The organism is Aeromonas sp. R4-1 (assembly GCF_040908325.1).
Lineage (GTDB): Bacteria > Pseudomonadota > Gammaproteobacteria > Enterobacterales > Aeromonadaceae > Aeromonas > Aeromonas veronii.
On record NZ_JBFODM010000062.1, the window covers coordinates 1 to 46,390 of the forward strand.

Annotated in this window: 43 protein-coding genes, 2 tRNA genes and 1 pseudogene; 20 read left to right on the forward strand and 26 right to left on the reverse strand. The window is 60.9% G+C overall.

The window, feature by feature from the left end:
* Positions 1-347, reverse strand: a 347-nt coding sequence (locus AB5Y90_RS10685; RefSeq protein ID WP_368166451.1) for a pyruvate kinase, incomplete at its 3' end; no start/stop codon positions are given.
* Between the two features lie 308 nt (positions 348-655).
* Here AB5Y90_RS10685 and AB5Y90_RS10690 point away from each other — a divergent pair.
* Both AB5Y90_RS10690 and AB5Y90_RS10695 read left to right on the forward strand, forming a co-directional pair.
* Positions 656-898: a hypothetical protein gene (locus AB5Y90_RS10690; RefSeq protein ID WP_201990818.1), complete on the forward strand. Its 243-nt coding sequence runs from the start codon at positions 656-658 to the stop codon at positions 896-898.
* A 166-nt stretch (positions 899-1,064) separates the two neighbouring features.
* The gene (locus AB5Y90_RS10695; protein ID WP_201990819.1) at positions 1,065-1,829 is read left to right on the forward strand and encodes a class III extradiol ring-cleavage dioxygenase; all 765 of its coding nucleotides are present in this window, start codon (positions 1,065-1,067) and stop codon (positions 1,827-1,829) included.
* Positions 1,830-1,922: 93 nt separating this feature from the next.
* Here AB5Y90_RS10695 and AB5Y90_RS10700 read toward each other — a convergent pair whose 3' ends face one another.
* The 3 genes from AB5Y90_RS10700 to AB5Y90_RS10710 form a co-directional block, all read right to left on the reverse strand.
* Positions 1,923-5,675, reverse strand: a complete 3,753-nt coding sequence (locus AB5Y90_RS10700; RefSeq protein ID WP_368166865.1) for an AAA family ATPase — start codon at positions 5,673-5,675, stop codon at positions 1,923-1,925.
* Positions 5,672-6,898 carry an exonuclease SbcCD subunit D C-terminal domain-containing protein gene (locus tag AB5Y90_RS10705; protein WP_368166866.1) on the reverse strand — a complete coding sequence of 409 codons (1,227 nt, stop codon included), beginning with the start codon at positions 6,896-6,898 and terminating at the stop codon, positions 5,672-5,674. The genes AB5Y90_RS10700 and AB5Y90_RS10705 overlap by 4 nt, the downstream gene beginning before the upstream one ends.
* A 103-nt stretch (positions 6,899-7,001) precedes the next feature.
* Positions 7,002-7,430, reverse strand: a complete 429-nt coding sequence (locus AB5Y90_RS10710; protein WP_005338252.1) for a GNAT family N-acetyltransferase — start codon at positions 7,428-7,430, stop codon at positions 7,002-7,004.
* A gap of 177 nt (positions 7,431-7,607) precedes the next feature.
* On the opposite strand from AB5Y90_RS10710, the gene rdgC reads away from it, so the two are divergent.
* Together rdgC and AB5Y90_RS10720 are read left to right on the forward strand one after the other, a co-directional pair.
* Complete coding sequence (gene rdgC / locus AB5Y90_RS10715) at positions 7,608-8,519, forward strand: recombination-associated protein RdgC (protein ID WP_368166867.1); 912 nt, start codon at positions 7,608-7,610, stop codon at positions 8,517-8,519.
* 191 nt (positions 8,520-8,710) lie between these two features.
* Positions 8,711-10,480, forward strand: coding sequence for a gamma-glutamyltransferase family protein (locus tag AB5Y90_RS10720; protein WP_368166868.1), 1,770 nt, complete (start codon positions 8,711-8,713; stop codon positions 10,478-10,480).
* A 134-nt stretch (positions 10,481-10,614) separates the two neighbouring features.
* Here the strand turns inward: AB5Y90_RS10720 and AB5Y90_RS10725 are convergent, their stop codons facing one another.
* From AB5Y90_RS10725 to AB5Y90_RS10755, 7 genes are all read right to left on the reverse strand, one after another.
* Positions 10,615-11,085: an FKBP-type peptidyl-prolyl cis-trans isomerase gene (locus tag AB5Y90_RS10725; protein ID WP_005347462.1), complete on the reverse strand. Its 471-nt coding sequence runs from the start codon at positions 11,083-11,085 to the stop codon at positions 10,615-10,617.
* Between the two features lie 174 nt (positions 11,086-11,259).
* Positions 11,260-12,408 (reverse strand): Na/Pi cotransporter family protein, encoded by a 1,149-nt coding sequence (locus AB5Y90_RS10730; protein WP_368166869.1) that lies wholly within the window; start codon positions 12,406-12,408, stop codon positions 11,260-11,262.
* 307 nt (positions 12,409-12,715) lie between these two features.
* On the reverse strand, positions 12,716-14,062 hold the full coding sequence (locus tag AB5Y90_RS10735; protein ID WP_021230506.1) for an APC family permease: 1,347 nt from the start codon (positions 14,060-14,062) through the stop codon (positions 12,716-12,718).
* Positions 14,062-14,328 carry a hypothetical protein gene (locus AB5Y90_RS10740; protein WP_021230505.1) on the reverse strand — a complete coding sequence of 89 codons (267 nt, stop codon included), beginning with the start codon at positions 14,326-14,328 and terminating at the stop codon, positions 14,062-14,064. The genes AB5Y90_RS10735 and AB5Y90_RS10740 overlap by 1 nt, the downstream gene beginning before the upstream one ends.
* A 538-nt stretch (positions 14,329-14,866) precedes the next feature.
* Entirely contained in the window at positions 14,867-16,216 is a 1,350-nt protein-coding gene (locus AB5Y90_RS10745; RefSeq protein ID WP_368166870.1) for an APC family permease, read from the reverse strand.
* Between the two features lie 366 nt (positions 16,217-16,582).
* Entirely contained in the window at positions 16,583-17,872 is a 1,290-nt protein-coding gene (gene gabT, locus AB5Y90_RS10750; protein ID WP_047440593.1) for a 4-aminobutyrate--2-oxoglutarate transaminase, read from the reverse strand.
* Positions 17,873-17,996: 124 nt separating this feature from the next.
* A complete protein-coding gene (locus AB5Y90_RS10755; RefSeq protein ID WP_368166871.1) occupies positions 17,997-19,460 on the reverse strand; it encodes an NAD-dependent succinate-semialdehyde dehydrogenase in 1,464 nt (487 codons plus the stop codon).
* Between the two features lie 413 nt (positions 19,461-19,873).
* On the opposite strand from AB5Y90_RS10755, the gene puuR reads away from it, so the two are divergent.
* Both puuR and AB5Y90_RS10765 read left to right on the forward strand, forming a co-directional pair.
* Positions 19,874-20,476, forward strand: coding sequence for an HTH-type transcriptional regulator PuuR (puuR, locus tag AB5Y90_RS10760; RefSeq protein WP_323906269.1), 603 nt, complete (start codon positions 19,874-19,876; stop codon positions 20,474-20,476).
* Between the two features lie 45 nt (positions 20,477-20,521).
* The gene (locus AB5Y90_RS10765; protein WP_064336976.1) at positions 20,522-21,799 is read left to right on the forward strand and encodes an FAD-binding oxidoreductase; all 1,278 of its coding nucleotides are present in this window, start codon (positions 20,522-20,524) and stop codon (positions 21,797-21,799) included.
* 127 nt (positions 21,800-21,926) lie between these two features.
* Here the strand turns inward: AB5Y90_RS10765 and AB5Y90_RS10770 are convergent, their stop codons facing one another.
* The 6 genes and pseudogenes from AB5Y90_RS10770 to AB5Y90_RS10795 form a co-directional block, all read right to left on the reverse strand.
* Complete coding sequence (locus AB5Y90_RS10770; protein ID WP_005338226.1) at positions 21,927-22,175, reverse strand: DUF3297 family protein; 249 nt, start codon at positions 22,173-22,175, stop codon at positions 21,927-21,929.
* 112 nt (positions 22,176-22,287) lie between these two features.
* A pseudogene (locus tag AB5Y90_RS10775) lies at positions 22,288-22,506 on the reverse strand (GNAT family N-acetyltransferase); the annotation flags it as partial.
* A gap of 15 nt (positions 22,507-22,521) precedes the next feature.
* Entirely contained in the window at positions 22,522-22,716 is a 195-nt protein-coding gene (locus AB5Y90_RS10780) for a hypothetical protein (protein ID WP_270804048.1), read from the reverse strand.
* Between the two features lie 85 nt (positions 22,717-22,801).
* Positions 22,802-23,290 carry a TIGR00645 family protein gene (locus AB5Y90_RS10785; protein WP_042009950.1) on the reverse strand — a complete coding sequence of 163 codons (489 nt, stop codon included), beginning with the start codon at positions 23,288-23,290 and terminating at the stop codon, positions 22,802-22,804.
* Between the two features lie 183 nt (positions 23,291-23,473).
* A complete protein-coding gene (locus tag AB5Y90_RS10790) occupies positions 23,474-24,859 on the reverse strand; it encodes an ATP-binding protein (protein WP_005338217.1) in 1,386 nt (461 codons plus the stop codon).
* A complete protein-coding gene (locus AB5Y90_RS10795) occupies positions 24,859-25,533 on the reverse strand; it encodes a response regulator transcription factor (protein WP_041201856.1) in 675 nt (224 codons plus the stop codon). Before AB5Y90_RS10795 ends, AB5Y90_RS10790 begins: the two co-directional genes overlap by 1 nt.
* 199 nt (positions 25,534-25,732) lie before the next feature.
* Here AB5Y90_RS10795 and AB5Y90_RS10800 point away from each other — a divergent pair, with 199 nt between their 5' ends.
* The gene (locus AB5Y90_RS10800; protein WP_270804049.1) at positions 25,733-26,413 is read left to right on the forward strand and encodes a polymer-forming cytoskeletal protein; all 681 of its coding nucleotides are present in this window, start codon (positions 25,733-25,735) and stop codon (positions 26,411-26,413) included.
* A 76-nt stretch (positions 26,414-26,489) separates the two neighbouring features.
* Here AB5Y90_RS10800 and AB5Y90_RS10805 read toward each other — a convergent pair whose 3' ends face one another.
* Positions 26,490-27,038 (reverse strand): cytochrome b, encoded by a 549-nt coding sequence (locus tag AB5Y90_RS10805; protein WP_270804050.1) that lies wholly within the window; start codon positions 27,036-27,038, stop codon positions 26,490-26,492.
* Between the two features lie 287 nt (positions 27,039-27,325).
* A complete protein-coding gene (gene tsaA / locus AB5Y90_RS10810) occupies positions 27,326-28,030 on the reverse strand; it encodes a tRNA (N6-threonylcarbamoyladenosine(37)-N6)-methyltransferase TrmO (protein ID WP_201948000.1) in 705 nt (234 codons plus the stop codon).
* Positions 28,031-28,243: 213 nt separating this feature from the next.
* Here tsaA and AB5Y90_RS10815 point away from each other — a divergent pair, with 213 nt between their 5' ends.
* A complete protein-coding gene (locus tag AB5Y90_RS10815) occupies positions 28,244-29,239 on the forward strand; it encodes an NAD-dependent epimerase/dehydratase family protein (protein ID WP_368166872.1) in 996 nt (331 codons plus the stop codon).
* A gap of 160 nt (positions 29,240-29,399) precedes the next feature.
* On the opposite strand, the gene AB5Y90_RS10820 is transcribed toward AB5Y90_RS10815, so the two are convergent.
* From AB5Y90_RS10820 to cydD, 4 genes are all read right to left on the reverse strand, one after another.
* Positions 29,400-29,786 (reverse strand): DUF488 domain-containing protein, encoded by a 387-nt coding sequence (locus tag AB5Y90_RS10820; protein ID WP_043818769.1) that lies wholly within the window; start codon positions 29,784-29,786, stop codon positions 29,400-29,402.
* Positions 29,787-29,795: 9 nt separating this feature from the next.
* Positions 29,796-30,167 (reverse strand): Rcs stress response system protein RcsF, encoded by a 372-nt coding sequence (rcsF, locus tag AB5Y90_RS10825; RefSeq protein ID WP_013723982.1) that lies wholly within the window; start codon positions 30,165-30,167, stop codon positions 29,796-29,798.
* 173 nt (positions 30,168-30,340) lie between these two features.
* A complete protein-coding gene (gene cydC / locus AB5Y90_RS10830) occupies positions 30,341-32,071 on the reverse strand; it encodes a cysteine/glutathione ABC transporter ATP-binding protein/permease CydC (RefSeq protein ID WP_368166873.1) in 1,731 nt (576 codons plus the stop codon).
* Positions 32,064-33,833 carry a cysteine/glutathione ABC transporter permease/ATP-binding protein CydD gene (gene cydD / locus AB5Y90_RS10835; protein ID WP_368166874.1) on the reverse strand — a complete coding sequence of 590 codons (1,770 nt, stop codon included), beginning with the start codon at positions 33,831-33,833 and terminating at the stop codon, positions 32,064-32,066. The genes cydC and cydD overlap by 8 nt, the downstream gene beginning before the upstream one ends.
* 201 nt (positions 33,834-34,034) lie before the next feature.
* Between cydD and AB5Y90_RS10840 the strand changes: the two genes are divergently transcribed.
* A tRNA-Gly gene (locus AB5Y90_RS10840) sits at positions 34,035-34,108 on the forward strand.
* A 15-nt stretch (positions 34,109-34,123) separates the two neighbouring features.
* A tRNA-Gly gene (locus tag AB5Y90_RS10845) sits at positions 34,124-34,198 on the forward strand.
* Between the two features lie 162 nt (positions 34,199-34,360).
* Here the strand turns inward: AB5Y90_RS10845 and arcA are convergent.
* Positions 34,361-35,080, reverse strand: a complete 720-nt coding sequence (gene arcA / locus AB5Y90_RS10850) for a two-component system response regulator ArcA (RefSeq protein WP_005338193.1) — start codon at positions 35,078-35,080, stop codon at positions 34,361-34,363.
* 396 nt (positions 35,081-35,476) lie between these two features.
* Between arcA and AB5Y90_RS10855 the strand changes: the two genes are divergently transcribed.
* Positions 35,477-35,884 carry a DUF3293 domain-containing protein gene (locus tag AB5Y90_RS10855; RefSeq protein WP_368166875.1) on the forward strand — a complete coding sequence of 136 codons (408 nt, stop codon included), beginning with the start codon at positions 35,477-35,479 and terminating at the stop codon, positions 35,882-35,884.
* A gap of 42 nt (positions 35,885-35,926) precedes the next feature.
* Positions 35,927-36,406, forward strand: coding sequence for a putative 4-hydroxy-4-methyl-2-oxoglutarate aldolase (locus AB5Y90_RS10860; protein ID WP_043818759.1), 480 nt, complete (start codon positions 35,927-35,929; stop codon positions 36,404-36,406).
* A gap of 1 nt (position 36,407) precedes the next feature.
* On the opposite strand, the gene AB5Y90_RS10865 is transcribed toward AB5Y90_RS10860, so the two are convergent.
* On the reverse strand, positions 36,408-36,887 hold the full coding sequence (locus AB5Y90_RS10865; protein ID WP_139441891.1) for a hypothetical protein: 480 nt from the start codon (positions 36,885-36,887) through the stop codon (positions 36,408-36,410).
* 157 nt (positions 36,888-37,044) lie between these two features.
* Between AB5Y90_RS10865 and AB5Y90_RS10870 the strand changes: the two genes are divergently transcribed.
* The 7 genes from AB5Y90_RS10870 to AB5Y90_RS10900 all read left to right on the forward strand — a co-directional run bounded on the left by AB5Y90_RS10870 (position 37,045) and on the right by AB5Y90_RS10900 (position 43,458).
* Entirely contained in the window at positions 37,045-37,443 is a 399-nt protein-coding gene (locus tag AB5Y90_RS10870; protein ID WP_005359119.1) for an META domain-containing protein, read from the forward strand.
* 240 nt (positions 37,444-37,683) lie between these two features.
* Positions 37,684-38,052, forward strand: a complete 369-nt coding sequence (locus AB5Y90_RS10875) for a helix-turn-helix transcriptional regulator (protein ID WP_005338181.1) — start codon at positions 37,684-37,686, stop codon at positions 38,050-38,052.
* A gap of 4 nt (positions 38,053-38,056) precedes the next feature.
* Positions 38,057-38,425, forward strand: a complete 369-nt coding sequence (gene arsD, locus AB5Y90_RS10880) for an arsenite efflux transporter metallochaperone ArsD (protein ID WP_236290052.1) — start codon at positions 38,057-38,059, stop codon at positions 38,423-38,425.
* 27 nt (positions 38,426-38,452) lie between these two features.
* Positions 38,453-40,216, forward strand: a complete 1,764-nt coding sequence (gene arsA / locus AB5Y90_RS10885) for an arsenical pump-driving ATPase (protein WP_368166876.1) — start codon at positions 38,453-38,455, stop codon at positions 40,214-40,216.
* A gap of 109 nt (positions 40,217-40,325) precedes the next feature.
* On the forward strand, positions 40,326-41,390 hold the full coding sequence (gene arsB, locus AB5Y90_RS10890) for an ACR3 family arsenite efflux transporter (protein ID WP_267529011.1): 1,065 nt from the start codon (positions 40,326-40,328) through the stop codon (positions 41,388-41,390).
* Between the two features lie 75 nt (positions 41,391-41,465).
* Positions 41,466-41,891, forward strand: a complete 426-nt coding sequence (gene arsC, locus AB5Y90_RS10895) for a glutaredoxin-dependent arsenate reductase (RefSeq protein WP_368166877.1) — start codon at positions 41,466-41,468, stop codon at positions 41,889-41,891.
* A gap of 358 nt (positions 41,892-42,249) precedes the next feature.
* On the forward strand, positions 42,250-43,458 hold the full coding sequence (locus AB5Y90_RS10900) for a NupC/NupG family nucleoside CNT transporter (RefSeq protein WP_127008029.1): 1,209 nt from the start codon (positions 42,250-42,252) through the stop codon (positions 43,456-43,458).
* A gap of 77 nt (positions 43,459-43,535) precedes the next feature.
* On the opposite strand, the gene AB5Y90_RS10905 is transcribed toward AB5Y90_RS10900, so the two are convergent.
* Positions 43,536-45,635, reverse strand: a complete 2,100-nt coding sequence (locus tag AB5Y90_RS10905; RefSeq protein WP_368166878.1) for a hypothetical protein — start codon at positions 45,633-45,635, stop codon at positions 43,536-43,538.
* Between the two features lie 444 nt (positions 45,636-46,079).
* Between AB5Y90_RS10905 and AB5Y90_RS10910 the strand changes: the two genes are divergently transcribed.
* The gene (locus AB5Y90_RS10910; protein WP_005338159.1) at positions 46,080-46,229 is read left to right on the forward strand and encodes a hypothetical protein; all 150 of its coding nucleotides are present in this window, start codon (positions 46,080-46,082) and stop codon (positions 46,227-46,229) included.
* The last annotated feature ends 161 nt before the right edge of the window (positions 46,230-46,390 follow it).

Consider the following 46,390-nt stretch of genomic DNA (forward strand, 5'->3'; position numbering starts at 1 on the left):
TCGTTGGCGAAACCTGCATAGGTCACGGCCACTTTGTCTTTGTTGCCAACCACGGTCTGGTCGGTGGTGAAGGTGAAAGTCTGGCCAGCGACCAGTGCGACGTCGTTGCCGCCTTCCAGCTTCATGGTGCGGATTTCCGGACCCTTGGTGTCCAGCAGGATAGCTGCGTGCTTGCCGGTCTCGGCCATTACAGCGCGCAGGTTGCTGATGCGGCTGCCGTGCTCGGCGTAGTCACCGTGGGAGAAGTTCAGGCGCATGACGTTCATGCCGGCGTCCAGCATTTTAGCCAGCATTTCTTTGGATTCGGTCTTCGGACCGATGGTGCAGACAATTTTGGTCTTTTTCATGTCAATCTTCATGGTTAAGGAATTTCCGCCGAGCAATATACACCAGTTTTTGGAATCTTTTTATGATCCAGAAACAACGTTTTGACCAGATAACGTTTTCTTTTCAGGGATAACGTTTTCCTGTGAGTCACATTTTAGAGCATACGGCCACAGGTTCGGGCTGAAGGGATACAAATGTTGCCATCTGTGGTTGTTTGGCCGGGTTGAGGTTCAGATGTTGTAAAATGACCACCCGTCCGCTGTCACCGTCTTGTCACCGGCTTGCGCAAAAATGTTAGTTCATTGGCGCACGGGTGAAGGAGGTCGGGATGAAAAACAGCCATGAAACCGGATGGGCTCTGCTCTTGCTGGGCGCCGCCCTGCTGCTGGTTCAGACGCTGCCAGCCCGCTACTGGCCTGATAATGCGCGACTGCTGGCGATTTTCTCCCTCCCAGTGAAAGGGGAGGCGGCCGCCGAGGGATTGGCGTGGCGAGAGTGGCAGGATCACAGTGCAGAGACCCGGATGGCGCTTCGTGTAGCCCGACCGCTGCCGGATGCTCCTCAGCCTTGATATCTATTGCCGATTACCTGTCGTGAAGGCGTGAAATTATCAACCATTGGTTGATAGTTCTTATCTATCTTGCTGGATTGTTCACCTTTAATGGCTGGGGGATAATCGATTCCAACAGCGATATCCCCTCCGGTATCGCCCCTGATACTTTGTTGGAGTCTGCTTTATGTCCCTCGCCCCCGTCTGGTTTATCTCGCACGGCGCACCGGATCTGGTGCTGCGTGAGCAACCCGCCACCCGCTTTTTGCGAACCCTGCGTCTGGGTGAGCTCAAGGGGCTGGTGGTCATCTCCGCCCACTGGTTCAGCCGCGAGCTACAGATCAACGTCGAGCCCAAACCGGCCTTGATGTACGACTTTTACGGTTTTCCCGAGCCCCTCTACCGGATGCGCTGGCCTGCCAGCAGCCCCGAGTGGCTGCAACAAGGGGTGAGCGACCAGCTGGCACTGGCCGGACTGACCGCCACCCAGGTGCGGCGCGAGCTGGATCACGGGGTCTGGTCGCCGCTCTCCCTGATCGACCCAAACAGCGAGATCCCGCTGGTGCAGATCTCCATTCCCGCGAGCTTCACCCCGGCCCAGTTGTGGCAACTGGGAGAGGTATTGGGGGCGCTGCGCAGTCAGGGGATTGGCATCCTCGCCTCCGGCGCCATCACCCACAACCTGCGGGCGCTGGCACCGGAAGGCTCGCCAGTGCCGGAGTGGGCCAGCCAGTTTGTCGACTGGCTGGAGCAGAAGATGGCCGACGAGGATCGGCTGGCGCTGCTCGACTATCGCCAGCAGGCCCCCGGAGCGGTGGAGTCTCATCCCCACGATGATCATCTGCGCCCGCTCTTTGTTGCGTTGGGGTCGGCCGATGGTGTGGCGCCCACCCGGCTGCACGAAAGCTGGGATGGCGGCAGCCTCTATATGGGCGCCTACCGCTTCGGCTGATAGCCTCTCAACAAGACCCCGCCAATTGGCGGGGTCTTGTTATGTACGGTGTAGTGATTTAGCCGATGGTACTGGTGATTGAGCCGAAGGCTCTCAGGGAATCACTACCCGGCTCTCGCCGCCGCCGAGGGCTTCGACCCTGATCTGCACGCCAATACGCTCTACCAGGGTCTGGACGTGGGAGATGACCCCGATCTGGCGACCGGCGGCTTGGAGGGAGTCGAGGCTGGCGAGCGCCAGATCCAGACTGTCCGGATCCAGGGTGCCAAACCCTTCGTCAATAAAAAGCGACTCGACCTGGGTCTGCCGTGACGAGAGGCTGGAGAGGGCCAGCGCCAGCGCCAGCGACACCAGAAAACTCTCGCCACCGGAGAGGGAGTCCACCGAACGCACCTCGTCCCCCATGTCGAGATCCACCACTTGCAGCGCCAGATCGGTGCCGGGTACCCGCTCCAGCCGGTAGCGCGGCGACAGCTCGGCGAGCTGGGCGTTGGCCTCCAGCAGCAGACGCTCGAGGGTGAGGCTCTGGGCGAAGGTGCGGAACTTGGCGCCGTTGGCCTGCCCGATCAGATCGCACAGCTGCTGCCAGTGGTCGGCCACTGCCTGCTGGGCGGCCAGCTCCTGTTGCAGGCTGCCCGCCTTGAGGGCGGCGGCTTCGGCCTGTGCCAGCTTGCTCTTGCACTCGAACAGCTGCTCTTCAAGGGCGCGACAGCGGGCATCGAGTGCCGCCAGTTGATCGCTCAACTCTGCATCCGGCAGGGCAGCCAGCTCGGGGTGATGTTCCCGATAGCGATCCCGCTTGTTCTCCTCCAGCGCCAGCGCCCGTTGCCGCTCGGCAAGGCGGGTGCGCGCCTCACCAAGGGCATCTTCCAATCCTTGCAGGGCCGTGCGGCGAGCCTTGAGCTCATCGGGGCTGATGGCGAGCAGACGGCGCAGGTCGTACTCGGCGATGCCGAGGGTACTGGCGTGGGCAGCCCAGCGCCCCAGCACCTCCCGCTTGCGGCGGCTGCTGGTCTGCTTTTCCTGCTCCACATGAGTGAGGCGGGTCTTGAGTTCGGTCTGCCGCTCCCGCAGAGCGCGGGCGCCGCTTTGCATCAGCTCCAGTTCGCTGGCGAGTTGTTGCAGCCGCTGTTGCCAGCGGCTCTCGACCAGCGGGATCTCCTCGCCACCGAGACAACCGCTGCGGCTGGTGAGCAGCCCCTGCCGTTGCTGTTCGTGCTCCTTGTAGTCCCGCTCGAGTTTGTGCAGCAGCTCGCGCTGGGTCTGCAGGCGTGCCTCCTGCGCGCTCAGGGCGGGGGTGAGGCTGGCGATCTCGCTGGCCAGCCGCTCCCACTCGCTCTGGCCGTGCAGCCAGGCTTCGCAGGCTCGCTGCCACTCGTGCCACTGCTGGCTGCCGAGCCACTGGCGCCACGGTTGGCCGCCCATCTGCTCGTCGAGGCGGTGGGCGCCTTGCTCAAGGCGCTGGCGCAGGGTCGCCTCCTGCTCGCCCATCCCCTTCACTTCCCCTTCCAGCGCGATGCGCTGGCGATCGGCCTCCTGCCACTGCTGGTCAAACTGCTGGTGCTGGGCAGCCAGTTGGCTCAGTTGCTGACGCACCCCTTGCAGCTGTTGTTGACCAAGCTGGGCCTGACGCAGCTGCTGCTGGCTCTGGGCCAACCCCTGCTCCAGCGCCTGGCCACGGCCAAGCAGTGTGCTCATCAGCTCGTTCCACTCAATGGGGCTCTGGCGCAGCGGCAGCGGATGACCCAGCAGGGTATCGCCCCCCAGCTGTTGCCAGCGCTGGGTCAGCTGCTCGGCGCGGGCTTCCAGCTCCGGCAGATGTTGCTGACGCACCGCCAGCTGGCGGGCCAGCTCCTGACGCTCGCTCTCGCACTGAATGTACTGATGGTTGAGCCGCTCCCACTCCAGCTCCAGACTGCGGGCCCGCTCCGCCAGCTGACCCAGGATCCCCGCCACCTGTGGCTGGCTCTGGCTGTAGGGGTGCTCCCCGGAACCGCACAGCGGGCAAGGTTCGCCATCGCTCAGGATATGGCGATACTGCTCGAAGCTGGCGATGGCGCGGGACTGCTCCAGCGCGTGGCGCGCCTCATCCCGCTGCAGGGCGAGCCGCTCGCGGGCGGGGGCCAGCTCTTCGCTTAGGGTGGCGAGCTTGCCGAGCGCCTGCTCCAGCTGGGCAATCTCCTGCTGCAGGCGGCCATGCTGTTCGCCGTGGTTGCGGCCATAGTCGGCCAGCTCCAGCAACTGGCGCAGCTGACCCAGCTGTTCGGTTTGCTGCTGCCACTGCTCCTGCGCCTTGGCGAGGCGGCTCTCCCACTGCTGCTCCTGCAGCTCGTTCTGTTGCTGTTGCAGCCGAGCTTGTTCATGTTGCCAGTAGTCGCGCTCCTGCTGGCCTTGCTCCAGCTGGCGCTGCAACTGTTGCAGGGCGCGCAGCTTGTGATCGCGCAGGGTGAGCAGTTGCTGCAGCTTGTCGGCATCCTCGGCCCAATCCTGCATGGCGGTGAGCAGGGGCTGCCACTGGCGGGCAACCGGTGCCAGCTCCTTGTGCTCTTCGAGCCAAAGGCCCCACTGCTGGTGCTGCTGCTTGAGCAGCTCCACCTGTCTGCTCTGCTCGCGCCAGCCCTGCTCGAGGGTGAGCTGCACTTCTCGCTCCTGCGCCCCCTCCTGCTGGATCTTCTGCAACTGCTGCACTTTTTCCCGGATGCGGGTATCGAGCTCCTGCGCCCGCTTGAGTTCGGGTTGCAGGGCACCCCATTCCCGCTCGGCGGCGATCTTCTCCGCCAGCAGTTGCTGCTCGGTCAGCGCGCTCTGCTGGGTCTGCTCCTCGAGTTTGGCCAGCTCTGGTACCAGCTCGGCGATCACCTTCTCCTGCTGCTGTACCTCAAGGGTGAGGCGGGCCAGCTCGTCGTGATCGGCGCGGGCCACCTGGGTCTGTTCGGCACGGGCAAACTCCTCGCGCTCGGGGGCCGCGGCGCCGTGGGCCTGCAGGGCGGCATCGAGCGCCGCCTGCCCCTCGGCGCAGCCCTGCAGCTGGGCGGCAATGCGGCTGTTGAGGTCGCGCAAGTCCTGCATCAGCTGCTGCTGTTGCTGCTCGTGCTTGAGGGTGGTGGAGAGGCTTATCTGCTGGCTTACCCACTGTTCGCGGGTCGCTTCATCCATCAGTGCCACGTCGCCGAGGCGCTGGGCGATGGTGGCCAGCTTCTGCTGCTCTTCCCGCGCCCGTTCATAGGTCTGGATGGAGATGGCGGAGTAGAGCTCGGTGCCGGTCATCCGTTCGAGCAGGGCGGAGCGCTCGTTGGCATCCGATTTGAGAAAGGCGGCAAATTCCCCCTGCGGCAGGATCACCGCGCGGCGGAACTGCTCCCAGGAGAGACCCACCAGCTCGTCGATGCGATCCTGCAGCTCCCGCTTGCTGCCGGAGAAAACTTGCCCGGACTCCACATCGGTCAGGGTTCGCTCCTGCGCCTGAAAGCGCCCCTCCGAGCGGTTGCGTGCCCGGCGCACCGCCCAGCGGGCCAGCCAGATGCGGCCATCGCAGCCACGAAACTGCACCTCGGCAAAGCCGCTGGCGTGGCCGCGACTGAGGATGCCGCGCACGTCGTTGGCCTTGAGCTTCTCTTCATCATCCATGCGGCCCACTTCGGCCACGTTCTTGCGATTGGCGATAAAGCGCGGCATCTCGTCGTAGAGGGCCAGACAAATGGCGTCGAGCAATGTGCTCTTGCCCGCGCCAGTGTTGCCGGTGATGGCAAACAGACCCGCGGCGCCGAGCGCACCCCTGGTAAAGTCGATGGTGAAGGGGCCGGTCAGACTGGCCAGATTCTCACCTGACAGAGACAAGATTTTCATTGGTTTGACTCCTTCACCTGCTCCAGGATCTCTTCAAACGAGGCGACCAGCCCAGCCTCGGGCTCCCCTTCAAACTGGCGCTGATAGCAGAGGCGAAACACCTCGGTGGGGGAGAGCTCATCCAGCCTGCGCCGCTCGCGACCATCGGCCAGTCCTTCGCCCGAGCCCTGATACTGGGTGCTGATGCGGGCCAGACGCACCGGTTTGTCTGCGATGGCCGCCAGAATGCGCTCGCGGATGCGGGCCTCGGGCTTGGGCAGCAGCAGCCGCACTTCGAGGAAGGGTTGTGCCTCTTGTGGACAAGCAGGCAGCTCGAGCGATGCGATGGCGTTCAGCGCGTCGTCGAGGGTGCTCTGGGGCAGGCGGATCATCTCCACCGCGCGGGGCACCGGGATCCGCTCCAACCCGGCCAGTTTCCCCTCTGCAAAGGTCACTTCCAGCACCTGATGGTTGTAGTTGGCTTCGGCAAGCGAGAGCGGCAGCGGCGAGCCGCTGTAGTGCACCCCCTCGGCCGGACTCTGGGCCAGATGGAGGTGACCGAGCGCCGTGTAGTCGGCACCGGCAAAGAGTTCGGCAGGCAGGGCGTGCTGGTTGCCGCCGAGCACCCGCCGCTCCGACAGCTCGGAGAGCTGGCCCGCCGCCAGATAGGCGTGGCCCATGGCGATGAGTGGCAGATCCTCCCCGCAGCGGGCGCGCCCTTCGGCCAGCACTTCTGCGTAGACCTGCCCTACCCCTTCGATCAGTCTGTCCTGCCCCTCTGCCAACTGCTCCACCCGCAGATCGCTGCTGCGCAGGAACGGCACGGCGGCGCACCAGGCGGCAATGTTGCCCTCCCGGTCTTGCAGCGGTACCAGCAGACGGTCGGTCTCGAGCTTGCCCTCACTGTCGCGGCTGATGCTGCCCACCAGATGCAGATCAAAGGCGCGCAGCAGCTCGTGGGGAGCATCGAGCTTGGAGGGGGAGTCGTGGTTGCCGCCGATCAGCACCATGTTGAGGTGGGGCATCTCGGCGCGCAGCCGCGCCAGAAAACGGTAGAGCTGTTGCCAGGCGCTGGCGGGGGGATTGGCGGTATCAAACAGATCGCCCGCCACCAGCAGGGCGTCGATCTCGCGCGCTTTGAGGGTGTCACTCAGCCAGTCGAGAAAGGCATCGTGTTCAAAACGGCGGTCATGGCCATGAAGTTGATGGCCAAGGTGCCAGTCGGCGGTATGGAGGATTTTCATTGGAAAGCAGCCCGGTTGCAGGGATGGTGCCGGTGGCACCCGATGGAGACAAGATGAGGATGCCCCTTGCTTTTTTCAAGTAAAACAGGGGGCTGGCATCGATTCAGGCAGGTTCGCAGCACATCCGGTATTGGGGGTGGCCGGTGAGGGGATCGGACTCTTCGGCCTCGATGACGAAGCCGTGGCGGCGATAGAAACGCACCGCCTGATCGTTCTCGACAAAGACCCGGGCGTGGAGCGACGCCCCCTGACGCTTGGCCTCCTGCAGCAGGGCGTGGCCGACACCGCGCCCCTGACGGTCGGGGCGCACGAACAGGGCGGCGAGATAGTTGTCCACCAGTGCCATGAAACCGAGCAGATCGCCGCGCTCCTCGAACACCCAGATGGCTGCGCGATCGAGATAGCGGGTACGCAGATCCTCCTGGGCCTGCCACCAGCAGGAGGCATCGACGAAATCGTGGGCCTGCAGGGAGGCCAGCAACCAGATTTCGACGATCTCTTCCATGTCTTCCGGGCGACTGGGCCGCAACATACCTTCATCCTTATTAACAATTTACTTTCGCAGTCTAGGAGAACTTGATGAACAAACAGGTGACATAAATGAGACCCTGTGAGGTCGATCGCCCTTTATTTAGCGAGAATGATTGGCTGATCACAAAGCGCCTCTCTAGTACAATGCCCGCCGGACAATCTAGAGACCGAGGACGCCATGTGGTTTAAAAACCTGCAGATTTATCGCTTTACCCGCCCCTTTGACCTGACCGTGGATCAGCTGGAAACCCAGCTGGAAGCCTGTGCCTTCACCCCTTGCGGCAGTCAGGACATCTCCCGTTTCGGGTGGGTCAAGCCCCTTGGCAAATTCGGCTCAACCCTGACTCACTCTGCCTCCGGTCACATCCTCATCTGCGCCCGCAAAGAGGAGAAGATGCTGCCCGGTACCGTGGTCAAGGAGATGCTGGCCGAGAAGGTAGAGGCGATCGAGTTCGAACAGGGACGCGCCCTCAAAAAGAAAGAGAAGGAAGCGCTCAAAGAGGAGATCCTCCACACTCTGCTGCCCCGTGCCTTCAGTCGTACCAGCCAGACCTTCGCCTGGATCAATCCGGCCGACAATTTGATGGTGGTGGACGCAGGTTCTGCCAAGAAGGCGGATGATCTGCTGGCACTGTTGCGCAAATCCATCGGCTCCCTGCCGGTGGTGCCGGTGGCCCTCAAGAACCCGCCCGAGATCACCATGACCGAGTGGCTGAACGAGGGCAACCTGCCTGCCTCCTTCACGCTGGAAGATGAAGCCGAGCTGCGCAGTGCCATGGAGCACGGCGGTATCATCCGCTGCAAGCAGCAGGATCTGATGACGGATGAAATCAAGAACCACCTGGCCAATGACAAGCTGGTGACCAAGCTGGCCCTCAACTGGGGCGAGACCGTCAGCTTCGTGCTGGGGGATGATCTCGCCATCAAGCGTCTGAAATTCAGCGAAGAGCTGCGCGAGCAGAACGACGACGTCACCAGCGAAGATCCGGCTGCCCGTCTGGATGCCGACTTCGCGCTGGTCACCGCCGAGCTGTCCCAGTTTATCCCGGCGCTGTTTGCCGCCCTGGGTGGCGAAGAGCAGTCCATCTAACCGGACATGCGCCTTTTTGGCCTCTGCCATCCCATCGTAAAAGCCGCCTTCGGGCGGTTTTTTTATACCTATTGCGGATAGCCATTATTGATAGATGAGTAAGATATTGATCTTGCTCAATAACTTGAGCTACCAGCGCCAATCGTGACATAGTCCCTCTTCATGGTCATAAAACAGACAAGGAGAGTGTCATGTTGCGCAAACCTCTGGGGCTCGCTATCGCCCTTGCCCTGCTGGCCGGTTGTGCCAGTGACAACGGCTTTCACTACACCCCGCCAGCCCAGACCCTGATCGCGCCGGAAGCCGCCAGTGGCTGGACCGACAAGCAGGGTTGGCAGGGCCATGACTTCATGGTGGCGGCCGCCAACCCGCTGGCGGTGGATGCGGGCTACCAGATCATCAAGGCCGGTGGCAGTGCCGTCGATGCCGCCATTGCGGTGCAGCTGGTGTTGACGCTGGTGGAGCCGCAATCCTCCGGGATCGGTGGCGGAACGCTGCTGCTGGTGTGGGATGGCCGCAAGGTGAGTGCGGTGGATGGCCGCGAGACAGCGCCAGCCGCCGCCACCGACCAGCTGTTTATGCAAGATGGCAAGCCGCTGGCGTTTTATGACGGGGTAGTGGGGGGCCGCTCGGTCGGCGTTCCCGGCACCCTGCGCGCTCTGGCACTGGCCCATCAGCGTTATGGCAAGCTGCCCTGGGCTGTGCTGTTCGAGCCCGCCATCACGCTGGCAGAGCAAGGATTTGTGATAAGTCCTCGGCTGGCCACATTGCTGGCCAAGGATCACTATCTGGCACGGGATCCGCAGGCGCGAGCCTACTTCTATCAGGCGGATGGCAGCCCCAAAATGGCAGGCACCCGGCTGACCAACCCGGCGCTGGCCAAGGTGCTGCGCACTCTGGCCACAGAGGGGGCGGATGCCTTTTATCAGGGGCCGCTGGCGGATGCCATGGTGGCCAAGGTTCGCCAGCATCCCACCAATCCCGGGGTTCTGGCGGCCAGCTATCAGGCCAAACTGCGGGATGGCCTCTGCTTTGACTATCGCCAGAGCAAGATCTGCGGCTTTCCCACTCCCTCGTCCGGCACCTTGGCGCTCGGCCAGATCTTCGGCATGCTGGAGAGCCGCGATATGGCGGCCCTCAAGCCGATCACCACGAAGGAGGGGGGACTGGCTGCTTCCAGCGAGGCTATCCACCTCTACAGCGAAGCGGCGCGTCTGGCCTTCGCCGATCGCAACCAGTACATCGCCGACAGCGATTTTGTCAGCGTGCCGGTACAGGGGTTGCTGGACAAAGGCTATCTGGCCGAACGCGGCAAGCTTGTCGGTCAGCACTCCATGGGGATTGCCAATCCCGGTTCGCCGCCACTGGCGCTGGCGCGGGGCAAGGATGCGACCCCGGAACTCCCCTCCACCAGCCATGTCTCGATCGTCGACAAGGCAGGGATGGCCATCTCCATGACCAGCTCCATCGAGGATGGTTTCGGATCGCGTCAGATGGTCAACGGCTACCTGCTCAACAACCAGCTCACCGATTTCTCCTTCACCTCGGTAGATGCTGCCGGTCTGCCGGTGGCAAACCGGGTGGAGCCGGGCAAGCGGCCCCGCTCCTCCATGTCACCCCTGCTGGTGTTTGACAAGCCAAGTGGCGAGCTGACCATGACGCTGGGCTCGCCGGGGGGCTCCGCCATCATCAACTACGTGGGTAAGACCCTGCTCGGCACTCAGGATTGGGGCCTGAACCTGCAACAGGCCATCAACCTGCCCAACTTTGGCAGCCGCAACGGCCCCACCGAGCTGGAAGCGGGACGCACCCCCATGTCGGTGGTCGAGGGGTTGAAGGCGAGGGGACACGAAGTTGTGCTAAATGAACAAACTTCCGGCCTGCAGGGGGTTGAGCGCAACGCTGGCGGCTGGTTTGGCGCAGCGGATCCGCGCCGGGAAGGGATCGCCAAGGGGGAGTAAGGTTCCCATAATAACAAGGCCAGCATGATGCTGGCCTTGTTACTGATGGTGCGCTTACTGGATGCCCAGCAGCTTCATATCAAAGATCAGTACGGGCGCTCAGTGGGATATTGCCACTGGAGCATCCTGCGCGGTTACTGGATACCCAGCAGCTCCACGTCAAAGATCAGGACTGATCCCGGCGGGATTTTGCCTGCTGCACGGTCGCCGTAGGCGAGGTTGGCGGGGATGTAGAAACGGGTCTTCTCACCTTCCACCATCAGCTGCACCCCTTCGGTCCAGCCAGCGATCACCTGATTGAGGCCAAACTCGATGGGCTCGCCACGGGCGACCGAGCTGTCAAAGACTGTGCCATCCAGCAGTTTGCCCTCGTAGTGCACCTTCACCTTGCTGGTGGCGGTGGGGTGAACGGTGCCGGTGCCCGGGGTCAGCACTTCGTACTGCAGGCCGGAGGCGGTGGTGGTCACCAGCGGCTTCTCCTTGTTGCTGGCGAGGAACTCGGCGCCAATCCGCACGTTGTCGGCCGCCAGCTTCTTGTTGTTGCTGCTGGAGTAGAAGTAGTAGGCCACACCGGCGATGAGCAGCGCGATCAGTATGAATTTCATCGGTTTTTCCTGTTCCATGAAATGTAAAAAGTGCAATGAGGGCGCCATCTTATCGCGCACGGCCCCTGATGGCGAGCCACAGGGCGGGAGGATGTGAGCGGGCAGGCAAAGCTCGGAGACGCAGACGCAAAAAGGGGCGAGTCGGTGACTCGCCCCTTGTCATGGCGGCGGCGCTTACTTGGCGGCCACCATCATCAGGGCGGGCAGGGCGAAGAAGAGACCCGTCACATAACCCAGAGCCAGCAGCTTGTTCTCGCTGCCTACCCGGGCCAGCCCCTCGGCGGCGCGCACCGGCAGGTCGCGCAGGAAGGGGATGCCATAGATGATGACCACGGCAAAGAGGTTGAACAGCACGTGGACCAGCGCGATGGTCAGGGCCAGCTGGGCACCGGCTCCACTGATGGCGGTGGCAGCCAGCAGGGCGGTGATGGTGGTACCGATATTGGCCCCCAGGGTGAATGGGTAGAGCTGACGGGTGCTGAACACGCCGCCGCCGGCCAGCGGGATCATCAGGCTGGTGGTGGTGGAGGAGGACTGCACCATGATGGTCACCAGCGCACCGGAGGTGATGCCGGTCAGAGGGCCACGGCCCAGCGCGTTGTGCAGCACCTCTTTGGCACGGCCAACCAGTACCTGTTGCAGCACTTTGCCCAGATACGTGACACAGGCGAGGATCAGCAGGATACCGATGATGATGGTCGCGATGGCGGCACCCTTGCCCGGCAGGAAGGCAACGGCGCTGTCAATCAGCTGCTGGGCCGGTGCGGTCAGCGGCTTCATGAAATCCATGCCCTTCATCGACATGTTGGCGGAGCCTACCAGCAGGTTGGCCAGCCACTCGGCGCTGTGTTGCAGCAGGCCGAACATCAGCTCCAGCGGCAGGAAGATGAACACCGCCAGCAGGTTGAAGAAGTCGTGCACGGTAGCGGCGGCGAAGGCGCGGCGGAACTCGGCGCGATCCCGCACATGGCCCATGGAGACGATGGTGTTGGTGATGGTGGTGCCGAGGTTGGCACCCATGACCATGGGGATGGCCATGCTGATGGGCAGGCCGCCAGCTACCAGACCAACGATCACCGAGGTGACGGTGCTGGAGGATTGCACCAGCGCGGTAGCGAGAATACCCAGCAGCAGGGCGACAAAGGGGTTGTTGGCAAAGGCGAAGATCTGGGCTGCGCCCTCGGCGCCGCCGGAGAAATCTTTGAAGCCGTGGGAGATGGCGCCCACGGCAACCAGGATCAGGTAGACCAGTACGATGACACTCATCCAGTTGAACAGGGCGCGGGTCGCGGGCGGCTGTGACAAGGAGTGATGGTGTTGCATAAAGCCTCTTGAGACGGTCGTTCCGTCTTGGGTTGTTGATGACCCGCGCATTTAATCAGTGGTTAATGACAGAAATATGACAAGGTGACACTTTTATGATGGTTTTATGACTTGCTTTGGTGGTTTGCTCGTCAATAGATGATGGGGATGGCGAGAAATATGGCTGGTGGCGCCATCCACCCTGTCTGTTCCTTGCCGACCAAGCAAGTGCGGGAGAGTGGCAATAGTCGAGCCCCATATTCAGCCCGTCAAATAGCAAGAAGGGGAGCCATGGCTCCCCTTCTGTCTATCCGTTATCCCCAAAGGATCAGGCGTCAGCTGCTTCTTCGTACTGACGGAACGGGATGCGGAACACCGCCAGACGCAGGAACAGATAGGTTGCGCCGAGGCCAGCCCAGATCAGGCCCAGCTCCAGCGAGCTCTGCTCCAGGTTGATCCACAGAGCACCGATGGTGGCGGCGCCGAGCAACGGCATCAACAGGTAGATGACGTGATCCTTGAGGGTCTTGTTGCGTTTCTCGCGCACCCAGAACTGACCGATCACCGACAGGTTGACGAAGCTGAACGCCACCAGTGCGCCGAAGTTGACCAGCGCCAGTGCGGTATCCAGATCAAACGACACGGCGGAGAGGGCCAGACCGCCTACCATCAGCACGTTGATGGCCGGAGTACGGTATTTCGGGTGGATGTAGCCAAACACCCGCTCCGGGATCATGCGGTCACGCCCCATCACGTAGAGGATGCGCGACACACCGGCGTGAGCCGCCATGCCGGAGGCCAGTACCGCGACCGTGGTGCAGACCAGAACTACGGACTGGAAGAAGGTGCCGCCAACGTAGAGGGCGATCTCCGGCAGTACCGCATCCGGATGCTGGAAGCGGGCGAGGCTCGGGAAGTAGAGCTGCAGGCAGTAAGAGACCACCACGAAGATGATGCCGCCGATAAGGGCAGTCAGCACGATCGCCTTGGGGATCACCTTGCCAGCGTTCGGAGTCTCTTCGGAGAGGGAGCTCAGACCGTCAAAGCCCAGGAACGAGAAGCAGAGGATGGTCGCACCGGTAAAGAGCGGTACCAGCTGTGCTGACTCGAAGTGGAACGGACGGCTGCTCATCAGGGTGCCAGCCCCTTCGCCGTGGTAGATGCCCCACGCCATCAGGCCGATAAAGAGGGTGATGATGGCCAGCTGGATCACCACGATCAGACCATTGAAGTTGGCCACCAGATTGATGCCGCGCAGGTTCAGGAAGGTCATCACGGTCACCAGACCGAAGATGAACACCCAGGGCTCGACGCCCGGGAACATGGCGGTCAGGTAGATCTTGGCCAGCAGGATGTTGATCATCGGCATGAACATGTAGTCGAGCAGGGATGACCAGCCGACCATGAAACCGACGTAGGGGTTGAACACTTTCTGGGCATAGGTATAGGCAGAGCCCGCAGAGGGGAACTTGCGTACCAGATGTCCGTAGCTGAAAGCGGTGAGCAGGATGCCACCCAGAGCCAGCAGATAGGCGGTGGCGACCCGGCCATCGGTGATATCACCGACGATGGCGAAGGTGTCGAAGACAGCCATGGGGGTCAGATAGGCCAGACCCATCACAATCACTTGTGTCAGGGTAAGGGTCTTGAGCAGCTTGGCGTTTTGCGATGCCATTACGCTTTCTCCTCAATCAGTGCCGCAGCACGTGCTTGCAACGAGCGCAGGGATACGATGGATTCGCAAGCCTGTACATCAAGGGCGCCGGGGAGGCGCATACCGGGCTGTACCGGCAGGAAAGCATTAAAACGCCCCATTGTTATCCTCTCAACGTCGGGAGATTGTTTGGCAATCTCGAATATCACTTCCGGAAACGTTCCGGCCTCTTGTGGTGGGTTTGTACTGCACTTCAAAAATACAAAAACCGATGTCGCAGTGAACATCGGTCCTTTATTGGCGGCGTATTGTGCATTCGGTCAGCCCCCTTGACAAGCAAAAAAGGGCGGATTAACGCATTTTTTTGCATACGCACGGAGCAGGTAAGTGGTCACTCGCCCCCTGCAGCCGTCCCCGAGCCACTCCCCCTTTTTCGGGGGGGAAGAGAACCCTGTCATGGCGTATGAAAAATCGGCAAATCGGGGCTGCAGGGTGCATAGCGCATCAACATTGATCCTGATCATATTTGCCGGCGTTCCCCCGGGCTTGAGTCCTGCGATCTTATCGGCTGGTGGGGGATGGGAGGGGGTGAAGTGGAAAAAGAGTGGCTGCATATCCATTCACATTAATGACTGAGGATAGGGGGCGACGCGGCTCGGGCCATGGCCCGGCGAGCGGTCCGGCTGGGTAGTTATTTGAAATCAGTCACACTTCCTGCAGAAACCGCATTTCTGGCAACCCGTGCAGCTGGCAACCAGAACACCGCAAAAACAACAAGGAGCCCGCAGGCTCCTTGTTCGCTATCGAGGGGAGGGGCGCCAGCGGTTACTGGGCGATCTCCACCTTGTCGGCGGTATGCAGCGGGATGCGGAACACGGTGAGGCGCAGGAACAGGTAGATGGCCCCCAGCGCCGCCCAGATCAGACCCAGCTCGAAGGAAGATGGCTCGAGGTTGAGCCACAGCACCCCGATGCAGGCGGCGCCACAGAGCGGCAGCAGCAGGTACATCAGGTGATCCTTGAGACACTTGTTGCGGCCCAGCTTCACATAGAAGTGGGCAATCACCGCCAGATTGACGAAGGTGAAGGCCACCAGGGCGCCGAAGTTGATCAGCGCCAGCGCCATCTCCAGATCCAGCGACACCGCAGAGAGGGCCAGCAGGCCGACCAGCAGCACGTTGAACGCCGGGGTCTGCCACTTCGGATGGATGTAGCCGAAGAAGCGGGCAGGCAGGGCGCGATCACGACCCATCACGTAGAGCAGGCGCGATACACCGGCGTGGGAGGCGAGCCCCGAGGCCAGCACCGCTACTGTGGTGCAGACCAGCACCACCGCCTGGAACAGCTTTCCGCCGACATAGAGGGTGATCTCCGGCAGTACCGCATCCGGATGCTGGAAGCGGGAGATGTCTGGGAAGTAGAGCTGCAGGAAGTAGGAGGTGGTGACGAATAGCACACCGCCAATCAGCGCCGTCAGCACGATGGCGCGGGGGATCACCCGATCCGCGTCCGGGGTCTCTTCCGACAGGGTACTGATGGCGTCAAAACCGAGGAACGATAGACAGAGGATGGAGGCCCCCATCAGCAGTGGTGACACCTGGATCTGCTCGGAGAAGAAGGGACGGCTGCTGGCCACGGTCCCCAGCCCTTCACCGTTGTGAACACCCCAGGCGATCAGGCCAATGAAGATGGCGATGATGCTGAACTGCATCACCACGATCAGGCTGTTGAAGTTGGCCACCAGCTTGATGCCGCGCAGGTTGAGGGCGGTCATCACCGCCGCCAGACCGAAGATATAGGTCCAGGGCTCTACGTTCGGGAAGAGGGCTTCCAGATAGATCTTGGCCAGCAGCATGTTGATCATCGGCATGAACATGTAGTCGAGCAGGGAGGTCCAACCCACCATAAAGCCGACATAGGGGTGAAACACCTTCTGGGCATAGGTATAGGCAGAGCCGGCTGACGGGAACTTGCGCACCAGATGGCCGTAGCTCAGGGCAGTGAACAGCATGCCGATGAGGGCAAACAGGTAGGCGGTTGGCACATGGCCTTCGGTGATCTCGGTAACGATGCCGAAGGTGTCGAACACTGCCATGGGGGTGAGGTACGCCAGTCCCATAACCACGACCTGCCACAGTTTGAGGGTCTTTTTCAGACCAACCTGCTGGGCCGCCATTATGCATGTTCCTCATGCAGTGCCAGAGTGGCACGGTCCATCAACGAAACCGGGAGAGAGGCCCGGGAATCAAGGGCGCCAGGGCGGCGCACACCGGCCATGGCCGGTTGGAAAGCATTGAGATGCCCCATGTTGTTCCTCACTAGACTTGGTGTCGGGAGACTGCTGCCAATCTCGCTATCTTTTCCGGGGGTGATCCGGCCTCGTTTATGGGTGTGTTCACTGTCTAAAAAAGAACCGATGCCATTGTTTTACATCGGTTCTTTCAGTGGCGGCGCATTGTGCATTTGCAGGGCCCCCTTGACAAGAAAAAAAGGGGGCAAAATTGCATTTATTTGCACAGGTAAGTGGTCACTTTCCTGCTGGTCAGGCCAGCACGGCCTCCAGTGATTTTTCAAGGAGTTGCAGCCCCTCGTCAATCACTGCCGCAGGGGCTGTCAGGGGGGCGAGAAAACGGATGACATTTGCGCGCACCCCGCATGAGAGCAGGACCAGACCGCGTTTGCCCGCCTCGGCCACCAGACGTTTGGTGAGGTCGGGATCGGGCTGGCTGGCATCACGGCGTTTCACCAGCTCCATGGCCACCATGGCACCGGGGCCGCGAATTTGACCTATGCAGTCAAAACGCTCGGCTATGCGTTCCAGCCCCGCCTTGATCTGCTCCCCCTGATCCAGCGCTTTCTGGTTGAGTTTCTCCTCGTCGATCACCTGCAAGACCGCCAGCGCGGCGGCGCAGGCGATGGGGGATCCCGCATAGGTGCCACCCAGACCACCCGGTTTGGCCGAGTTCATGATCTCCGCCTTGCCCACCACCGCTGACAGGGGGAAGCCCCCCGCCAGACTCTTGGCCAACGTCATGATGTCCGGCTCGATGCCGGCATACTCGGTGGCGAAGGTCTTGCCGGTGCGGCAAAAACCACTCTGGATCTCGTCGCAGATCAGCAGAATGCCGTGCTGGTCGCAGACGCTGCGCAGCTTCTGCATAAAGCTCGGGGAGGCAGGGTAGAAGCCCCCTTCGCCCTGTACCGGCTCGATAATGATGGCGGCCACCCTGCTCGGCTCGATGTCGGCACTGAAACAGAGCTCGAGGGCGTGCAGGGCATCCTCTTCACTCACCCCCAGATAATCGGCGGGGAAGGGGATGTGGTAGACCTCCCCCGGGAAGGGGCCAAAGCCGGTCTTGTAGGGCACCACCTTGCCGGTGAGCGCCATCCCCATCATGGTGCGGCCGTGAAAGCCCCCCTTGAAGGCGATGGTGCCGCTGCGACCGGTGTGGGCGCGGGCAATCTTGATGGCGTTCTCGACTGCCTCGGCGCCGGTGGAGAGAAACAGGGTGCGCTTCGGGGTCGGGCCGGGCACCAGGGCGTTGAGCTTCTCGGCAAGCTCGATATAGCCCGGGTAGGGAGTGACCTGAAAGCAGGTGTGGCTGAACTTTTCCAGCTGCTCGCGCACCGCTGCCACCACTTTGGGGTGGTTGTGACCGGTGTTGAGCACGGCGATGCCGGAGGCAAAGTCGATGTAGCGGTTGCCCTCCACATCCCACAGCTCGGCATTTTGCGCCCGGTCGATAAAGACCGGCAGCAGGGTGCCAACGCCGTTGACCACGGCCGCTTCGCGGCGCGCTTGCCACGCCTTGTTTGATTCTGACTGACTCATCTTTCCTCCCTGAGGGGCCGCAGCCCCCGATATTCCCTGAAAATGTGGCAGGCGTTTTGGCGCCCATCACCGCCGATCAGCCCATAAGGCCAGATCGGCGGCGCCTTATCTCTCTGTTGCTGCCCTAGCGAATGGCGCCAAAGCAGAGGTATTTGGTCTCGAGATACTCCTCCAGTCCCTCGGCTGCCCCTTCCCGGCCCAGCCCCGACTCCTTGATGCCGCCAAAGGGGGCCAATTCGGTTGAGATGATCCCCTCGTTAATGCCGACCATACCGTATTCCAGCTGCTCGGCGACGCGCCACACCCGGGCGATGTCGCGGCCATAGAAGTAGGCGGCCAGGCCATAAGGGGTGTCGTTGGCAATGGCGATGGCTTCGGCTTCCGTCTCGAAGCACACCAGCGGGGCGACCGGGCCGAAGATCTCCTCCTGCAGGATGGGGTTGGTTTTATCCACCTTGCCCAGAATGGTGGGGCGGTAAAAAAGGGGACCGGCGGGGTGAGCTTCGCCCCCCAGCAGCACTTCGGCACCGGCGGCGACCGATTGCTGCACCAGCTCGGCCACCTTGCTGGCGGCAGCCGGGTTGATGAGCGGGCCGATCTGGGTGCCCTCCGCCATGCCATCTCCCACCTTGAAGGCCTTGACGGCGGCAGTCAGCTTCTCGGCGAAGGCGTCATAGACACTGGCCTGCACCAGAATGCGGTTGGCGCAGACACAGGTCTGCCCGGCGTTGCGGTATTTGGAGGCGAGCGCCCCGGCCACGGCGGCGTCGAGGTCTGCGTCGTCAAAGACGATAAAGGGGGCGTTGCCACCCAGCTCCAGTGACAGCTTCTTCATGGTGTCGGCGCACTGGCGCATCAGCAGCTTGCCGATGCGGGTGGAGCCGGTGAAGGAGAGCTTGCGCACCACCGGATTGCTGCACAGCTCGTTGCCCACCGCGCTCGCCTGATGGCTGGTGACGATATTGATGACACCGGCGGGGATGCCTGCCTGCTCGGCAAGCAGCGCCAGCGCCAGCGCGCAGAGCGGGGTTTCGGCGGCAGGTTTGATGACGATAGTGCAACCGGCGGCCAGCGCCGGGCCTGCCTTGCGGGTGATCATGGCAATGGGGAAGTTCCACGGGGTGATGGCGGCGACGACCCCGACCGGCTGCTTGATGGTGGCCAACCGGCGATCGCCGCTAAAGCCCGGGATGGTGCGGCCATAGGCGCGCTTGCCCTCCTCGGCGAACCACTGGATAAAGCTGGCACCATAGGTCACCTCGCCCCTGGCTTCCGCCAGCGGCTTGCCCTGCTCGCAGGTCATGATACGTGCCAGCTCATCGCTGTGGGCTGTGATGGCGGCAAACCAGGCGTAGAGCTTGTTGCTGCGCTCCTTGGCGGTCAGCGCCGCCCAGGCGGGTTGCGCCGCGTGGGCGGCCGCGATGGCGCGGCGGGTATCCTCGGCATCCATGTCGGGCACCTGGGTAATGACGGCACCGCTGGCGGGGTTGGTGACCTCGAAGGTGCAGCCGCTGGCGGCCTCGCACCACTGTCCATCTATATAGGCGCGGGATGTGATCAAGCTGGAGTGGGATGTTGTTCCTGACATGAGAAGCCTCGAGTGTGGGTCAGAGCAGCTGGTTGCCGGAGTGAGCCGACCCTTCCTGCGCCGCTGCCGTATAAAATAATAAGCACAGGAAGACCATAATTTGAGCTGAAATGTTTTTCAAGTGTTAAATATATTTGAATTGCTGGGGGGCGCCATGCTAGAAAATGGGCTGTGTAGCGCGCTTTCTCCAGTTCGCTTGCAGGCTGTAAGTGGGCAAACGACCGGGGGATGGTAAATCAGGTGTGCAAAATAATGAACGGCTGTGCTGTGTAACATAGTGAACGGCAAGGGAAAGCTGGTCGGCTATTTTAACCAGCAGGGTAAACAGGCTGCGCCTGATCCGATGCGATCACGCGCAAGCAGGAGAGGCTGATGATGCAAGGATGCAGAGATAGCGCAGCAGGGGGCTTGTCATGAGCGGGCCACAGAGCCGGGAGAGCGTGGCTCGACCGTTGGGTGCGGCTGACGCCGGGGCGCGCACCATGGGGGAACGGTTGGCGGCGGTACGCCATCAGCTGGGGCTCTCCCAGCGGCGGGCGGCCGAGTTGAGCGGCCTGACTCATGGCGCCATCTGCATGATCGAGCAGGACAAAGTGAGCCCCTCGGTCGCCTCCCTGCAAAAGCTGCTCACCATCTATGGCCTGCCGCTGTCGCGCTTCTTCGCCGAGGAGGAGAGCCGCACTCCGGAGGTGGTGATCAAGGCGGATCAGTTGATCGAGCTGGGCAGTCAGGGGGTCTCTCTCAAGCTGGTGCACAACGGCAACAACCGCCGCCAGCTCGGCTTTATGCTGGAGACCTATCCCCCCGGCACCGACACCGGCGGTCAGGTGACCCATCAGGGGGAGGAGGTCGGCACCGTGCTGGAGGGGTCGGTGATCCTGACGGTGGCGGGCCAGAGTTATCCGCTGGAGGCGGGCGACAGCTATGTGATCGACACCGGCGAGCCCCACAGCTTCAGCAATCCGTCGGGGGAGACCTGTCGCATCGTCAGCGCCCACACCCCGGCGAGCTTTTAATCCTGACAGTAGTTTGGCAACCGAACCGGTAAGGAAACAGGGATCATGACCGAACATGTAAACAGTTACTACGCAGCCAGCGCTAATAAACACGCGCCCTACCCGACATTGACCGAGCAGCTGGAGTGCGATGTCTGCGTCATCGGGGCGGGCTATACCGGCCTATCCAGCGCCCTGCATCTGGTGGAGAAGGGTTACAAGGTGGTGGTGCTGGAGGCAGCGCGGGTCGGCTTTGGCGCCAGCGGCCGCAACGGCGGCCAGATCGTCAACTCCTACAGCCGCGACATCGACACCATAGAAGCGAACTGCCCGCCGGATCAGGCCAGGCTGCTCGGTTCCATGTTGTTTGAGGGGGGGCAGATCATCCGCGAGCGGATCAAGCGCTACAACATACAGTGCGATCTGCAGGAGGGGGGGGTCTTTGCCGCCGAGACCGAGAAGCAGCTGCACGAGCTCAAATCCCAATACGCCCGCTGGCAGAAGTGGGGTAACGACCAGCTGGAGCTGCTCGATGCCAAGGGGGTGCGCGAGGTGGTCGCGAGCGATCGCTATGTCGGCGCCCTGCTCGACAAGAGCGGCGGTCATATCCACCCCCTCAACCTGGCGTTGGGGGAGGCGGAAGCCATCCGCATCCAGGGTGGGCAGATCTTCGAGCAGTCCGCCGTCACCAGTATCACCCCGGGTCAACCAGCACTGGTCAAGACCGCCAAGGGGGCGGTGAAGGCGCGCTTTGTGGTGGTGGCGGGCAATGCCTACCTCGGCAATCTGGTGCCGGAACTGGCCAGCAAGAGCATGCCCTGCGGCACCCAGGTGATCGCCACCGAAGTGCTGGGGGAGGAGCGGGCCCGTTCACTCTTGCCGCAGAACTACTGTCTGGAGGATTGCAACTACCTGCTCGACTACTACCGTACCTCCGGCGATCACCGGCTTCTCTATGGCGGTGGCGTGGTCTATGGGGCGCGGGATCCGGCGGATATCGAGCGGCTGATCATCCCCAAGATGCTGAAAACCTTCCCGCAGCTGGCCGACGTCAAGGTGGAGTACACCTGGACCGGCAACTTCCTGCTCACCCTGTCGCGGCTGCCGCAGTTTGGCCGCATCGGCCCCAACATCTACTACATGCAGGGCTACAGCGGTCACGGCGTCACCTGCACCCATCTGGCGGGCAAGCTGCTCTCCGAGGTGCTGAGCGGTCAGGCGGAGCGCTTCGATGCCTTTGCCAAACTGCCGCACTACCCCTTCCCGGGTGGCCGCCTGTTCCGCATCCCCTTCACTGCTGCGGGCGCCGCCTGGTACACCCTGCGCGACCGCTTGGGTGTATAAGAGCTGCCCAGCGAGAAATGTGGGCTGGTGGGTGCCGCGTAGATAACGCTGACGCCAGCACCAATACCAGAAACAACAAGGCCACCGTGAGGGTGGCCTTGTTGTTTATCAAGCAGTAGCGCGCTGATTAGCTGTAGAAGGCTTCAACGGTGCCCTTGAGTTTGATCAGGATGGGCTGACCACGGCGATCCAGCGCTTTGGGGGAGGGGATCTTCACCCAACCTTCGCTGATGCAGTACTCCTCGACATCGGTGCGCTCTTTGCCGTTCAGGCGAATACCGATCGGGTGCTCGAAGCAGGCGGCCACATAGTGAGGGCTGCGGGGATTGCAGGAGAGGTGATCTGGCAGAGCCGGTTTGGTGCTGGTATCGCTCATCGATATAACCCGAAATGAATAAAAAGTGGGTCATTGTAGAGAATGCCGCCATGGCATTCAAGGCGGCCACAAAACAGGCAAAGCGTGCTCGCCATCGCTATGGGCGACCCGCTTATCCTCGTTGCCAATGCATCACCAGCTCGGGGCGACCGCTATGCTCGCAGAACTGCTGCTCACCCTCTTTAAAACCGTTGCGGGAATAGAAGCGCCGCGCCTGCTCATTTTCGGCGTAGACCGTCAACTCGAGCCGGTCATATTGGGCTTTGAGGTGTTCGAGCAGTTGGCGACCCAACCCGTGTGATTGGTGATCAGGGGAAATAAACAGCGCGGCAACAGACCCCTGATATCAGGAGATAAAGCCCAGTAGCTGTCCATCCTCCTCATAGACCCAGCTCTTGCTGGCGGGCAGATAGATATCCCGTATCGCTGCCCGTTGCTCATGCCAAAAGGCGGCGGAAATATAGTCGTGGGCTTGCACCGATGCCTGATACCAGAGCTCGACGGCGGCATCCAGATCGGTGGCAGATAATGGGCGGATCATATTGGCCTCGACTGTGAAGAGTGGTCGCACGATATGCCCGATCCATGTCGTGTTATCGGGCATATCGTCTATCGCAGGCTGGCTACTATTTGCGGGTCAGCTTGTCGAGGTAGCCCATGGCGAAGGCCGAGAGGACAAAGGTGATGTGGATCAGCAGGTACCACTTGATCTTGTCGTTGGGGAGATTTTCGGCATTCATAAACACCTTGAGCAGGTGAATAGAGGAGATGGCGACAATGGAGGCGGCGACCTTGTTTTTCAGGGAGCCGGCATCCAGCTTGCCGAGCCACACCAGTTTGTCGCCCTCATCCCCGACATCGAGGCGCGAGACGAAGTTCTCATAGCCGGAAAACATCACCATCACGATAAGTCCCCCCACCAGGGTGATATCGATCAGCGACAGTGTGACCAGCACCAGGTCCACCTCTTTCATCTCCAGTATGTTGGGCAGGATATGGAGGATCTCCTGAAAGAATTTCACTCCCAGTGCCAGCAGTATGAGGCTGAGCCCAAGATAAATGGGGGCCATGATCCAGCGGGATGCGTACATCAATCTTTCAAACATGTTTTCCATAGTGCGATTACAGATCCATCAAATGGTTAACAAACGAGTCGGCCATAGCTTAACCGAGATGCCTCACATCTCAAGCATCTGGATAGCATATTGCTGAATTGGGTGGTGTCAGGCAGGAGTATTTTACACTGTGTAGGGCAGTGCAGCGGGTGGCAGAGGGCCCGTGGTCGGGCCTATCCGGTGTCAGGGCAGATCCAGGGTAAAGCGGGCGCCGCCGAGGGGGGATTCATCGACCCGGATCTGGCCGCCGTAGCTGTGGACGATTTCAGTCACCACCGCCAGACCTATACCCTGACCGGGTGAACTGTCTGCCCGCACGCCGCGCTGGAAGATCTGCTCCGATTTGGCCGGGTCGATACCCGGGCCATCATCTTCCACTTCGATACGCAGCCGCTCGAGATGGCGGCGCACCGTCACCTTCACTTCGCTGATGGCAAACTTGCAGGCGTTGTCGAGCAGGTTGCCCATCAGCTCCATCAGGTCGCCCTGTTCGCCGTGGAAGAGGGCGTCATCATCGAACTTGAAGTGGGTTTGCAGCTTCTTGTGGCGATAGACCTTGGTCAGGCTGGCCAGCAGTTTTTCAATCAGCGGTACCGGCTCGGTACCCTTGCTGGCAAGGCGCTGGCGGCCGGTCACGGCTCGTCTGAGCTGATACTGGATCATCTGATCCATGGTGAGGATCTGCTCGTTGATGTTGTCGTGGATCTCCCGCCCCAGCTTCACTTCGCGGGTGGTGATCTGGATCAGCGCCAGCCGGGTTTTCAGGCTGTGGGCGAGATCGTTGAGGGCGTGCTGGTAGCGCTGGGTCTGCTGGCGTTCGTTTTCCAGCAGCTGGTTGATGGAGTCGGTCAGCGGGGCCAGCTCTCGCTCAAAATCGCTCGAGAGGTCATCGCGCTTGCCGGCCCGGATATCGTCGATCTGACGGGCGATGGTGCGCAGGGAGCTGAGGCTCCAGAAGGTGGTGAGCAGCAGCAGCCCGGCCAGCAGCATATAGGCGAGCAGCGCCTGTTTGGCGGTCTGGTAGAGGTAGGTGCGGGACTCTTCGTGATAGCGTTTGGCCGAGTCGATCATCACCACGTAGTAGGCGGTGGTGCCGCTGCCGGGATTGCGGATAAACCGCAGGCTGTAGACGAAGTAGCTCTCGCCGTTCTTGATGGTGTGCTTCTTGAAGAAGTAGTCGAGATCCATCCCCCCCAGATACTTCATCAGATCGCCGCAGATGGTCTGTTTGGCCTTGATCACCTCCGGCATATGGAGGCTAGACCAGACCAGATCGCCATCGGCGCGGCAGATCAGGGTATCGAGGTTGCGATCCCCCGCACCACGGGATATCCGCCCCAGCTCGACGTTCGACCCCTTGTCATCCGGCTCGGTGGAGGAAAACAGCTTGGCCAGGTTCTCCTGCATCCGGGCGCTGGCCTTCTGGGTCTGCTCCTCGACGTGGCCAAGATAGAGGGCGTAGACGGCAAACCCCATGATCAGCGCGATGACCAGCAGCGAGCTGAGCAGCAGTTTGATGTGCAGTGAGCTGCGGATCATCTTGATGGGGCGCGGCAGATGAAACTGCATCAGTTACAGGAGAGGTTGAAGATATAACCCTGACGCCGGATGGTGGAGATGGGTTGAATCGTCCCTTCCGGATCCAGCTTCTTGCGCAGGCGGCTCACCATCACCTCGATGGTGTTGGGGTCCCCTTCGCCGTCGCCGTAGAGCTGGTCGAGCAGTTGCTGCTTGGAGACCACCTGACGGGCGTTGCGCATCAGGTACTCCAGAATGAGGTATTCAAAGCTGGTGAGCACCGCTACTTCGCCGGCGATAGTCAGCTCCTTGCGGGAGAGATCCAGCTCGTAATCACCGGCTTTCACCCTGGGCGAGATAAAACCGGCGCTGCGGCGCACCAGCGCATTGAGTCGGGCCAGCAGCTCATCTTTCTGGAACGGTTTGACCAGATAGTCATCAGCACCCGCTTCCAATCCTTCGACCTTGTCCTGCCAGTTGCCACGGGCGGTCAGCACAATGATGGGGAAGGGGATCTGCCGTTCGCGCAGTTGCCGGATCAGTTGCAGGCCGTCCATATCGGGCAGACCGAGGTCGATGATGGCCACATCAATGGGATAGTCGGCGGCGTAGTGCAGTGCAATCCCGGCCTGGTCGGTGCTGTAGACCTGATTGTCGGCTTCGGTCAGCAGAGAGGAGAGGTGGTGATTGAGCAGCTTGTCGTCTTCGACCAACAGAATTTTCATGATGTGAGCGGTCATAGGGATCCAGGCTGTCAATTAGAAAGTGTATGTCGCTTCGAGTCAATTCGAATCCTAATGCATCCCGGCTGTATCGGGACTGAATCAGCGGGACTTCAGAGTTCGTGCCAACTGGTCGTTTAACCATGGTCCGGCTTGTCGATGGCCTGCTGGTCGGCAGCCATGCTGCGAAAGGTTTGATGTGATGAGAGAGATGGCCGGGAGGCTGCTGGCGCGACTGCAACAGCGTGAGCGCAGTGACTTCCTCTATATTGTCTGGCTCTGCTGGGGGGCAGCCTTGCTGCTCTACGTGCTGGGGTCGCCCTGTTTTCTGTGGCCAGTGGCGCCGATGCCGCTGGTTCTGCTTGTGTGGTTGGTGGAGAGAGTACGGATGTTTGGAAGAAACAAAGGTGGTGCGGCTACTGGGTCGGCCGGTGCCACTGTGATTGCAGCCGGTGCCCGCTTCAAGGGCGAGTTGCAGGTGGAGGGGGATCTGGAGGTGCGCGGTCAGGTCAATGGCACCATCCAGCTCATCGGTGGTGTGCTGCGCATCATGCAGGGCGGTAGCGTTGAGGGAGAGGTGAGTGCGCCCCACGTGATCATCAATGGTCTGCTGGAAGGCACCTGTACCTCCGCCGAGGTGGAGATCTTGGAGAGCGGCAAGATGCAGGGGATCTTCAAGGGGGGCAGTCTCTCCATCTGCAAAGGCGGCAACTTTGTTGGCCAGTCCCAGCCCACCGTGGCCGGCAAGGCCTATCCTGTGTTGCAAGCCTTGTCTGAAAACAGTTCGTCCGGGAGCAAGCAGCCGGAGAGCAAGAGCAATGTGAAAAAGCTGCCGCACGAACCGAAAGGCAAGCCGACCGAGGAGCTGGCCAAGCAGGCGTGATGCTCTTTGCAAGCGTGCTGTTCAGGAAAACAGAGAGGGGGCTACGATGGCCCCCTCTGCGTTTATCTGTCACCGGTTAGCTGCGGCGTGGCGGCAGCATATTGGTGAGGGTGTTGTCTTTGAGAATATGGTGGTGATAGAGGGCCGCCACCGTGTGCAGGCCGATCAGGGCGTAACCGATATTACCCAGCGTCTCGTGCACCTCCTTGATCAGTCCCTTGAGGTCCGGACTGGGGGAGAGCAGGGCAGGCAGCTCAAGCCCGAAGAAGGGGATGGGCTTGCCCGCGGCGCTCAGCAGCAGCCAGCCAAACAGCGGGGTGAGCATCAGAAAACCGTAGAGGGCGAGGTGGGCCAGTTTTGCCAGCTTGTGCATGATCGGGGAGAGCTCGGGCACGATACGGGGTGTCGGGCTCATCCAGCGCAGGGCCAGTCTGACAAAGACCAGGGCGAAGATAAGCAGCCCCAGCATAAAGTGCCACTCCTTCATCAGATCCCGGCCAGGGTCCCCTTTGGGGAAAATATCGCGAAATTCGATCAGGGCGTAGACGGCGATCATGGCCCACAGGGTCAGCCAGTGCAGCACGATATTCAGGGTGCCATAACGTTGTTCACTGTTCATCAGCATAGTTTTGTTCCTTCGAAGTGCTGTCACTCCGTGTGGCATCCCCGCACTCAAGCGTGTCGGAGCGAGGCCAGATCCTTTGGCGGCAACAGCCGGGCTACCATGCTTGCCATACATCGATAGCCTGCTGCTGGCATCAGTCAGAGAGGAGATGCCCTCTGCTGTGTGCATGGTATCACTGGCAACCGGGTGGATAGTCTGATCAATGCCACACAATTTACAGGCTCATTAAGCCCCTTGTGACGTGAAGAAGGCGTGAAATAGCATCATTGATGTCGGCCCGCCCAGGTTCAGGCGGGCTCGATGGCCAGCACCACGCAATCCGGCTCGTTGATGCGAAAACGGACGTTGCAGTCAAACAGCCGCACCCCGTACTCCTTCTCATCGGGCTTGCCCTTCTTGTAAGCGGGGCGCGGATCTTGCGCCAGCACTTCGCTCACCAGCTGGCGCAGCTCGGGGTGGGCCTTGAGCCAGGGTTGCAACTGCAGCTCGGCCTCGGCACTGAAGCTCACCGCCAGCGGCGGGGTGGGGGCGTCGGGGGCAAAACCACCACGGGCATCCGGCAGGCTGTCGGCATAGGGAATATAGGGTTTGATATCGACGATGGGGGTGCCATCGAGCAGATCCACCGACCCCAGCTCCAGCCACAGCTTGCCACGCTCGCGACCGACCCCGTGCAGCTCGACCACCGAGAGCCCTAGCGGATTGGGGCGGAAAGTAGAGCGGGTGGCAAAGACGCCGACCCGTTCGTTGCCGCCAAGGCGCGGCGGGCGCACCGTCGGGTGCCAGCCCTGCGCCATGGTCTGATGAAAGACGAAGCTGAGCCACAGATGGGAGAACTGCTCGATGCCGCGCAGCACATCCGGCTGATCGTAAGGGGGGAGCAGCTCGAGGCGGGCGCGGGCCGATTTAACCAGTCCGGGCTGGCGGGGGATGGCGAACTTCTCCTTGTAGGGAGAGCGGATGATCCCGAGGGTGTCGATTTCGAACTTCATGGCGGATCCTGACTGAAAACCCCGGCAATTTAGCACAGGCGGCCCCAAAACGCAGGTTCGGCCTTATTACGCCCATTTCTGCGGCGCTGCCGTGATCCCTGTCCCATCCCGGCCAGTCGGGGGCTGTGCCCGCGCACCAAGTTGCGTAGGGTGGAGGCAACTGGCGTGTCAGAATGAAATGTGCGCACTCGCGCCGAAGGGGGAGGGAGAGGGATGAAACTGCTGATTATCGGTGGCACCGGCTTTTTGGGGCGTCACCTCACCGCGCTGGCGCTGGATTGGGGCCATGAAGTGACGCTGTTCAATCGCGGCCTGCACCAGCATCCGGACTGGCGCGATCTGGTGCAGCTCACCGGCGACAGGGACAAGAGCCTGAGCGCCCTGCAAGGGGCCGGGTTGCAGTGGGATCTCGTCATCGATACCTGCTGCTATCGCCCCGAGCAGGCGGCAAGCCTCTCGGCCGCCTTGCTCGGGCGCTGCACGCGGCTGATCTTTATCTCCACCATCAGCGTCTATCGCGATTTCTCAATGCCCGGGATGAATGAGTCGGCGCCGCTGCATGCTATCCCCGAAGGGGAAATGCCCACTGACTATGGCCCCCTCAAGGTGTTGTGCGAGCAGGAGTATCGCGCCCGCTGGGGTGAGCGGCTTTGCATCCTGCGCCCGGGCGTGTTGTGTGGCCCCCATGATCCTACCGGGCGCATGGCCTGGTGGATTAAGCGGGTGCAGCAGGGCGGGCCCTGGTTGCTGCCGGGCAGTGGCGAGGATCGCTTGCAGTATCTCGATGTGCGCGACTGCGCCGAGTTTGTGTTGCGCGCGGCCGAGCAGCAGTTGGGGGGCACATTCAACTTGCTCAAATCCGGTATTACCTTGAGTGACTGGCTGGAGCGGCTGAGCGCCCGGTTGCAGCCCGCCCGCCCCATCCAGCCCGAGTGGCTGCCCTGGTCCACCCTGATGGCGGCCGGAATCGAGCCTTCGCAGAGCTATCCCACCCTGCTGCCCTGCGCGCAGGCGGAGTTTGTCGGTTACGGCTCTATAAGCGCCGAGGCGGCCATCGTCCACGGGTTGAATTTCCGGCCGCTGGAGGAGACCGCCGCCGACCTTGCCAATTGGCTGGCCATCGAGCCTGCCGCCGGGGTAGCGGCGAATGCCATGACTCAGGCCGAGGAGACTTCGCTGCGGCAGCAGTTGCTGGAGCCCAGTCTGTAATAGGAGAGTGCATCGAGCCGCTGCTGTCGAGCGTGGCGCGGCAGGTGTGAATACAACGAGAGAGGGCATCCCGCGGGATGCCCTCTCTGTCTATCCATGCCTGATGGTTGCCGAATAGAGGCTGACGCGATTCCCCATCCCATCGATGTCGCTCACCGAGTTAGCGGATGGTGGCCCCTGCGGCTACCAGCAGCTCTTTCAAGATGGCGCGATGGCAGCGGGACTCCTGCTCGCAGTAGCAACCGACCGAGAGGTTGGTGGTATGAGAGAGGGCGGCCAGTAGCGCCAGATCATGCCTGGCGGCAGGTTGCGCCATCTCGGCCTTGTACTGTTTGCCAAACGCCGCCCACTGGGCGGGTGTCTCGGCTGCCTGCCCCAGCTTCATGGTCTCGCTGCTGGGGGCCAGATTTGGGAACCAGACATCGTACCAATGCTGGCTGGCAAATTCGCTCTTGGGTACGCCGCGGGGTGGACGGCGCACCGTGCCGATCCGCAGCCCCTCATCGGGCAGGCGCGGGCTGCCAAGGCGAACGATAGCGAGGGCCATGACAGCGGGTTACTTCTCTTCGGCCACTTTCAGCGCCTGCCCGTAGCAGATCACCTGTTTCAGGCAGCCCGGGGTGTCGCTGAACTCGGCGCACTTGTCGATGGTGACGCCGTTGCCACCCATGTCGGCCGCGCGGCGGCGAGCCAGGGTGCGCGCTTCACCGGCGTTGGGCACCGGCTGGTTGGCATCGGCCTGGCAGGATTCACCCTCGATGGTGCCGAGGTAGAGGTAGTTGAGGTCAGCCAGCTCATCCTGTTCATAGATGCGCACGCTACCGGGTTTGAAGTATTCGTCGAAGTTCTCTTTATCCAGATTGCTGTTGAAGGCGTAGTTGGCACAGCCGGAGGCAATCAGGGGCATCATCAGGATCAGGCGTTTCATCGTCTCGTATCTTGTGTCGGTGATGAGGACAGTAGAAATGCGCAGGCGCTCCATGTCGGCATCTTGTTGAATAATGAGGGGACATTATAGGGGCCAGCCGCCTGCGGCGACCAGCCCCGTTTTGCGCCCGGTTGTCGGGGTGTGACCCCCATCAGGCTGATATCAGCCTGATATCAAACAGGAGCCAGTCGCTGATAGAGGCTGCGGTAGTAATCATCCCCCAGCAGCTCGTTGTGCGGGGCGCAGAGGCGGATCTGTCCCTCTTCCATCAGGGCAATCCGGTCCATCTGTTCCATCCCCAGCAGGCGGTGGGAGATGAGCAGCAAGGTGCGAGCTGCCCCAAGCCGGAACAGCAGATCCATGATCTCCCGCTCGGTCTGGCTGTCTAGCCCTTCGGTCGGTTCGTCCAGCAGCCAGAGCGGCGCATCGTGCAGCAGGGCGCGGGCGATGCCGATACGGCGACGCTCACCACCGGAGAGGGGGCGGCCGCCGTCACCGAGCCAGGCGTCGAGGCTCGCCTCATCTTCCAGCAGATTGGCCAGCCCGACCTGGGTCAGCACTGCAATCAGCTGCTCGTCAGAGGCGGTTGGGGCGGCCAGTTTGAGGTTGCCCCGCAAGGTATCGGCAAACAGATGCACCCGCTGGCTCACCACCGAGATGGAGGCGCGCAGCGCCCCTTCGCTGTAGTCGGTGAGCGGCTTGCCACCCAGCAGGATCTTGCCAGCCTGCGGGCTCCACTCCCGGGTCAGCAGCCCCATCAGGGTCGATTTGCCGCAGCCGGTCTGGCCCAGCAGCGCCAGCTTCTCACCGGCGTGCAGTTGCAGGGTGCAGCCACGCAGCACCGGCTGGGGGTTGCCCGGGTAGCCAAAATAGAGGTCATTGATCTGCAGCGCGCCAGCGGTGGCGTGGGTCTGCTCGTCGCCCCACACGGGGGCTTTTGCCTCTTGCAGGATCTCGTTCAGGCGGCGTGCCGAGGTGAGGCTGGTGGAGAGGTGCTGGAAAGCCCCCGCCAGCGGCATCAGTGCCTCGAAGCTTGCCAGGGTGGCAAAGACCATCAATGCGGTAATGGGGTCGGGCGGCGCACCCGCTACCCCATGACCGGCCAGCCAGAGCATCAGGGTCAGGGTCCAGCCGCTCAGCAGTTGTACCGAGAAGTTGGCCAGCCCGCTCACCTTGGCCATCCGGGCCTGCGCGACGAGCAGCGCCTGTTCGGCTTGTTGCAGCTCAACCAGCGCCTTGGGGGCGGCGGCAAACATCTGCAGCTCGGCCTGACCATCCAGATAGTCCACCATCCGTGTACGCAGGGTCGATTTTTCGGCAATCAGCGCCTGACCGGGGCGACGGCCGAGGAAGTAGAACACCAGCGGCAGAGCGATCATGCCAAACAGCAGAATGGCACCCAGGGTGAGGGCGAGACGGCTGTCGAAAAACGACAGGAAGAAGACCAGTCCGGCGGTGCTGAGCAGGGCCGCGCCTATGGGGGTGATCAGCCGCAGATAGACGTGGTCCATCGCATCGATGTCGGCTACCAGTCGGTTGAGCAGATCCGCCTGACGGAAACCGGCCAGGGTACCGGTGGAGAGCGGCGAGAGTTTCTGCCAGAACCAGACCCGCAGTCGGGTCAGTACCCTGAAGGTGGCGTCGTGGCTCACGACCCGCTCACCCCAGCGACCGGCGGTACGGACGATGGAGAAGAAGCGCACCCCGCCCGCAGGGGTCATGTAGTTAAAGGCATGGGTCGTCGCAACTGTCATCCCCGCCACGGCGGCGGCGGAGAGGAACCAGCCGGAGAGGGAGAGTAGTCCCATGCCGGCGGCCAGGGTCACCAGCGCCAGCAGCAAACCAATGGTGAGGCTGAGCCAGTGTTGGCGATAGAGGCGCAGAAACGGCAACAGATCACTCATCGAGAGAACCTCCGGAACGTTGGGAGAGCAGGCGGGCAAAAGGCCCCTGCCCAGAACTAAGTTGCTGGAAGCTGCCTTGCTCCACCAGCTGGCCGCGGGCCAGCACCAGGATCTTGTCCATCTTGGTGAGCTGATCGAGGCGGTGGGTGATCATCAGCAGGGTCTGGCCCGCCATCGCCTGCTCGAGGGTGGTCATGATGGCGCGCTCGGAGTGGCGATCCAGACTGGCGGTAGGCTCATCGAGCACCATCAGCTGGGTTGATTTGAGCAGGGTTCGCGCCAGTGCGAGGCGCTGGGCCTGACCGACCGAGAGGCCACCGGCCTGATCGCCGACCGGATAGTCGAGCCCCTTTTCCATGGCAAATTCCCACGCCTGTGCCCGTTTCAGGGCATCTTCCAGCTCGGCATCGCTGGCCGTTGGCTTGGCCAGCAGCAGGTTGTCGCGCAAGGAGGCGTGGAACAGCTGCGGGTTTTGCGAGAGCCAGCCCAGTTGCAGGCGCCACTGGCTCATGTCGAGGGTGGCAAGCTCCTGTCCGTTGACCTTGAGTTCACCGCGATAGGGGGCAAAGCCAAGCAGGGCGTTGACCAGCGAGCTTTTGCCTGCGCCGCTGACGCCGATGAGGGCGGTACGCGAACCGGCTTCCAGGGTGAAGTCGATGGGGCCGACCAGCACCTTGCCTTCGGCACTCAGCACTTCAAGCCCTTTTGCTTCTACCTTGACAGGGCTGTCGGCATGGAACGGCGCCGTGCCTGCGGCCGGTTCGCTCACCTCGGCTTCGAGAAATTCAAGCAGCTGCTCGGCAGCGCCGATAGCCTGCGCCTTGGCGTGGTAGTGGGCACCCAGTTCCCGCAGCGGGGCGTAGAACTCGGGGGCGAGAAACAGCACGAACAGGCCGGTAAAGAGAGTGATCTTGACCCCATAGCTACCAAAGTTCAGATGGTCGATATAAGAGAAGCCAAAGTAGACGGCGACCAGCGCGACTGAAATGGCGGCGAAGAACTCCAGCACGGCGGTGCTCAAAAATGCCAGGCGCAGCACCTCCATGGTGCGCTCGCGAAAATCTTCCGAGGCGTCGCGAATAGCGTCACCTTCTGCCTGGGTACGCATAAAGAGTTGCAGGGTACGCAGCCCTTTCAGCCGATCGAGGAAGTGGCCGGAGAGACGGGCCAGCGCCTGAAAGTTGCGGCGGTTGGCATCGGCGGCGCCCACACCTACCAGGATCATAAAGATGGGGATGAGGGGGGCGGTGCCCAGCAGGATCAGACCTGCCGCCCAGTTGACCGGGAACACGGCCACCAGAATGACCACCGGAATAAAGACGGCGATGGCCATCTGCGGCAGATAGCGGGAGAAGAAATCCTGCATGTTTTCGATCTGTTCCAGCAACAGGCTGGCCCAGCTACCGGCCGGACGGCGCTGGATATAGGCAGGGCCGAGGCGACTTAAGCGAGTGAGCACCAGCTGGCGGATGGTCTGGCGTACTGCACTGCCCGCATTGAAGCTGGCCACTTCCCGGCCGTAGGCCAACGCCGCTTTGCCAAGCGTCACCAGCAGCAGGGTAATAAAGAGCGTGATGGATTGCTCAGGCGTTGAGCCTTCGATGATAAAGCCGTGCAACAGGGTCGCCAGCAGCCAGGCTTGCGCCACCATAAGAATGCCCTGGCCAAGGCCAAAAGCGATGGATATCGTGATCCAGCGGCGACCGTGACTCGATTGCTTGCGCAACCAGCCATAGAGACGTTTTTGCGTTTTTTTATCCATTACCACCATCCTCGCGTCGAGTGGCGCAAGACTATCCTTGCCGTTTGGCCTTGGCAACCTTGTAAATTATCTGTGTTGAAAATGTTTGATTGAAAAAGCAACCGTCTGTTCAATCCTTGTCCGAACAGATTGATTTATTGAAAAAAGTGGCAAAGGCGCCATTGCGCTCGGCGGCAAAATGCATATAGTAGGAGCCCTGACGCGGGTGTAGTTCAATGGTAGAACGGTAGCTTCCCAAGCTGCATACGTGGGTTCGATTCCCATCACCCGCTCCAAATTTCAGATGCCAGGCGGGCATCGTATAATGGCTATTACCTCAGCCTTCCAAGCTGATGATGCGGGTTCGATTCCCGCTGCCCGCTCCAGCTTCAAAACAAAAAGCCCACTCCTGCGAGTGGGCTTTTTGTTTTTCATCTGTCTTGTGCGCCGTTCGACGTCACGCTCACCGTTTCTCAGCTTTTAAGGCAAACCGCAGAGATAGAAAAGGCGCCCAAGGCGCCTTTTCAGATCAACAGCGTAGCGGGAGCTTATTCCTGCTCCAGCTCACCACAGAAACGGTAGCCTTCACCGTGGATGGTGGCGATGATCTCCGGAGTATCGTTGACGCTTTCGAAGTGTTTGCGAATGCGACGGATGGTCACATCGACGGTACGGTCGTGGGGCTTGAGCTCACGGCCGGTCATCTTCTTCAGCAGCTCGGCACGGGTCTGGATTTGGCCCGGGTTTTCACAGAAGTGCAGCATGGCGCGGAACTCGGAGCGCGGCAGCTTGAACATGTCGCCAGTCGGGCTGACCAGTGCGCGGCTGTTGATATCCAGCGCCCAGCCGTTGAACAGGTAGCGCTCAACCAGTTTCTTCTCTTCGCCACCGGCTGCCACGTTCATGGTGCGGCTCAGCAGGTTGCGGGCACGGATGGTCAGTTCGCGCGGGTTGAACGGCTTGGTGATGTAATCATCGGCGCCGATCTCCAGACCCAGGATCTTGTCCACTTCGTTGTCACGACCGGTCAGGAACATCAGAGCGATATTGTCGTTCTCACGCAGTTCACGGGCCAGCAGCAGGCCGTTCTTGCCCGGCAGGTTGATGTCCATGATCACCAGATTGATGGTGTGGGAAGTGAGGGCTTGATGCATTTCGTCGCCGTTGTTGGCTTCGAGCACGATGTAGCCTTCGGCTTCAAAAATGCTTTTAAGGGTATTGCGTGTGACCAGCTCGTCTTCGACGATCAGAATGTGTGGTGTTTGCATGAGTATTCCCAGATTCTTATCAGTTAATTATCTTAAATTTAACACTCTTTGGCGTTTCAAACCGATTTCCTGACTGATCCTGAAAATTTATTACGTCATCCTGGGTATGAGAGTCAGGTCGGAATATCGCGAATTAGGCATCAGTACCGGCAAGTATCCCTGTGCCACTTATAGGTTCCCGACAAGTCTGGTCGAGCATAGCCTGGAAAGGTCGTCCATTACGAAAGTGGCCGCATTTTATCAGTTAACAGGAGCATAACAACACTCTTTGCCGTCAGATAGCAACTTTTTAACTCTGATTTGATATAGGTCAAACCCTGGTACAGCTGCATCATACTTGGCCTGAACCGGGTTTTCGCCCCTACAAAATGTAATGGAATGTAACATGTGATTGACATGAATTTGTGGGAAAACTACAAGAAAATCTGCTTTATCGCGCCATTTGAGCCACCAGACTGGTCTGCCTTTGCCATCATCACAGCCTGGAATCCGACCAGCCAGTGGGTCACAGAACGACGCAATATGCGGCGGGAACGGGCGCTGTGGCGCCATCTGACCGTGGATTTGCAGGTGCCCGTGGTGGGGCCATTTTGGGGAGCTGACCCGGACGAACGCTGGCAGGAGTCATCGCTGGCGGTGGTGCTATCCCTGCCACAAGCCCGTCAGCTGGCTGCCCGTTTTGGCCAGAATGCTCTCTACTGGGTGGAGGATGGCCAGCTCTGGCTGACACCAGTATTGACGGATAAATCAGCAGTTTGTCTGGGCAATATTGAATCCTTCTGGATTGCCAGAAATCTTGCCTGATGAAAGAATGAACACCTTCATGCATCTGAAAGGAATCAAATCATGCTGGATCTCCTGCCCGACCTCTGCGATCAACATGGCGACTTGCTGCAAGTGGCCGACCCGGTGTTTCAGGATTTTGGCGGCAAGGCTATCTTCTATGGTCGCGCCGTAACGCTCTCCTGTTATGAAGACAACAGTCTGGTGCGGGATCTGGTGACCCGCCCCGGTCACGGCAAGGTGATGGTGATCGACGGTGGCGGTTCGCTGCGCCGTGCGCTGCTTGGCGATCAACTGGCGGTCAAGGCGGTGGAGCAGGGGTGGGAGGGTATCCTGATCCACGGCGCGGCGCGGGATGTGGGCACCCTGGCGACATTGGCGCTCGGGGTCAAGGCGCTGGCGGCCTGTCCGGTCAAGACCGAGAAGCGGGGATTGGGAGAGCTGGGTGCCGTGGTCAGCTTTGCCGGTGTGACCATCCACGAAGGGGATTACGTCTATGCGGATCGCAACGGCGTGGTGGTGAGCGCCACGCCGCTGATCTGATTCAGAAGTTGAAACCGACCCCCAGGCTCAGTGCCTGATCGGCAGTGATGGCGCTGACGCCGTAGTTGGCGGTGAGGGAGAGTCTGGGGGTCAGCAGCAGGCTGGAGTTGAGCTCCAGCAGGGTGCTGGCCTTGTTGAGATCGAGATGCTTGATCTGGCTGCCGATATTGAATGCCGGAGAGAGCTGGTAGCGTATCCCCGAACTCATATTGAAACCGGATGTGCGATTCTGATCCGCTACCGCCGGGCCCGCTTCCATAAAGAGGGTCACATCATCCACCACCGGATACTGATAGCCGCTATTGACCAGCCAGAGATCAAAACTGTCGCTGTGATGGCTATGGCCATTGAGCAGCACACCCGAGTAACTTTTGACATAGAGAGACGGGTTGGATTGCGGCTGAACCACTGCCCAGTCGGCGGCCTGAACAGCCAAGCTGGCGCAGGTTGCAAGCAGTGTGATGATGAGTGATTTGACCATTCGTTTCCCCTCCCTGGGTCCGGAACTGAGCCTAAGCATGGCACATGCCAGCTGGTAGTAAAGTGAAGGGAGATCACAATAAAATCCTTTGGCATGGGCGTCAGCCATGATAAACAGGCTGCCGTATTGATGGCTCTAATAATTAAGAGGTGAATCCATGAACAAGAAACTGACTCTGCTGGCCGCGCTGGCACTGGGAGGCTGCGCAATGGCAACAGGTTCCAGCATGGCTCAACTGCAAGCATCCAGCTGGCAGCTGCAAGGCGCCACCGGCGATACCTTCACCCTGCAAGTGGTCGACGGCAAGGTGGCGGGCAAGGGCGGCTGCAACCGTTATTTTGGCGGTATCACCAAGCAGGGTGACGGTGTCTTGACGCTGGGCGCCATGGGCTCCACTCGCATGATGTGCATCGGCGACGCCATGAACAAAGAGACCGAGTTCCTGCAAAAGCTGGAGAAGGTGGCAACCTACTCCATCAACGGCAACCAGCTGACTCTGAGCGATGCCAACAAGGCGGCCCTGCTCACCTTTAACGCTGTGCCAGCTGCCAAATAAGGCACGCGTTCGTCTGATTGCCCCGACAGCTCTGACTGTCTGATATACGCCCTCCCTCTGGAGGGCGTCTGTTTATCTGCAATGAACCCTGTGTGGTCGTCCGCTACTGTTGTTCACTCGTCGCCCCCTTTCTGCCTGGTTTGATGCCAGCACCTCGTATCTTCGCTTCGGTACGTACCTTGATCATTTCAACAATTCTTGTATAGTTGAAATAAAAAGGTCGCACCAAGGGGAGTGAAGATGAACAAAGAGATGGCCACCAAGGTCTTTGAATCGCTGGCATCCGGCATCCGGCTCGATGTATGGCGGCTGCTGGTGAAGGCCGGGCTGGAGGGGCGGGTCGCCGGTGAACTGGCCAGCGAGCTCGATATTGCCCCCAATACCCTCTCGTTTCACCTCAAGGCGATGCTCAACACCGGTCTGCTGTCGGTGGAGCAGGAGGGGCGCTTTCTTCGCTACCGCGCCAATATTCCCCTGATGCTGGATGTGATCGCCTACCTCACCGAGGAGTGCTGCGCCGGTCATCCCGAGGCGTGCGGCGTGATGCGTGCCGAGTCAGCCTGCTCCCCCCATGTTCTGCCTGCGCAGCCCTGCTGCAACAAGGAGTAATGCCATGTCCTCCATTCAGATTTTTGATCCCGCCCTCTGCTGCTCCAGTGGTGTCTGCGGTACCGAGGTTGATCAGGCACTGGTCACCTTCGCAGCCGACCTCGCCTGGGCCAAGGAGCAGGGCGTTGCCATCGAGCGTTTCAATCTGGCCCAGCAGCCGATGCAGTTTGCCGAGACGCCTGCCGTCAACGCTTTTCTGACTCACGCCGGGGAGGAGGGGTTGCCACTGGTGCTGGTGGAGGGGCAGGTTGTGTTGACCGGCCGTTATCCGAGCCGCAGCGAGCTGGCCCGTTATGCCGGGCTGCCTGCGCCACAAGCGGCCATCAAGGGGATCGTCAAGGGCGGCTGCTGCTCTGGCAGCGGTTGCTGCTGAGTCGTGACGCACCATTCGGGAGAGGCTATGTACCATTTTCTGACCAATCCACCGCCGTTTCTCTTTTTCACCGGCAAGGGCGGGGTGGGCAAGACCTCGCTGGCCTGCGCCAGTGCGGTAGCGCTGTGTGATATTGGCAAGCGGGTGCTGCTGGTGAGCACAGATCCCGCCTCCAACGTGGGGCAGGTGTTTGCCACCGAGATCGGCAATCGCGTCACTGCCATCGCCGCTGTGCCCGGTTTGTCGGCGCTGGAGATAGATCCCCCCGCGGCGGCCAAAGCTTATCGGGAACGGATTGTCGGGCCAGTGCGCGGCAAGTTGCCCGAGAGCGTGGTGCGCAGCATCGAGGAGCAGCTCTCCGGCGCCTGCACCACCGAGATTGCCGCTTTTGACGAATTCACCGCCCTGCTGACCGACCACACGCTGCTGGCCGAGTATGACCATATCGTCTTTGATACGGCGCCAACCGGCCACACCATCCGGCTGCTGCAACTGCCGGGAGCCTGGAGCGAATTTCTGGAGCAGGGCAAGGGGGATGCCTCCTGCCTCGGCCCGCTGGCGGGGCTGGAGAAACAGCGCAGCCAGTATGGCGAGGCGGTCGCCGCGCTGGCAGATGCCGCTCGCACCCGGTTGGTGCTGGTGGCGCGGGCCCAGCAATCCACTCTGCGGGAAGTGGCTCGCACCCACGAGGAGCTGGCCGCCATCGGTTTGCTGAACCAGCAACTGGTGATCAATGGCCTCTTCCCCGAAGGCGCTATTGCCGGAGATCCGCTGGCAATGGCGCTCTGGCAGCGCGAGCAACGGGCTCTCGCCCAGATGCCGCAGGGAATAAAGGGGCTGGCGCAGGATCATATCCCGCTGCTGGCCACCAATCTGGTGGGGGTCGACAGTTTGCGTATGTTGCTGCAATCAGAGGGAACAGCCGCTCAATCCCCGACAGAACAGCCCACTGTCAAGCAAGCCCAGCCCGAGTTGAGTTCGCTGGTGGACGAGCTGGCCGCCGACGGTCATGGCCTTATCATGCTGATGGGCAAGGGCGGGGTGGGCAAAACCACGTTGGCGGCCGCCGTGGCGGTGGAGCTGGCCAGCCGCGGCCTGCCGGTGCACCTCACCACCTCGGATCCCGCCGCGCACCTGAGCGAGACGCTTGCAGGTAGCTTGCCCCATCTGGAGGTGAGCCGCATCGACCCCCACGCCGAGACCGAGCGTTACCGCGCCCAGGTGCTGGCCACCAAGGGGGCGGCCCTGGACGAGCAGGGGAGGGCACTGCTGGAGGAGGACTTGCGCTCCCCCTGTACCGAGGAGATCGCTGTGTTTCAGGCCTTCTCGCGCATCATTCGCGAGGCGGGCAAGCGCTTCGTGGTGATGGATACCGCCCCCACTGGCCACACCCTGCTGCTGCTCGACGCCACTGGCGCCTACCACAGGGAGATCGCTCGCCAGATGGGAAACAAGGGGCTGCACTTCACCACTCCCATGATGCAGTTGCAGGACCCCAAGCAGACCAAGGTGCTGATTGTGACGCTGCCCGAGCCGACGCCAGTGCAGGAGGCTGCCAATCTGCAGGCCGACCTGCGTCGGGCCGGTATCGAGCCCTGGGGCTGGCTCATCAACCACAGCTTGCAGCAAGCCGCGGTCAGCTCACCGCTGCTGCAACTGCGGGCCGAGCGCCAGTTGCCCCATATCGAAGCGGTCGAGCAGCAACACGCCAGCCGCTACGCCGTGGTGCCGCTGCTCGCTGAAGAGCCGGTGGGGCCAGATGCCCTGCGCCGTCTCTGCCAGCACCATTGAGTCGCCGCCCCGGTCTGCTGCCGGGGCGGCTTGAATATGCCGTTACTTGTTATAACCCTTTGTTTTGAACCAATAGAAGATGCGAAATTGCGCCGCATCGGGAGTTGTGATGTCTGCAAACTGTGATGCCAAGGCCGTGCCTGCCATCGGCTTTTTTGAACGTTATTTGACTGCCTGGGTCGCCCTCTGCATTCTGGTGGGGATTGGTCTGGGGCAGGGGTTGCCGGATCTCTTCAAGGCGATCGGTGCCATGGAGGTGGCCAAGGTCAACCTGCCGGTGGGGCTGCTGATCTGGGTGATGATCATCCCCATGCTGCTCAAGATCGATTTTGGCGCCCTGCATCAGGTGAAGGGCCACATGAAGGGGATTGGGGTCACCCTCTTTATCAACTGGCTGGTCAAACCCTTCTCCATGGCCTTCCTCGGCTGGCTCTTTATCCGCGTGCTGTTTGCCGACTGGCTGCCGGCGGATCAACTCGACAGTTACGTAGCGGGGCTGATCCTGCTGGCGGCGGCCCCCTGCACCGCCATGGTGTTTGTCTGGAGTCGCCTCACCAACGGCGATCCCTACTTCACCCTGTCGCAGGTGGCGGTGAATGACCTCATCATGGTGTTTGCCTTCGCGCCGCTGGTGGCGCTGCTGCTCGGAGTCTCCAGCATCATAGTGCCGTGGGATACCCTGCTCACCTCTGTGGTGCTCTATATCGTCATCCCGGTCATCATCGCCCAGTTGCTGCGCAAGGCCTTGCTGAAAAAGGGTGAGGCCCATTTTGACGGCGTCATGACCCGCATCCAGCCCTGGTCGGTGGCGGCCCTGCTGCTCACTCTGGTGCTGCTGTTCGCCTTTCAGGGCAACGCCATCATTGAGCAGCCGCTGGTTATCGCCCTCTTGGCGGTGCCCATTCTGATCCAGGTGCTGTTCAACTCCGGGCTGGCTTACTGGCTCAACCGCAAGGTGGGGGAGAAGCACTCGGTCGCCTGTCCTTCCGCCCTGATCGGCGCCTCCAACTTCTTCGAGCTGGCGGTGGCCGCCGCCATCAGCCTGTTCGGCTTTCACTCCGGCGCGGCGCTCGCCACCGTGGTCGGGGTACTGATCGAGGTGCCGGTTATGCTGCTGGTGGTGCGGGTGGTTAACGCCAGCAAACCCTGGTACGAAGCGGGGCTAAGCCGCTAACTGATGGCCGCTAACAGCTGGCCGCGAACTGATGCTATCGATTTTCTATTCACTTGATTAATGAGAGACACGCAAATGAGTGCAATCACCATCTATCACAACCCGGAATGTGGTACCTCCCGCAACACCCTGGAGCTGATCCGCAACAGCGGCGTGGAGCCCACTGTCATCCACTATCTGGAGACGCCCCCCTCCCGTGACCAGCTGGTGGCGCTGATCGCCGCCATGGCCATGCCGGTGCGCGATCTGCTGCGCAAGAACGTGCCTCCCTACGAGGCGCTCGGTCTGGTAGAAGATCGTTTCAGCGATGATGAACTGATCGATGCCATGCTTGCTCACCCCATCCTCATCAACCGCCCCATCGTGGTCACCCCCCTTGGTACCAAGTTGTGCCGCCCGTCGGAAGTGGTACTCGATATTCTGCCCGATCAACAAAAAGGGGCCTTCGCCAAGGAGGATGGCGAGCAGGTGGTGGATGCGAGCGGCAAGCGCCTCAAGTAATCATCTGAGTACTCAAGTACGGATTGAAACAGGGCCAGCTTCACGCTGGCCCTGTTTCGTTGTGTGAACAAGTTGAAAAAGTTACTCCGGCCAATCGTTTTACCGCTTTTTCTGTGACGATGATCACTGTACCATCGCCGCCCGACCTGCCACCCGGCCGCATCTCCACCTGCGACGGCGCTGGCGTCACCCGATACATGCTGTCACCCGGAACGTGAATGACCCCAGGATGGGACCCGCCACTAACCTGTAGGTTTGTGGTCTGCGTGTCGCGTGGGTCGGCACCTCTCCCGCCGGATCGCCCGCGACGCCTGTCTGCAGACTTGCCATATGAAACTCCTCTCTTCATAGGTGCAAGATGACACTGTTATTGAGTCTGGTCGGTATGCTGGCCCTGATGTTTATCGCCTGGCTGGCCAGTGAAAACCGCCGAGCCATCCGCTGGCGAACCGTGCTGGGTGCGCTCGCCCTGCAAACCGGTTTTGCTGCCCTGGTGCTCTATTTCCCCCCCGGACAAATCATGCTCGGTGCCATGAGCAATGGCGTTTCAGCCCTGCTCGGCTTTGCCGACAGCGGCATCCGTTTCGTGTTTGGCGATCTCGCCAGCAACGGCTTTATCTTCGCCGTGCGGGTGCTGCCGCTGGTGATCTTCATCAGCGCGCTGATCGCCGTGCTCTACCACTTCGGCATCATGCAGTGGGTGATCCGGGTATTGGGCGGTGCCATTCACCGCCTGCTCGGCACCAGCCGCGCCGAATCTCTGGTGGCCACCGGCAACATCTTCCTGTCGCAAGGTGAGTCACCGCTGCTTATTCGCCCCTTCCTTGCCGGCATGACCCGCTCTGAACTCTTTGCGGTGATGACCTGCGGCATGGCCTCGGTAGCGGGCTCGGTGCTGGGCGGTTACGCCGGTCTGGGTGTCGATCTTAAATACCTGATTGCCGCCTCCTTTATGGCGGCGCCCGGTGGCCTGCTGATGGCCAAACTGCTGGTGCCGGAGCAGCAGCAGGTGAGCGATCAGACAGATATCACCCTCGACAAGAGCGACTACAGCAACGCCATCGACGCACTGGCGGGCGGCGCCATGGGCGGCATGAAAATCGCCGTGGCCATCGGTACTATCCTGCTGGCCTTTGTCAGCGTCATCACCATGATCAACGCCGGTCTCACCACCGTCGGTGAGTGGTTCGGTTGGGCCGATCTCTCCCTGCAGCAGCTGCTGGGTTATCTGTTTGCCCCGGTGGCCTGGCTGATTGGCGTGCCCGCCAGCGAGATGATGGCGGCAGGCTCCCTGATTGGTCAGAAGGTGATCATGAACGAGTTTGTCGCCTATCTGGACTTTGCCAATATCAAGGCGGATCTGAGCGCCCACACCCAGATCATCATCACCTTCGCGCTGTGCGGTTTTGCCAATCTGGGCTCCATTGCGGTGCAGCTCGGCTCCATCGGCACCATGGCGCCGGAGCGCCGTCACGATGTGGCCAATATGGGCTTCAAGGCGGTGCTGGCGGCGACCCTCGCCAACCTGATGAGCGCAACTCTGGCCGGGATCTTTGTCTCCCTCTGATGAGATAAAACGAGGCTGCACCAGTAAAAAAGCGCCCGCCCCATCTGGGGCGGGCGCTTTGCTTTATGGGCAGGGTGCTAGCGAGCGTTCGCTTCCCCCAGCCGTGGGTTAAGGGAGAGGATCCGGGTCTTGCTGACCCGGTGGCGATAGATCTCCCGCAGATAGAGCAGCGCCTTTTTCACCGATTCACGGCTGAGGCGAATATCGTTGATGGAGACGAACTTCTCCTTCTCGCGGATAAGCTCCCGATATTTCTTCTCATACATAGGCTTGATGGCGTACCAGTTGGTATCGAGGATCTTGGCCGGGTTCTCGAACTCGTTGAGCATGCTGTCGAGCAGCGCATCGTTCCACTCCTCATTGCAGATCATCTCGATCACCGCCTTGTCCAGATGCTCATCGAAGCGATAGTGATCCTTGGCAAAGCAGCGCTTGATAAAGGCCGCGATCAGGGTCAGGAAGTCATCGCTCAGGCAGGGGCTCTTGACGATCAGGGTGGTGAGGGAGATGTTGGCCGACGCCCCGATGACCAGCGCATAGCGCTTGAGGGTGGTATTGGGGAAGAGCCCGTTGAGGTGAGACTTGAGCCGGTTGAGATCCATATAGGAGAGCTTGTACTCCTTGGGCAGGGAGATGATCGACACCACAGAGGAGCAGTTCTTGAAGAAGTGCAGCTCGTTGAGGTGGGCCGGGTCATGGCCACTTTTCACATAGTCGTCCAGATACTCCCGATAATTGCCCGCCTCGATGGGCAGCAGACTGATCCCCTCGATGGCCTGGGTCATCTTGTTGAAGTGGGGCAGCTCGATGGAACGGGTGAAGAGATCATCCACATTGAGCCCGTCTTCCTTGTCAAACAGGCCGCCGGGGGGAGAGATGGACTCGGCATACGCCACCGCCACCGGCCCCGCCAGACTCATAAAGAGGTCGTTGGCATCGAGCCGAATGGTTTCGCTGATATCGATGCCCGCCCGGCGAAAGTAGTTCTCGTCGTAGTCGGTGGTGACGGCCTGAGCGGTAAGAATGTTGAAGATCTGCTGGGAGATGTACTGGTTGGCGTACTTCTCCATGGTGTTGACGTCAACGTGCTGGATCTCGCCATCGTCGCTCTCTTCGGCGTAGCGCATGATGTCGTTGGAGATCAGCATCATGGCATTCCAGGGCCTGATCCGCTTGAGCATGCTGGCATCGCAAGCCTGTTCGTTGTCGAAGTGATAGGAGAAGTCCCACTCCTCGGCCAGGTACTTGCACAGCAAACGCCCGGCGTTGATGTGCAGCGCTTCCGAGATCTCGATCCCCCGATCACAGATATTGGGCAGGATGCAGATGCCGCTGGTGAAGATAGGGTCGAACATGAAGTGCTCCCCGAGGGAGAGGTGCTCCTCCTCTTCTGACGGGGGCGAAAAGGTCTTGCTCATGTAGGAGTACTGCTGGGCCAGCCCGAACTCGGAGGCCATGCCGGAGCCGGTGCCGCCCCCGGCGCTGAAGATGTAGAAATAGAGGCGGGACTGGTTGGCCTTGATGCCGCAGGAGTCCACCAGATAGGTATGAATGGCCTGCCACTCGGAGTTGGCGAAGTAGTGGGGGCTCTTGTTGAGGATGATCTTGGCCAGATACTGACCCAAGATGGGGGCGTTACCCGCACCTCCCGCATGGATCTCCGACAAGTCCATCACCCGCATCTTGGCGTAGTCACGCAAGGAGCCACCTTCGCCGCTGCGATTGGAGTGGCGGATGCGGCCATCGATGTCCTTGTCCAGATCCCCCAGCATCACCATGGGCTCGATCAGAAAGACTGGCCGGGCCCCGTTGTTCGGTAGCCGCAGATTGCGCCGGATCCAGCTCACCGGACCAAACTCCTTCTCCCGCTTGCGTTGCTCTTCACTGTTGAACTCATTGAGATAAAAGCTGCGGGCGTTGTAGACCAGCGAGGCTACATCCTGCGCGATGTTGGAGCCGCAGCGTCCCAGCCCCACCAGACAGACGGACGGAAAGTTGTGGGGTACGGTGGCGCCCGTTTCGCTATCTCCTATGGCGGCCGGAAACACCGCGTGGCGCAGCTGTTCCAGATTGGCAAGAATGCGGGCCAGATCCCCTTCGGTGTAGTAGAGGTAACGGTTGCCTGCGTCCTGCTCATCATCCGTGCTGATAGGTAGCAGATCGATATGCTCGGTCATGAAAAAAGATCCCTCTTGGCGGCGAATGTATATAAATCAGCAGCTTTTCGACTGCCCGCTAACTCTAGATGATAAAAAGCGGGGGCGCGGTGAGAGGAGGGCGAGAGTTGTGACTGTGTGATCATGGGCACAGCAACACCCCGAAAATCTGCCGGTACCCCTTATTGTACGGATGGGACAACGGCGCCCCATTCCCCTGAAAAGGGGGACGACCACACTCAACAACATGTTGATCGTGCGCCGGATTATCCCGCTCGGAACGGCCTGTTTCCCTTGCGCTGGCGTGGCGGAATAAACACGAAAAAGAATTTTTAGATTGGTTTTAGCATTTCCAATCGATTATTTGATTGGGCAGTAACGGCATTAGCGGTGTCAGATTAGGGGAGCAGGTTGGCCAACGCGCCGTCAGCCAGTCTTTACGCGGTCACACAAGGAGACACTCTGATGGAAACACTTGACCAGAAAATCGACACCATGCGAGAAGCATTTATGCAGCAGGAGCGCAAACAGGCCCACGACAAGTGGCAAGCCAGGGTCGAAGAGCTGCTACAGATACGGGGTGAGGAGAGACAACCGGAGGAGCAGGAAGAGTAGTGCTCGTTCCCGGGCGAAAGTTGAGGTAGCGAACCCTTCGTATCGGTTACCCGTTATCTACCACCGATAAAAAAGGCTATGTCCCAATTACGTGTTGCATGGGGCGCCCCAGCGCCTCATGCAAACATGCTTTGATATTTACGCCTTTTCCGTAACGCTCC

Excerpts from the sequence above, each read along its gene's own strand:
- arsC (WP_368166877.1), top strand. The coding sequence starts at position 41,466 with ATGAGTGCAATCACCATCTATCACAACCCGGAATGTGGTACCTCCCGC.
- AB5Y90_RS10740 (WP_021230505.1), bottom strand. The coding sequence starts at position 14,328 with ATGTTCACTGCGACATCGGTTTTTGTATTTTTGAAGTGCAGTACAAAC.
- AB5Y90_RS10725 (WP_005347462.1), bottom strand. The coding sequence starts at position 11,085 with ATGAAATTCATACTGATCGCGCTGCTCATCGCCGGTGTGGCCTACTAC.
- gabT (WP_047440593.1), bottom strand. The coding sequence starts at position 17,872 with ATGAGTCAGTCAGAATCAAACAAGGCGTGGCAAGCGCGCCGCGAAGCG.
- rdgC (WP_368166867.1), top strand. The coding sequence starts at position 7,608 with ATGTGGTTTAAAAACCTGCAGATTTATCGCTTTACCCGCCCCTTTGAC.
- arcA (WP_005338193.1), bottom strand. The coding sequence starts at position 35,080 with ATGCAAACACCACACATTCTGATCGTCGAAGACGAGCTGGTCACACGC.
- AB5Y90_RS10710 (WP_005338252.1), bottom strand. The coding sequence starts at position 7,430 with ATGTTGCGGCCCAGTCGCCCGGAAGACATGGAAGAGATCGTCGAAATC.
- AB5Y90_RS10705 (WP_368166866.1), bottom strand. The coding sequence starts at position 6,898 with ATGAAAATCCTCCATACCGCCGACTGGCACCTTGGCCATCAACTTCAT.
- AB5Y90_RS10870 (WP_005359119.1), top strand. The coding sequence starts at position 37,045 with ATGAACAAGAAACTGACTCTGCTGGCCGCGCTGGCACTGGGAGGCTGC.
- AB5Y90_RS10900 (WP_127008029.1), top strand. The coding sequence starts at position 42,250 with ATGACACTGTTATTGAGTCTGGTCGGTATGCTGGCCCTGATGTTTATC.
- rcsF (WP_013723982.1), bottom strand. The coding sequence starts at position 30,167 with ATGAAACGCCTGATCCTGATGATGCCCCTGATTGCCTCCGGCTGTGCC.
- AB5Y90_RS10690 (WP_201990818.1), top strand. The coding sequence starts at position 656 with ATGAAAAACAGCCATGAAACCGGATGGGCTCTGCTCTTGCTGGGCGCC.
- arsA (WP_368166876.1), top strand. The coding sequence starts at position 38,453 with ATGTACCATTTTCTGACCAATCCACCGCCGTTTCTCTTTTTCACCGGC.
- AB5Y90_RS10755 (WP_368166871.1), bottom strand. The coding sequence starts at position 19,460 with ATGTCAGGAACAACATCCCACTCCAGCTTGATCACATCCCGCGCCTAT.
- AB5Y90_RS10730 (WP_368166869.1), bottom strand. The coding sequence starts at position 12,408 with ATGCAACACCATCACTCCTTGTCACAGCCGCCCGCGACCCGCGCCCTG.
- arsD (WP_236290052.1), top strand. The coding sequence starts at position 38,057 with ATGTCCTCCATTCAGATTTTTGATCCCGCCCTCTGCTGCTCCAGTGGT.
- cydC (WP_368166873.1), bottom strand. The coding sequence starts at position 32,071 with ATGAGTGATCTGTTGCCGTTTCTGCGCCTCTATCGCCAACACTGGCTC.
- AB5Y90_RS10800 (WP_270804049.1), top strand. The coding sequence starts at position 25,733 with ATGAGAGAGATGGCCGGGAGGCTGCTGGCGCGACTGCAACAGCGTGAG.
- AB5Y90_RS10865 (WP_139441891.1), bottom strand. The coding sequence starts at position 36,887 with ATGGTCAAATCACTCATCATCACACTGCTTGCAACCTGCGCCAGCTTG.
- AB5Y90_RS10785 (WP_042009950.1), bottom strand. The coding sequence starts at position 23,290 with ATGGAAAACATGTTTGAAAGATTGATGTACGCATCCCGCTGGATCATG.
- AB5Y90_RS10770 (WP_005338226.1), bottom strand. The coding sequence starts at position 22,175 with ATGAGCGATACCAGCACCAAACCGGCTCTGCCAGATCACCTCTCCTGC.
- AB5Y90_RS10700 (WP_368166865.1), bottom strand. The coding sequence starts at position 5,675 with ATGAAAATCTTGTCTCTGTCAGGTGAGAATCTGGCCAGTCTGACCGGC.
- cydD (WP_368166874.1), bottom strand. The coding sequence starts at position 33,833 with ATGGATAAAAAAACGCAAAAACGTCTCTATGGCTGGTTGCGCAAGCAA.
- tsaA (WP_201948000.1), bottom strand. The coding sequence starts at position 28,030 with ATGAAGTTCGAAATCGACACCCTCGGGATCATCCGCTCTCCCTACAAG.
- puuR (WP_323906269.1), top strand. The coding sequence starts at position 19,874 with ATGAGCGGGCCACAGAGCCGGGAGAGCGTGGCTCGACCGTTGGGTGCG.
- AB5Y90_RS10855 (WP_368166875.1), top strand. The coding sequence starts at position 35,477 with ATGAATTTGTGGGAAAACTACAAGAAAATCTGCTTTATCGCGCCATTT.
- AB5Y90_RS10765 (WP_064336976.1), top strand. The coding sequence starts at position 20,522 with ATGACCGAACATGTAAACAGTTACTACGCAGCCAGCGCTAATAAACAC.
- AB5Y90_RS10795 (WP_041201856.1), bottom strand. The coding sequence starts at position 25,533 with ATGAAAATTCTGTTGGTCGAAGACGACAAGCTGCTCAATCACCACCTC.
- AB5Y90_RS10860 (WP_043818759.1), top strand. The coding sequence starts at position 35,927 with ATGCTGGATCTCCTGCCCGACCTCTGCGATCAACATGGCGACTTGCTG.
- AB5Y90_RS10790 (WP_005338217.1), bottom strand. The coding sequence starts at position 24,859 with ATGCAGTTTCATCTGCCGCGCCCCATCAAGATGATCCGCAGCTCACTG.
- AB5Y90_RS10735 (WP_021230506.1), bottom strand. The coding sequence starts at position 14,062 with ATGGCATCGCAAAACGCCAAGCTGCTCAAGACCCTTACCCTGACACAA.
- AB5Y90_RS10875 (WP_005338181.1), top strand. The coding sequence starts at position 37,684 with ATGAACAAAGAGATGGCCACCAAGGTCTTTGAATCGCTGGCATCCGGC.
- AB5Y90_RS10805 (WP_270804050.1), bottom strand. The coding sequence starts at position 27,038 with ATGCTGATGAACAGTGAACAACGTTATGGCACCCTGAATATCGTGCTG.
- AB5Y90_RS10910 (WP_005338159.1), top strand. The coding sequence starts at position 46,080 with ATGGAAACACTTGACCAGAAAATCGACACCATGCGAGAAGCATTTATG.
- arsB (WP_267529011.1), top strand. The coding sequence starts at position 40,326 with ATGTCTGCAAACTGTGATGCCAAGGCCGTGCCTGCCATCGGCTTTTTT.
- AB5Y90_RS10720 (WP_368166868.1), top strand. The coding sequence starts at position 8,711 with ATGTTGCGCAAACCTCTGGGGCTCGCTATCGCCCTTGCCCTGCTGGCC.
- AB5Y90_RS10905 (WP_368166878.1), bottom strand. The coding sequence starts at position 45,635 with ATGACCGAGCATATCGATCTGCTACCTATCAGCACGGATGATGAGCAG.
- AB5Y90_RS10820 (WP_043818769.1), bottom strand. The coding sequence starts at position 29,786 with ATGGCCCTCGCTATCGTTCGCCTTGGCAGCCCGCGCCTGCCCGATGAG.
- AB5Y90_RS10695 (WP_201990819.1), top strand. The coding sequence starts at position 1,065 with ATGTCCCTCGCCCCCGTCTGGTTTATCTCGCACGGCGCACCGGATCTG.
- AB5Y90_RS10815 (WP_368166872.1), top strand. The coding sequence starts at position 28,244 with ATGAAACTGCTGATTATCGGTGGCACCGGCTTTTTGGGGCGTCACCTC.
- AB5Y90_RS10745 (WP_368166870.1), bottom strand. The coding sequence starts at position 16,216 with ATGGCGGCCCAGCAGGTTGGTCTGAAAAAGACCCTCAAACTGTGGCAG.
- AB5Y90_RS10780 (WP_270804048.1), bottom strand. The coding sequence starts at position 22,716 with ATGATCCGCCCATTATCTGCCACCGATCTGGATGCCGCCGTCGAGCTC.